The following is a 57,671-nucleotide window of genomic DNA, read 5'->3' as shown; positions in this document are numbered from 1 at the left end:
CAGCTTCACGGGCCTATCTGCATCCAGCCATGAAGCGTCAAAACCTGACGGTGAAAACCCGTGCTTTTGTTTCTGCCATCGAATTCGAAGGGACTCGAGCCAAAGGATTGACTTACCGGCAAAACGGCAAGACTCATTACGTAGAAGCAGGTGAAATCATCCTTTCAGGTGGGGCAATCAACACGCCGCAGCTGCTTCAACTGTCAGGTGTTGGAGATGCCGAACACCTTCGCTCCCTCGGCATTGAACCGGTACTGGATCTCCCAGGCGTAGGAGAAAACCTGCAGGATCATCTTGAAGTCTACATTCAATATTCTTGTCCGCTTCCTGTTTCCCAGCAGCCCAGCTTAAATAAAGCACGGATGCCTTTGATCGGCTTACAGTGGATTTTCACACGTACTGGGCCGGCAGCGACCAATCATTTTGAAGGCGGAGGTTTCGTCCGTTCAAACGAAGACGTGAAGTACCCGAATTTGATGTTCCATTTCCTTCCGGTAGCTGTACGCTACGATGGACAAAAGGCAGAAACCAAACACGGATTCCAAGTGCATGTTGGACCAATGTATTCTGATGCCCGGGGATCATTGAAAATCCGTTCGAAAGATCCGAAAGTGTATCCGAGCATGGTCTATAACTATCTTTCCACTGAACAGGACCGGCGCGAGTGGGTTGAAGCGGTGAAAGTTTCCCGGAAAATCATGTCTCAATCAGCGATGTCCTCTTATAACTCAGGGGAAATCTCACCTGGAGCGGCTGTCAGCACAGACGAGGAGATTTTGGAATGGGTGGCGAATGACGCGGAGACTGCCCTTCATCCATCCTGCACAGCAAAAATGGGACCTGCTTCAGACCCAATGTCTGTTGTAGATCCGTTAACCATGAAAGTGCACGGCTTAGAAAACGTCCGTGTGGTCGATGCATCTGCCATGCCATACGTTACAAACGGCAATATCCACGCACCTGTGCTGATGTTGGCGGAAAAAGCGGCCGACCTCATCCTTGGACATGAACCTTTAGAACCAATTCATGCCGATTTCTATCGTCATGGTGTGCATCCAGCTGATGCAGGCACTGTAACTGAATAAGGATTTCCATAAGAAGGGCTCGTTCACTACGTATTTATACATTGATGATCCATACCTGGAATTTCTATTGAACAAATTGAACAATAAGAAACCTGCATGAAAAGTAAGGCGTGGCAGACTAAAAAAATGAATAACCCCGACTGATGACTACTTTCTAAAAAGTAATCTCACTCGGGGTTTTTTTAGTTTTAGAACCAGAAATCAAAAGTTCGTGCAGGAAAATAATCTGGGGTTTTAAAATTATTGGACGGATGGATTCACAACTCTTCTCCACGCGTCTGGATCACATGCTTATACCAATGGAATGACAGCTTTTTCTTGCGGTTCAGTCCATCTTTATGGTCGACGTAGATAAAGCCGTATTGCTTTTTATAGCCGTTCAGCCAGCTCAGCAAATCGATGGCCGACCAGGCATAATAGCCCTTCAGGTTAATGCCTTACTGGATAGCTCTTTTGATGACTTTCAAATGTTCTTCAATGTACTTGATGCGCGGAACATCAACGACTTCACCTTCGATGATCGGGTCCTCATCGCCCAGCCCATTTTCAGTGACGTCCATCTTGACGGTCCGGTAGAAGCCGTCAAACGAAGGGTTGCCGGGAACCAGTGTCGAGCTTTCCCTTGAATGTTCCATGGACGAAACCGCTTCGTGATTTTTTTCCACATGGATGGGTTGGCAGTAGTTGAGTCCGATAAAATCGTTCTTGTCGGCGTTTCTTCTCAATGTATCCAGCTCTTCTTCTGTCCAGTCGGGTGTCCAACCGTTTTCCGCCAGCTGCTTGACCACGTAAGACGGGTATTCGCCTTTTAAAATCGGATCGTAATACCAGAAGGTTTCGTATTCATTAGCGTGCTGTGCTGCTTCTAAATTGTCTTTGTTGCTCTCGACGCTATAGGCGGGAAGGAACACATGGGTAATGCCGATTTCCCCTTATTGCTTCAGCTTCTTATAGGATTCCCCTGCTTTGGCGTGGGCGTAGAAAACGTTATGGGTCATCTGGAAGTATTTTTTTTCATCGTTTTGGATGCCTGGTGGATGAGCCCCTTTTAAGTAGCCCAATCCGCAGAACATGACGGTTTCATTAAACGTGATCCAATGCTTGACGCGGTCGCCAAAGGATTGGAAACAGATTTCCGCATACTTGACGAAGGCTCTAGCTGTCCGCTTATTGGTCCAGCCGCCGTCTTCTTCAAGTGCCAGCGGCAAATCCCAATGATATAATGTAACAAAGGAAACGATGCCGTATTTTAGGCATTCGTCGATTAGGTTGTTGTAGAATTCCAGGCCTTTTTCATTTACTGAGCCGTCACCGGCAGGCAAAATACGCCCAGGAAACGGAAAAGCGGTACGATTCAAGACCCATCTCTGCCATTAAGCGGATGTCTTCTTTGTAGCGGTGGTAATGGTCGACGGCGATATCATCATTTGTTCCTTCAAAGGTTTTCCCGGGAATCTTGGAAAAGACGTCCCAGTTGGTTGGCCCTTTGCCGTCTTTATTGGCGGCGCCTTCTACTTGATAGGAAGCAGAAGCTGCACCGAATAAAAAGACATGTGGAAATTTCAGTTGATGTTCTTCATTTGTCATCTCGCAAGACCTCCATCTGCATTTGTTGATTTACAGTATAGCAGGAGCGGAAGACAAATGAATGAGGGAGTGGAGGGGGTTGCAGCAATTTCTGTAAATTGACTTCCCCTGATGTAATCGGTATATTAAATGGCGAAGAAGATGATTGGAGTGAACCGTTTGGCCCCGGACGTGGAATTACAAAACTTAGATTTGATTGATTTATTGAGCGAACGACATATAGCGACGCGGAGGATTTCAGAGAACGCATGGAATGATGCGAGTGAGATCCATATTTCAAACTCTGAGTGGTATATTATGGCCCGCATTTATAAAAAGCAGCCCACCATTGCATACGTTACCAAAAATGTGGACATTTCCCGCCAGGCAATCCATAAATTCATTAAAAACCTGGCTGCCAAAGGATTGGTCGAGGTACAGAATGTGGAGAACAATAAAAAAGAGAAATGCATCCGGCTTACCGCTTTAGGCGAAGAATGCTTCGAGAAAAACGAAGCGCTGAAGGTTAGGCTGGAAAATAAGATCGCAGAAAAAATTGGTGGTGACCAATTGAATGCCCTCAAGGATATCTTGAAGGCCGATTGGGGAATATAATTTAAAACTTAAAGAACGCCCTGCTCTATCAATGGTTTGATAGAGCAGGGCGTTCTTTTTATATGGGCTTTATTAGTCCAGCAGAATGTATAAGCATGTTTCTTAACCTGCTGGAATCGGCTTGATTATGTCGTTGATCATTTTATTGATTTCTTCAAAGCTGGTGTCCAGTGAACGGGCCAGTTCCTGAAAGAGGATAATCTGGGTGTTATTCAGAAGTCTGTAGTCGCGCTCGTAGAAAGTCTTTTTCTCAAGCTGCGATTCGAATTTTTTGCGCATCAATGTGTTGATGACTTTTGCAATCTGCATCCGGTCTCCTGTATTGATGAGCTGAGAATACTGCTTCAGCCGTGAATTTGGCTGGTTGTCCCATTCTGCTCCCGGCTGTTTGAAGGTTTCGATGATTTCAAGGGCTTCTTCTTTCTGGAGAAGCTTCAGCATGACAACCTTTTCGTTATCGACAGGCGTACTGATGGTCACTCGGGTATTCTCCAAAGGATGCAATTTATAATATTTTTTTGTGACACCTGAAACTGTTTCGTCACGAATATCGTCAATTCTACATAGGCCATGGGCGGAATAAATGATGTGATCTCCAATAATAAACATTTTTTTCCTCCTAAAATGTAACTCAACTACTACTATAACACACAACTGATTAATTGTAAACTTGGTTGACAATTAGGCGTTGTGCTTTTTTATGAATTGAACTTAAAATCATGCTTTCAAACACCGCTCCGCCCCGTCCGTAGAACCGAAAGCGCAGCTGTTTTGCGGAATATCGGCAATGAAAAATCATTAGTTCAACTTGTATAGACATAAAAAAGACATAAAGAATGGATTGAAATATTTATAAATGGGGAATATAGTGGGAAACAAAGTTTTCGGCAATTCAAAGCGGAGGTAAAAAGGAAATGAAGAATGTAGAAGAAGCAAAGCGACTGCTCATTGCCGAGAAACTCAAGCATTATAATGAACGCTTGGCAGATATGGAGCGCGATTTGCAATTTTTTTATGAAGAATCGAAAGATGATGAAGAGTCTCTCGAAATTATCGTGGATCTGCAGAATAAGGTAAAGCAATTAAAAGAAGTGAAAAATAAGGAAAATCACGAGGCAGTCATATAAACTGTCTTTTTTGCTGTCTTTTTGTAAGCCTGATGGACTGAAGAATATGTGCTATTATTAGAATTGGATTTATCGTGGATAGACACAATTACTGGAAGTCAACAGGAGGCAAATAGAATGGACAATAATGATTTATTGATCAGACTGCGCTACGCGCTGGACATAAAAAACAACGACATGGTGGAGATTTTCAAACTGGGTGGCGTTGAACTGAGCAAGGCAGAAGTGCTGAAAGTGCTGACGAAAACCCCGGAAAGTGATGACGAAGACCATGACAGCATCTGGGCCGAGCAGGGGAACGAGGACTATATCAAAGCGGACGACCACTTGTACGAATCGTTTTTGAATGGTTTCATCATTTTCAAAAGAGGCCACCAGGAGCCTAAACCCGGCCAGCCTGAAATCCCGGCATTGACGGACGAGCGCTCAAACAACCTGTTGCTGAAAAAAGTGAAGATCGCTTTGCAGCTGAACAGCGAAGACATGCTGGAAATTTGGGATTTAGCTGGCGTGACCGTGACAAGAGGCGAACTTGGCGCATTACTGCGAAAAGTGGGCCACAAAAATTACAAAGAATGCGGCGATCGCTATGCACGGAACTTCCTGAAAGGCCTGGCGATCAGATACAGAAAATAAAAAGATTTAACAGCACTTGATTCAGGACAAGCGAAAGGCTTCGGAGCGACTTATTCCGAAGCCTTTTTTGCATCCACAAGCAACCGCAATTGACAGAGTGTCTGTTGCTGGGTCTCGACCTGTAAAAATGACTCATCCAGAAATTCGCGCAAGTATTCCTCTCTGGCGTTTCTGGAAAGCTGACTTTGCTTGAGAAGCTGCCGGGCTCTAAAAAGAAACTCCAAGTATAGTTCGTAGCTTTCGTCAAACTGGTTTTGCAGATCGTATTTGATTTTCTTTGCGAGCATCGGGCTTGCGCCGTTTGTGGAAACCGCGATGCTCAATTTGCCTCTCTTGAAATGCGCAGGAAAATGGACATTGCCGGACTCGGCTTCAGCAGAAGCGTTTACCAGGCAATGCGGGGGAGCAGCTTTTCGTGCAGCTGCATTGACGGTCGGATCGTCTGTAGCAATGATCAGCATGAACGCTGCCTCTGCATCTTTCGGCTGGAAGTCTTTTGGCTTCCAAGTAATTGTTCCTTCCTCAGCCCAATCGGCTATTTCTGTAGTCACCGCAGGACTGACCACCGTCAGCAAAGCTCCGCTATCGAGCAAACCATCCAACCGCCGCTTTGCGACGCGCCCGCCTCCAACAACTACCACTCTTCTGTCTTCCAGCTCGATCATGATGGGAATCACCGTCATCTTCTCCGCCTCCTTGCCTCACTTAATACTAGCAAACTAATTCCTTTTTGCGTTGAACAGAATCATTCAGCTGTTAATCCTTTAGAAAACTCTGTCCACGGGCTTGTTGCGAAAGCTATGCCCAAAGCGGCATATCACCGTCAACTTCTCACACACAAAATAATTTTATTCCTCCGCCCCTTTGACGTACGGGCTTTTCCGTCTGAAAAAATAAAAAAATTCAAAACATAGTTTGACACTCGGAATAGTATATTATATACTTTGTGAAATCAAACATTTCAAACAATTTCCCATTAAAAATTGAATACGCGTTCTTATCTAGAGAGACGGAGGGATTGGCCCTTTGATGTCTCAGCAACCCTCCTTTAAGGAAACGGTGCTAACTCCAATAGGCTTTCATCAGCCTAGAAGATAAGAAGATTGTTTTGTTTTTCCGGACCTTCTTCTTATTGAAGAGGGTCCTTTTCTTTTTGTCCGAACGCCTTGGAAGTTTGGTTCCCGAACGGTTTTAAAGTGAATACCAGAAAGAAAAAACTAACCTTGGAGGTAATAAAATGACGAGCAAAGCACACGGTGGAGATTTGGTAAACAGACAGATGACCGGTACTGAAAGAGAAAAGGCACTGACAAATGCAGAATCGTTTTCGTCTTTAGTCATTTCGGATTGGGCGATCTCGGATTTGGAACTGATCGGCATTGGCGGGTTTAGCCCATTGACGGGCTTTCTTGGGCAAAAAGATTATGAAAGTGTGGTACATACTTCACGCCTCAGCAATGGCACGGTTTGGAGTGTGCCGATTACGCTGTCGGTTACGAAAGAAGAAGCGGACAACTACAAAGTCGGCGATGAAATTTCCCTTAAAGGCGCAGACGGTGTCATTTACGGAACACTGGAACTGACGGAAAAGTACGCTTACGACAAAGCGTTGGAGGCGGAAAAGATTTACGGCACGACAGAAGAAGCGCATGCCGGTGTGAAAAAGCTTTATGAACGCGGCGCTGTCTACCTGGCTGGCCCTATCACCTTACTAAACCGTCCGGACCATAGCGAGTTTGAAGAATTCCATTTGGATCCGGTTGAAACGCGCCAACTGTTCCAGGAGCTTGGATGGGAAACGATTGTTGGCTTCCAGACGCGAAACCCAGTGCACCGCGCACATGAATATATTCAGAAAGCGGCATTGGAAGTGGTGGATGGCTTATTGCTGAACCCGCTCGTGGGCGAAACGAAATCTGATGACATATCAGCAGCGGTGCGGATGGAAAGCTACCAGGTCATTTTAAAGCATTATTATCCTGCAGACCGAGCGCGCCTGGCCATCTATCCGGCTGCAATGCGCTATGCAGGGCCGAAAGAAGCCGTTCTTCATGCCATTGTCCGAAAAAATTACGGCTGCACGCATTTCATAGTCGGACGCGATCATGCTGGCGTCGGCGATTATTACGGCACATATGAAGCGCAGGAATTCATCAGCCAGTTTGAAGATGAATTGGGCATTCAAATTTTCAAATTCGAGCATTCATTTTACTGCAATGTATGCGAAAACATGGCGACAGCCAAAACCTGCCCACATACCGCAGAAAACCATGTCCATTTAAGCGGCACGAAAGTCCGTGAATTGCTTCGCAACGGGGAAAAGCCACCGAAGCAGTTTTCCCGTCCGGAAGTAGCCGATGTGCTCATCAAAGGCTTGCGGGAGACCGTAATCAGTAACTAATTAGAGGATGGTTGCCCATGTCAGTCCAAATGATTTTTGTGCTCATTGTCATTGTCGCTATGGTCAGTGCCTTGCTTTTTGAAATTGCGCGTCCGGATATGATCGTATTTTCAGCCTTGGTGGTGTTGCTGCTGTCCGGGATCTTAACGACAGAAGAAGCATTGCGTGGATTTTCCAATCCCGGAATGTTGACGATTGCCTTATTATTCATCGTTGTCGGTACTGTACAAAAGCATGGCCTGATCGACCAGATGATGATTGGCTGGCTGAACAAGGGAAAAAGCCTGAAAGGTTCATTGTTTCGTATTTTTCTTCCGCTTCCACTGTTTTCCGCTTTTTTGAATAACACACCGATAGTTGTGACATTGACGCCCTTATTAAAGAAATGGTGTGAAGAACGGAACATCGCGCCATCCAAAGTCTTGATTCCGTTATCGTATGTAACGATTTTAGGAGGTACCATCACGTTGATGGGAACCTCCACCAATCTGGTGGTGCACGGCATGCTGATCGATTATGGCCTTCCGGGATTTTCCTTGTTCCAATTGGCGATTGTCGGCATTCCCATCACCATTGTCGGCTTGGTTTATTTGTTTACTGTGGGGAATATGCTATTGCCCGAAAACAAAGGCTTCAGCAAGAAGGTCGTTGAAGATTCCCGGAAATACATCGCCGAAATGATGGTGGAAGAAACGTTTCCACATGCCAACCAAACAGTCGAACAGGCAAAGCTGCGTGATTTGAAAGGGCTGTACTTGATTGAAATTATTCGGGATGAGACTCGAATTTCATCGGTCAGCTCCAAAACCATCATCCAGTCGGGAGACCGCCTGATTTTTACCGGGCTCATTTCGAACATTACCGATCTGCAAAAAAGAAAAGGGCTGACCTTAAAGACCGGAACCGATCTCCAACTGGAAGATTTGAAGCACGGCAATACGCAACTGGCCGAAGCGGTAGTTTCCCATGAATCCTCGCTGTTGTCGAAAACGATCAAGCAATCTCAATTCCGCTCGCGCTATGATGCAGGAGTCATGGCAGTGCATCGCAATAACGAGCGCATCAAAAGCAAAGTCGGAGATATTATCCTGCGGCCGGGAGACACGTTGCTGCTGCTCGCCGGAACCGGATTTGTGGAAAAATACCAGCAGTCCAATGATTTTTACGTGGTTTCTTCCATGAAGACCCCCAAGTCGCTGCAGGAAAGCCGCTTTGTCGGCTGGTTTTCGCTGCTGGTGTTATTGGGAGCCATCGCTCTTGTGGTTGTCGGCTGGCTGAGCATGTTCAAAGCCATGGCACTAGCAGTGCTGATTTTATTGGTGACCAAATCGATTTCCATGGATGATGCAAAAAATGATGTGCAGTTTAACGTACTGCTGCTGATTGCCAGTGCGTTCGGAGTTGGAGCGGCGATGACCAAGACCGGTCTGGCGCAATGGGCGGCGGACGGACTGTTGGCAATTGGACAGCCATTCGGCCTGCTGGCCATTCTGGTTTTGATTTACTTGCTGACCAGCATCTTTACAGAGCTGATCACCAATAGTGCTGCCGCTGTCTTGATGATTCCAATCGGCATTGAAATAGCCAGCAATCTGCAGCTTGACCCAATAGGCTTTGCCGTCATCATCACCATTGCCGCATCAGCCAGCTTTGTCACACCTATCGGCTATCAAACCAATTTGATCGTCTACGGACCGGGCGGCTACAGATTTATGGATTATGTCAAAGTAGGGACGCCCCTCAGCATTTTGGTTATGTCGGTCACCATCACAATTGTTTACTATTACTGGTTTTAGGAGGAGAAAAAATGAGCAAATCAACGAATATCGTCTGGCATGAATCGAGTGTCACCAAAGAAGACAGACAGAAATTGAATAATCACAAAAGCGGTGTCCTGTGGTTTACCGGATTGTCGGGTTCAGGAAAGTCGACGGTGTCGGTAGCCCTTGAAAAAGAAATCCACGCACTCGGGATCCGTACGTATTTGCTGGACGGCGACAATGTTCGCCACGGTTTGAATAAAAACCTGGGATTTAGTCCGGAAGACCGCACAGAAAACATCCGCCGGATCGGTGAAGTCGGAAAGTTGATGAGCGACGCAGGCGTGTTGACCTTGTCCGCGTTTATCTCACCATATCAGGAAGACCGCGATCAAGTTCGCGCCTTGCTCGAAAAAGGCGAATTTATCGAAATTTATGTAAAATGCAGCGTGGATACTTGCGAGAACCGCGATCCGAAAGGCCTTTATAAAAAAGCTAGAGCCGGCGAAATCAAAGGTTTTACAGGGATTGATGCTCCCTACGAAGAACCGGTAAATCCCGAAATCATTATCGAAACCGACAAGCAGAATTTAGAAGAGTCGGTGCAGGTGATCATTGATTATTTGAAGAAAGCTGGCTACTTGGGCTAATGGAAAAAAGCATTGATCTAATCACCCTGCTTGAAATCAGCTTATCGGCTGGAAAAGAAATTATGGAGGTATACGAAGAAAAGTTGGCAGTCGAGACAAAAGCGGACGAGTCACCGTTGACCATTGCTGATCAGCGGTCACATCAAGTTATTGAATCGGGGCTGAAGAGCGCTTACCCGAACATACCGGTCCTGAGTGAAGAAGGCAACGAGATCCTTTATAAAGAACGGAAAAACTGGAAGCGGTTTTGGCTGGTGGATCCGCTCGACGGCACCAAGGAATTCATCAAGCGCAATGGTGAGTTTACCGTCAACATCGCTTTGGTCGAAGAGAACTACCCGGTTCTGGGAGCTATTTATGTGCCGGCAACCGATGTTTTCTATTACGGCGAAGAAAACGGCGGCGCATACAAAGTGGAAGGCGCTTCAGCTGAAAAGTTTGGAAATACCGAAGAATTGCGTGGAAAAAGCACACCGCTGTCAGTCAGGAAAGCTACAGAAAAAATCTGTGTCGTCACGAGCCGTTCCCATATGTCTGCTGAAACCGAAGGCTTTATTGAACGCTTGAAAGACGGCGGCAAACCGGTCGAGCGTCTGTCGGCTGGCAGTTCGCTGAAGTTCTGCCTGGTGGCGGAAGGGCAGGCGGATTATTATCCCCGCTTTGCGCCGACAATGGAATGGGATACGGCTGCCGGGCAGGCGATTGTCGAAGCGGCAGGCGGCACTGTAAAAAGCGCCAAAGATCAAAGCCGCTTTGCCTATAACCGGGAAAGCCTGAGGAATGACTGGTTTTTGGCAACCGGACGGAATGAATAATTCGGTGAATAAAGAAAGAAGGAATCCTGAAAAACATAAATCGTAAGTAAATGATATTTTCAGAATTTTATTGACAGTGATCTTTTCTTGCTATAGTATTTAGACAAATATTAAAACCAAGTAATCTTATAAGGTATTTCTTATCATGAGAGGTGGAGGGACTGGCCCTTTGAAGCCTCGGCAACAGCTCTGGTCTTTGACTGGGGATCATGTGCCAATTCCAGCAGGTCCTAATCGGATCTGGAAGATAAGAAGGCAGGCCGCCGCAAATGCGCATGGATCCCTCTCTTCTTGTTCTATTGGAAGAGGGGGTTTTGTTTTATATTTTATGGTGGGAAATTCATTGGATTGTCCACCTGGAGCGATTTCTTCACCTCTTACTTTAATAGATAAAGAAGGAGTACAAAATACAAGGTTAGTTTAAAGGAGGAAGATAGGATGAGCCACGCTGTTTCGTACGAGCAATTTACTGGAGATCCATTCAAGGACCTGGCACCGACCGACTCCTTGAAAGGTGCCGCTGATATTTTGCAATGGGCTTATGATTCCTACGGGGAAGATGTGGTTTATGCCTGCAGCTTTGGAGCCGAGGGCATGGTGTTGATCGATCTGATTTCCAAAGTGAAAAGCGATGCGGAAGTGGTGTTCTTGGATACGGACGTCCACTTCGACCAAACCTATGAATTGATTGAACGCGTCAAAAAGCGCTACCCGAAATTGAATATCCGCATGAAAAAACCGGAATTGACTTTGCAGGAGCAAGCTGACCAGTTCGGCGACGAACTGTGGAACAGCCAGCCGGATAAATGCTGTGACATCCGCAAGGTCAAACCGCTTGAACAAACACTTTCTGGTTCACAGGCCTGGATTTCCGGCTTGAGAAGAGAGCAGTCGGCAAGCCGCAGCATGACGGATTTCATCAACAAAGACAATCGGTTCAAGTCCGTCAAGATTTGCCCGTTGATCCACTGGACATGGGACGATGTTTGGCAGTATATCCAATTGAACGGCCTTGAATATAACATTTTGCATGACGAAGGCTATCCGAGCATCGGCTGCAAGCATTGCTCGTTCGCAGTAACGACTGATGGAGACAGCCGCGACGGAAGATGGAAAGGCTTTGCGAAAACCGAATGTGGCCTGCATACATAACCTGGCCAGCAATAGGTATGAATTAACGATCAGAAAATGGCGCAACCTTCGTTTCTCTGGTTGAAAAAAGGAGTCTAGGAAGCTTATGAAAAAAGTCTATTTAGTTGGTGCAGGTCCAGGCGACCTTGATTTGATTACAGTGAAAGGGCTGAAGGCCATCCAAAAGGCCGATGTCATCCTTTATGATCGCTTAATAAACCAGGAATTGCTGGACGAAGCGAAAGAACAGGCCGAATTGATTTATTGCGGCAAGAGACCCGATAACCATTCATTGAAACAGGAAGAAATCAACGAGTTGCTGTGCCGATTCGCGCTTCAGGGAAAAACCGTCACGCGCTTGAAAGGCGGTGATCCGTTTGTCTTTGGCAGAGGCGGAGAAGAAGCGGAAGCGTTGGTTGACCACAACATCCCGTTTGAAATTGTTCCAGGAATCACAGCCGGCATCGCGGCACCTGCCTATGCCGGAATTCCGGTGACCCATCGCGATTACAGTTCATCTGTAGCTTTTATTTCAGGAGTCAGCAAAGTGGGCGTCGATCAGGATGAATACTGGGAGCATGTGGTCAAAAGCATGGATACGTTGTGCATCTACATGGGTGTCAGCAAGCTTCCGGAAATCTGTGGCCGATTGCTGCGCCATGGCCTGAAACCCACGACACCGATTGCTTTGATTGAATGGGGCACAACGGAGCGGCAGCGGACAGTAACGGGAACGCTCGAGGATATTATTCGAAACGCCAAAGGCTTCGAGAATCCTTCGATGATAGTGGTGGGAGAAGTGGTCCGCCTAAGAAGCAAATTGCAATGGTATGAGCAGCTGCAAGACGAACAGCAATTTCAGCTTGCCGCACATGTGGGATAAGGAGATGAGAACATGCAGGCTGTATTATATGTAAGCCACGGGAGCCGAGTAAAAGAAACGCGCCAGGAAGCGATGGCATTTATGGAGCAGGTACACCAAAAAGTCGATGTTTCCCTTCAGGAAACCTGCTTTTTGGAGTTGGCCAGTCCGGATATTGGCGAAGGAATCGACAGCCTTATCAAGCAGGGCGCGACAGCTATCGCAATCGTTCCGGTTCTCTTGCTGAGCGCCGGACATTATTACGAAGACATTCCGGATGAAGTCAAAAAATCAGCATTGCGCTATCCGGGCATCCGCTTTACTTACGGAAAACCGCTCGGAGTGCAGGATCGGCTCGTGGAAATTTTAGCTGAGCGGCTGCGGGAAACAGGGGTGGAGCGTTTGCCTGAAGCAGAAATTTTGTTGGTTGGCCGAGGTGGGAAAAGTTCGGAAATCACCCGTTCGGTCGAAGAAATAGCGGCAAAATTGGCGGTGAAAGCCAATGTGTCCAACATCGATGTCTGTTATCTGGCTGCCAGCGCTCCGTCATTTGATGAAGGGTTGCAAGTTTCCATCAATTCCGGCAGCAAACAGATTTTCGTCGTTCCTTATTTATGGTTTACGGGACTCTTGGTGAAATCAATGCAGAAAAAAATCAACGGTTTGTCTTCGGACGAACAGCAAATCATATTATGTGGATATTTAGGCGATCATCCATCCATGGTGGATGCCCTCGCCGAACGCGCGCATGAAGCGCTGCAAAGCGAACAGCAGCCGGCGTGGTGAATGACAGAAGGAGTGATTGAATATGAATGGATTGGCCGGAAAGAAAATAGGCGTGGCAGCTGTCCGTGCCGCAAAAGAAATCAGCGTGCTGATTGAAAAGCAATCCGGGACTCCTGTCATTCTCCCGATTCAGGGAAGGCAGCGGCTAAACGAAGATATCAGCGCACAAAACATCACGGATTTTTTAGCCGAAGATTTTGACTGGGTTATCTTCACGACCGGCATCGGAGCGAGGACATTAACAGATTCCGCAGAAAACACCGGCCTGCAATCGCGCTACATTGAAAAGCTGAAAGAAACGCAGCTGGCCGTTCGAGGAAGCAAAACGATGAAGTGGATCAAAGAGCATGGCTTGGAGCCGGTTCATGTTTCGGAAGATGGAACAATGGACAATCTGCTGGCAGCTTTAGCGGAAGAATACAAAGGCAAAAGCCCGCAGCGGATCTTTTTGCAGGCTTACGATCTGGATGACCATAAGCTGAAAAGCATTTTGGAGAAAAATGGCCATTCGGTTTACTTATCCCGCCCGTATTCCTACGAAAAACCGGATGCTCTCGTAGTGGACCGGTTAAAACAGTCGATCATCGAACAGTCTTTAGACGCCATTGTCTTTACCAGCAAAACGCAGGTCAAGAACATTTTTGCAGAACCCGACCAAGGAAAACAATTGGTCAAAGCTTTTAACGACCGGGTGCTGGCAGTAGCCGTCGGAAAAGTCACGGCCAAAGAACTGGAAAGCAATGGCATCAAACAAGTGCTTCAGCCCGAACACCAAAAAATGGGAGCAATGATCGTAGCGATCGATCATCATTACCGCCAGCAGCATGTGTGAGTGTAGTTTAGAGGATGAAGATAGATAACACAGAGTAATGATTGTTTTGTGCCGATATTCCGCAAAACAGCTGCGCTTTCCGCGGGCTCGCGCCTAAGCCTCCTCAGTCGTTGCACTCCCTGCGGGGTCTCAGTCGTCTCGCTATACCGCAGGAGCTTGCGACGGAGGCTCAGCGCTTCGTCCGCGGAAAGCGTCCGCCCAGAGCGATTTCTTCAACTCAACGCTCCTTATAAGAATTAATGATAAAAAATAAACGGATTTCGAGGTGAAACAATTTGCAATTGCAGACAATGAACAGCCCATTCGATCAGGAACAGGTAGAGCTTATCAATCGCTTATTGCCGATGCTGACCGACAATCAGAAAATCTGGCTGAACGGCTATCTGGCCGGCTCGCAGTCAGCCGCTACAGTCGCTGTGCAGGAACAGCCTGGATTGGAATGGTATGCGCAGCAAGGCAGCGCACCTGTTGCCACCCGTGAAATCACCATTTTGGTCGGCTCCCATACAGGCAACTGCCAATCGGTTGCCAAGGATGTTTCGAAAAAACTGCAGGCCAAAGACTACCAGGTAAAACTCACGCCAATGGATGAGTTTAAACCGAAAGACCTGAAAAAAGTCCAAGATTTGCTGATCATCACGAGTACGCATGGGGACGGCCATCCGCCGGATAACGCTCTTGCCCTCTATGATTTCCTGCACAGCAAACGGGCACCGCAGCTTGACGATGTCCGGTTTTCGGTCTTGTCTCTGGGGGACAGCTCTTACGAATTTTTCTGCCAGACCGGCAAAGATTTTGACAAGCGTCTGGAGGAGTTGGGGGCCAAACGCATCCATCCGCGTGTGGATGCCGATTTGGACTTTGAAGAACCCGCAGAAGAATGGTTTGATGGCATCTTCAGCGTATTGAATAAAGAAAGAGAAACAGATCGTCCGGGCGCTCCAGCGGCTTCGGCGGCTCAAGAAGCTGCACCAGCCAGCCAACCGGCCTATTCCCGCAGCAATCCGTTCAACGCGGAGGTTCTGGAAAATATCAACTTGAATGGCCGTGGTTCGAATAAGGAAACCCGGCACCTGGAGCTCGACCTGGAAGGCTCTGGACTGCAATATGAGCCGGGCGACAGCCTCGGGATTGTTCCAGAAAACGAAGACAAGCTGGTTGATCAACTGATAGCTGCAACAGGATGGAATCCAGATGAACCGATCTCCATCAACAAGCAAGGCGATACGGGTTCATTACGCGATGCATTGATTTCGACCTTTGAAATCACTATCCTGTCGAAGCCGTTGCTTGAAAAAGCGGCAGCTTTTGCGGACGGTGATGCATTGGCTAATTTACTGGAACCTGAAAACAAAGAACAGCTGCAGGCTTACATCTATGGAAGAGACCTGATCGATTTGACGGAAGATTTTGGTCCTTGGCAAGTGTCTGCTGCTGAATTCATTAAAATACTGCGCAAAATCCCGGTTCGCCTGTATTCGATTGCCAGCAGTTTAACGGCGAATCCGGATGAAGTTCATTTGACTGTAGGAGCGTTGCGCTATGAAGCGAATGGGCGTAAGCGGACGGGCGTCTGCTCGACGCAATGCGCAGAGCGCGCTGAAATCGGCGCGACCTTGCCGGTGTTCATCCAAAGCAACAGCAATTTCCGATTGCCTGAAAATCCGGAAACACCGGTCATTATGATCGGTGCCGGAACAGGAGTCGCCCCTTACCGTGCCTTCATGGAAGAGCGGGAAGAAAGGGATGCTCTGGGCGATGCATGGCTGTTTTTCGGTGAACAGTATTTCGTCACCGATTTCCTTTACCAGACCGAATGGCAAAAATGGCTGAAGGACGGGGTTCTGACGAAAATGGATGTAGCCTTTTCCCGTGATACAGCAGAAAAGGTTTACGTCCAGCATCGTTTGTTGGAGAAGAGCCAGGAAGTGTACCAATGGCTGGAAGCGGGTGCCAATGTCTATGTCTGCGGCGATGAAAAATACATGGCCAAAGACGTGCATGCCACACTGGCCAAAATTCTGGAGCAGGAAGGCAATATGACTGCGGAACAAGCGGAAGACTATTTAACGTCCATGCGCAGCGACAAACGTTATTTGCGTGATGTTTATTAAGTAAATCTGCGCCATGCGTGAACTGACATTTTTTTATGTTTTTAACTGGATCATAGGAAGTAAGAGCGGAAGGCGGCGACTCCTGCAGAAAAACGGAGTGATGAGACCTCGCAGGAGCTTGCAACGAGGAGGCTCAGCGCTTCGTCGCAAACGAGTCAGGCACAGCCCGACTCGCTTTCTGCCGGAAAGCGTCCGCCTTGGAGCGACTTCTTCAACATTGAAAGGAGCTTACCATGAAAATTAAAGATTTGACTGATATCGACGGCCCTCCAAGTGAAATGGAGGTCATCAAAGACAGAACCAATTATTTGCGGGGCAATCTCGTGGAAAGCTTCGCGGAACGTTTGACCGCTTCCATCCCGGACGATGACGGCAAGCTGCTGAAATTCCATGGCAGCTATATGCAGGATGACCGGGACATCCGCAACGAACGGGCCCAGCAGAAACTTGAGCCTGCCTACCAATTCATGATCCGTGTCCGCCTGCCTGCAGGAGTCGCAACGCCGCATCAGTGGCTGACGATGGATAATTTGGCCAATACCCATGGCAATGGCACCTTGAAATTGACGACGCGTCAAACGTTCCAGATGCACGGGATTCTGAAATGGAATTTGAAAAGCACCATTCAGGAAATGAACCACGCCTTGATGGATACCATTGCAGCCTGCGGAGACGTCAACCGGAACGTCATGTCGACATCCAACCCATACCAATCGGATATTCACGGGGAAGTATACGAAATCTCCCGCGAATTAAGTGAACACCTGCTGCCGAAAACTAGAGCCTATCACGAAATCTGGCTGGATGAAGAAAAAGTCGTCGACAGCAATGAAGACGAAGTAGTGGAGCCGATGTACGGGCATCTTTATTTGCCTAGGAAATTCAAAATCGGCTTTGCGATTCCGCCTGCCAATGACGTTGACATCTACTCGCAGGATCTTGGGTTTATTGCCATCCTGGAAAACGATAAGTTGCAGGGCTTTAATGTCACAGTCGGCGGCGGGATGGGCATGACGCATGGCGACACTGCCACGTATCCGCAATTGGCACGCGTCATCGGATTTTGCCCACCAGATAAAGTCAACGAAGTCGGCGAGAAAATCCTCACCATTCAGCGCGATTACGGCAACCGCTCAGAGCGGAAAAATGCCCGTTTCAAATATACGGTCGACAGATTGGGGCTCGACTGGATCAGAACCGAGCTGAACACACGCCTGGGATGGAATATAGAACAAGAGCGTCCATTCCAATTCGACCGCAACGGCGACCGCTACGGCTGGATCGAAAGTGACGGCAAATGGCATTTGACCTTATTCGTTGAGAACGGCCGCGTTAAAGATTTTGATGGCTATCCATTGATGACAGGCCTCCGCGAAATTGCACAAGTCCATACAGGAGAATTCCGCCTGACTGCCAACCAGAACCTGATCATCAGCAATGTAACGGAGAAAAACAAAGAGAAGATTAGCGCCTTAGTTGAGCAATATGGGCTGACCGATGGCAAAGAAAATTCGGCTTTGCGCCAAAACTCGATGGCCTGTGTAGCGATGCCGACTTGCGGTTTGGCGATGGCTGAAGCCGAGCGGTATTTACCGGAGCTCGTAGGCAAGATTGAAGAAACACTGGACGAAGCAGGCCTGCGTGATGAAGAAATCATCATTCGCATGTCCGGTTGCCCGAACAGCTGTTCACGCCCTGCACTGGGTGAGATTGGCTTTATCGGCAAAGCACCCGGCAAATACAATATGTACTTGGGCGCAGGCTTTGCAGGTGATCGGTTGAACAAAATATACCGCGAGAATATCGGGGAAGAAGAGATTTTAGCGACGCTAAAGCCGATCTTTTTCCAATTCGCCAAAGAACGCCAGGAAAACGAACATTTCGGTGATTTCGTCATCCGCGCCGGTTATGTGGCGCCGGTCACCTCCGGGCTTAATTTCCACAGTTAAATCAAATAAGATCGATCTAATAGCCCGGGAGCGATTCCGGGCTATTGTTGTCAGAAAGACAATCAGCAAAACCCATAAAAAGGAGTGCTCACATTGAAGTACAGTTATATTTCCCACCTTTATTGTCCGAAATGCGAGGCTGTTTACGATACCAAGCAGCAGCATCAACTATGCATATGCGGTTCGCCTTTGTTGGTGGATTACCTTTGGGACGAGCTGAAGGCGGATTTGGAGCGGGACGAAGTGGCAAAAAGGCAGCCGACTTTGTGGAGATACCATGAATTGCTGCCGGTCGAAGAAGAAGCGAATGTAGTGTCTCAAGGTGAAGGCATGACCCCGCTGATCACGATGCCGTCGCTTGGCAAGGACATGGACGTAGAAAATCTCTATATGAAAGACGAAGGGCTTATTCCGACCGGCACGTTTAAGGCAAGAGGGGCAACAGTCGGAGTTTCAAAAGCCAAGGAAGTCGGTGTCAAGGAGTTTGCGATGCCGACCAATGGCAATGCCGGTGCCGCTTGGGCGCTTTACGGCGCTAAAGCCGGCATCCGATCAACAATCGTCATGCCAGAGGATGCACCAAAAATTACCCGCAATGAAGTGGCGTTGTCCGGCGCCGACCTATATTTGGTGAATGGGCTAATCAGCGATGTTGGGAAAATTGTCGGGCAAGCCGTCAAGGATTTTGGTCTGTACGATGTATCGACGTTAAAAGAGCCATACCGCATCGAAGGCAAGAAAACGATGGGGCTCGAAATCGCCGAGCAGATGGACTGGAAGATGCCAGACGTCATCCTGTATCCGACAGGCGGCGGTGTCGGATTGATCGGCATTTATAAAGCCCTGAATGAATTGAAAAAACTTGGCTGGGTGGAAGGGGAACTGCCGCGTCTGGCAGCGGTTCAAGCGACAGGCTGCGCGCCGATCGTCAAAGCTTGGCAAGAAGGAAAAAAGGAGTCCGAATTCTGGGCCGATTCCAGCACGCAAGCTTTTGGCATCAATGTCCCGAAAGCGTTGGGTGATTTTCTTGTGCTGGACGCAATCTATAAAACACAGGGTTGCGCGATCGCGATTGATGATCAGGCCATGCTTGCTGAGCAGGCAATAGTTGCACGCCTGGAAGGATCTTTTGTTTGTCCGGAAGGGGCAGCTGTATTTGCAGCAATCCGCCAACTCAAAAAAGAAGGCTGGATCAAAGAAGGAGAAACTGTTGTGGCGCTGAATACAGGAGCCGGCATCAAATATCCCGACACGGTTAACATTGACGTCCCGACGTTGGAAATCGGCGATGCAATCAAGAAAGAGCCGGCAGCTAAAAGCTGAGAGTGCCTGAGTTCATCCATAAGATTTGATCTATGTGGCATAAAGCAAAATGGTAACCAAAATTTCAAAGCCCTTCGCCACGACAGTCAACTGGCGAAGGGTTCTTTCTTATTTGCTTTTGCTGTTCTATGATAAGAAGAAGAGAAAGAACGGGATTGGTTTGTCTTGCGGAAGGAGACTGGTTATGGCGGCGGGAAAATGGAAGGCTTTATTGTGGATTTCTATAGCGGAGCTGTTTGCGTTGAGTTTATGGTTCAGTGCGAGCGTTACCGGACCCGAATTGAGGGAACTATGGAGCCTCAACGCGCAGACGGAAGCCTGGTTGTCTGCATCTGTCCCAGTCGGTTTTATCATCGGGACATTAATCAGCGTCTATTTCGGCATTTCAGATCGCTTTAATGCACGGAAAGTTTTTGTGCTTTCCGCATTGGCGGGAGCTCTCGTCAATGGCCTTCTGACGATTGCGGACACTGCCCTCATCGGCATTGCCCTGCGGATATTGACAGGTGTGGCACTTGCTGGCGTCTATCCGACTGCAGTCAAACTGCTTTCACAATGGTTCCCGTCAAAAAGAGGGTTGGCGCTTGGGATTTTGATCGCAGCGCTGACTTTAGGATCGTCTCTGCCTCATTTTATCAGCATCTTTTTTTCCTCTGTGGATTGGAAATTGGTCATCGTCGTCAGCTCGCTGCTGGCGTTGGCTGCGGCCGGTATTATGAACTGGGTCGTGAGAGATGCGCCAACTTCTCCGAAACGGATGGTTTTTTCCTTTAAACTGATTAAGCAAGTGCTTCTCAATAAACCTGTCATGCTCGCGAACTATGGCTATTTTGGCCATATGTGGGAATTGTATGCGATGTGGACATGGCTTCCGGTCTTTCTCGCCGCCAGTTTCGCCAGTTCTTCTTCCCAGGTCAGTCCGGCGGTTATTGCTTTTGCTTCTTTTGTGTCGATTGGAGTTGCCGGAGCAATTGGCTGCGTTTTGGGTGGCCTAGTGGCAGACAAGTTGGGAAGGTCGCGGCTGACTATCCTTTCTCTCGCCGTCAGTGCCAGCTGTTCGATCATCATCGGTTTTACATTCGGTCAGGCCTTGTGGTTGACGCTGATGGTGGCGATCGTTTGGGGGATGTTTGTGATTTCCGATTCGGCTCAGTTTTCAGCGGCGGTGACAGAATTTGCAGAGGCGCCTTATTTAGGGACAGCTTTGACGTTCCAGATGTGCATCGGCTTTTTGATCACCATTTTTTCGATCAACTTGATTCCCATCGCACAAAGCTTGATCGGCTGGGAATGGGTATTTGCTGTACTGAGCATCGGTCCTGTATTCGGTATAATTTCCATGATGAAATTCCGTACTTATGAAATGGATACAGAAGGCGAATAGTCTTTTGAGCATGAATAAAAAGAACTATCTCTTTCGCGCAAAAATGTTTATGATAGAGAAAAGAACATAGATGGATACAAAGGGGATAGCGGGATGAATTGGTTGCCGAAAAGGAAAGATAAGGTGGCGGCTTTTTGGGATTGGTTTGCAGACAATAAAGGAGCATATTTTGAACTGGACGAGTCCGGCAGAGACAAGCTTTTCAGTCAGCTGGAAAAGAAATTACATAAGGTCAACCGGCATTTGGCTTTTGAGTTTGGTGAAAGCCTGGTTGCAGGGAAGCGCGAATTTGTCATCAGTGCGGATGGAGTTGTGGAAGCTTTTGACGATGTCATCGACCTGGTCGACAATGCTCCAGCCTTTGGCAATTTTGATGTCATCGGTTTTCGCCAACCGCATGATGAAGAATTTTCTGTTGCATACGGCGATATCGAACTAGGATGGGATGATATCTTCTGCACGTTTGAAAAAGACAGCGACGAAGTGAATTTGACGCTCTACATCAAAGGCTTTACCGAAGAAAATGAAGATGAATTCATTTCGGCTTCTTTTATTCTGCTGGACACGGTTATCGGGGAATACAATGCCGGTATGCGCATCGGCGAAATCGAATTCATCAGCTACGAAGGACAGGCGGATGTCCGGCCGATACAAGAGCTACAGAGCTTTTTTAAAAGGTACAACAGGAAAGAATAGAAAATAAATGACTCAAAACCCTGTTCGGAATGTACATTCTGAACAGGGTTTTGAGTCGTTTATAATGGATCAGTTGGAAGCTGCTCTGCCGGTTCCGATTGAGGCATTCACTGCGCAATTTACTGGGCAATAGAGCGGGATTTCACATGGATTTCGCATTTTCAGTGTATACTTTCCTCATGATGGAGCAAAGGATGATTTTGATGAAACACAAAATAGGCGCAATGGGCGCGTTGGCGCTAGCTTTGCTGCTCGGGGCATGCTCCGGAGAAGTAAGCTACGATTGGCCGGAAGGCGATAATCAGCTGTTCGTGTCGCATATTAAAGAACCTGTTCTGACGGTCATCGGCGAAGGGCAGGCGCAAGTTGAACTCGAGTTGCCCTTTATCGCATCGGACATGGTGATGGCGGAAGGCAAATTGGTGCTCGCAAGCAAGGAAGAAGATGAACTGTATGCGCTCGACTTGGAGACACAGAAGCTGAAATCACTCGGGGAAGTGGGAGAAGGCATCACCAAACTCCTGTATGACGGTGGAAAGCTGTATGCGGCGTATGCAGATTCAAATCAGATTGCCCAGGTGTCGCTGGCGCCGTTCGCCATTGAAAACATAGCGGAAACCGATGGGCATCCTCATTCGATGGCATTTGACGGAACGATGCTGTATGTAACAAATGTTTACGGCCACACCGTGCAGGCGATTGACACGGCAACGATGGCCGTCGAGGAAAGCTTCGACATTGTTGACCGCCCGAATGGAGTCGCCTTGTATGAGGGGGGCCTGGTTGTCGGCGGCCACGGCCCTTACGGCAAACTCAATGACAGCGTTTATCGCTACTCGTTTGCGGAAGGCAAAACGGTCCAGAAGGCAGAGACCGGATTGATGCCGATTGAAATCATTGCGGCTGGAGAAAGCCTCTTTGTGCTGAACCACGGATCGCATGATGTGGTGAAACTGGACGCCGTGACATTAGAATTGGAAGGCAAAGTTGCGGTGGGCGACAATCCGTATTACGGAGTCGCTTCAGGCGGTAAATTATACGTCAGCAGCATGGATGCAGATGTCGTCAGTGAAATTGATATTGAAAGCTTTACTGTAACAAAAAAAATTCCGACGGCTGCCGGGCCGCACGCGATGGTGCTGGAGGGGGAAAATAATGAAAATCCTGGTCATTGACGACGAACAGACGATGCAGCATCTGCTGCGGCTCATGTTGGAAGGAGCGGGCTATGAGGTCCTGTCGGCTGCAAGCGGCGAAGAAGGCATCCGCAAAATACGTGAGGAAAAGGTCGGATTTGTCATTCTCGACGTGCTGATGGGCGGCATGGACGGTTTCACCGCATGTGCGGAAATCCGGCGCTTCACGCCAGTGCCGATTCTCATGCTGACCGCAATTGCCGGCAGCGAAGCGGATAAAGTGAAAGGGCTGCGGGCAGGGGCAGACGATTACATGGTCAAGCCGTTCAGCAAGCAGGAGCTGCTTGCACGCATCGAAGCGATTCTGCGCCGCACCCATACGGCAAGCGTCCGGGTGGACAACGAATGGACAAATGGTACGCTCGAACTGAACGAAACGATGCGCACGGTGACAGTTGCAGGCAAGAAGGTTACGCTGACACGGCGTGAATTTGATTTGCTGGCATTTTTGCTGAAGCATCGGGAGCAGGTATTTTCCCGCGAACAGTTGATGGAGAAGCTGTGGGGCGAACAGGCCTATAACGTCACGACGCGGACCGTCGACACCCACATCAAAACGCTGCGGATCAAGCTCGGTGAAGCTGGCGTCGCCATCGAAACCGTCTGGGGTCTGGGCTACAAGCTGGTGAAGCTATGAAGCCGTATCGCTCTGTTGCAACGAAATTATGGCTCTTATTTGCTGGGGTTTCTGTGGCCGGCATTGCGCTCTTGATGTTCGTCGCCTATTCGGTTTATGATGCGGTTTATGTCGATGAGGAGCGCGAACAGTTGCATGAATTGGCGGAAGCGCTGCGAGGCGCCTACTTGGCTGGAGATGCAGCGGAACTGGAAGGAATTATAGAATTTCTGGAAGATTCCGGCCTCAATGCACTGGCGATCGATGATCCGATGGTGCTTGGGGCGGCGCTGCCGCTGCAGGCGCCAGAAGGGGATGTCATCATCAATTTCGAGGAACGCGAAGGGCTGTCGCAAGGACAAGCGGTGGTCATTGAGCGGCGCAATGCGTATGTCGATGCGGACTTGATCGGAGTAGCACTGCCGGTGATTGAGGGTGGGAATTTGCAGGCAATTGTATTCGCCTACCGGCCAGTTTCGGAACTTAGCCAGGCATTTATGAATGTGCTGCCGATCCTGCTGGCGTCCGGATTGCTGGCGCTCGCAGCTCTTTATGCCATCCGCCGGCGCATCCAGAAGGAATTCATCGGTCCGGTCGTAGAACTGCGGAACGCTTCTGACGCCATGGCGAAGGGGCGTTTCGAAGGAGGCATCCATCCGGCTGTCCACAATGAAGTCGGAGACCTTGCCCAGTCGTTCAACGTGATGGCAGAATCGATCCGTGAAGAAGACGAAAAAAAGCGCGAATTTCTGCAGAACCTGTCCCATGAATTGCGGACTCCGCTCAGCTATATAAAAGGCTATAGCGAATTGCTGCAGCAGCCGAATACGGAACATCGGCACATTGCGGCTATTTTGTACCGCGAATCGGAACGCATGGAGCGCATGGTCAGCCAAATTCTGGATTTGACTAAGCTTGAAGGCGGTGAGGAAGACATTGCCCACGAGCTGTTGGCGCTGAGTGAAATCGTATTATCGGCCATCGACAATACAGCGGTGAAATGGCGGGGCCGGCAGCAGGAAGTAAAGACAGATCTGGACGAGGACATACTTGTATACGGGGATGAAGACCGATTGTTGCAGGTGCTGGTCAATTTACTCGACAACGCCATTGCCTATACGCCGGAGGGCGGTCTGATTGCCGTAAACCTGCGTTCTGAAGGCGGCAAAGCGATGCTCGAAGTGCGCGACAGCGGGCCGGGAATTCCGGAGCAGCATCTGCCATACGTCGCGGACCGTTTCTATCGGGTTGAAAAAGGGCGCACCCGGGGTGGAGGCGGCGCAGGCATCGGCTTGTCGATCGTCAAACAGATTGCTGAACTCCACGGCGGCAGGCTGAAAGTAGAGTCGTCCGAAGGCGACGGTACGCGAGTGCAAGTCTGGCTTCCACTGGCAGCGATAAGTTGATAAGTAACTAGATAAGTTGAACTAATGATTTTCGTCTGCTGATATTCTGTAAACCTGCTCCTGAAAACCGGTGCTTCTGCATCGCGGCACCGCTCTTTTGGGAGTCTCCGCTGATTTGCTCCATATCTTCTATGAAAATAGTGGGAAATAGCGGCTCGCCTCGAATTCACTCTATCTCTTAGCGCCAGCGCGTCCAAGGGCTAGGCAGAGCGATGTGTAAAAGCTGGTTTCTTTAGTTCAATATATAGAGGGATTTTTTATTTCAGAGATTTCACAGGCGTTTCACAATTGCCCATTAAGCTGAATCTATTAGAATAATTTCAGTTTAATGGAGGGTTATTGATGAAAAAATTAATGGTTATTGGTGCGTTTGGATTGATGCTTGCAGGCTGCGGCATGGAAAAGAACAGTGCGGACAACGCTTCAGCTGCCGAGCAGGAGGTGAAGGAATTAGAAGTCCAAGTCTTGACTGAACCTGTAGGCGAAACTGGCGAATGGACGCTTGAGGCATTTGTATCCCAAGGCGGCGAAGCGGTGAACGATGCGAATGAAGTGAAGTTTGAAGTATTCGAGGCCGGCAAGAAAGACGAAAGTGTGAAAAATGATTACACGGATGTGAAAGACGGCGTCTATTCGATCAAGCATACATTCCAGGAAGACGGTGTCTATTATTTCATCCCGCACGTAACAGCACGCAGCATGCATACCATGCCGACCCAGCAAGTGATTGTCGGACAAGTGACGGACGAAGAAATCCGTGCAGCTGAAGAAGCGATGGCCAAAGCGAAAGCGAAAATGATGGAAGACAAAGAATCCGGTACGAAAGATGAGGAAGATATGAAAGACGGCATGTAAATAGTGAAGGCCGCGGTGATAACTGAGCTGCGGTCATATGAGAGCTGAACAATCCCTCCTGGACCAGGTGGGATTTTTTTGTGCTGAAGTAGCGGTTAGGGAGGGTGGAGGAAGGGATGTTAACCTGGCATAAATTTCATGTGCACGAGATTTAGTTTACTAGTTAAGGCTTTACTTAGAAATTCACAATGGAATTTAAGCGTGAGGTCCAGATAACTCCGAAGAAATTGAAGAGTCTGCAGTTTTTTTGTTTATTATCCGTTTACAAATCTGTACCCACCTTTACGGGTCGGCGCGCAATATGAAAGCTATTTTTTTCGTTCAACCTATAGATTGTGAAGAAAATCACAGAAATTTCATTGTTTTTCGACAGATTGGGTTGACCTGTTCCCTATATACAGGTACCATATCTAGAATACTTAAAACTGAATAGTGAATTCTTATCAAGAGAAGTTGAGGGACTGGCCCGATGAAGCTTCAGCAACCAGCCGAAAGGTCAGGTGCTAAATCCAGCAGGCAAGCAATTGCCTGGCAGATGAAAAGGAACGAGTTTGATATCGTAAAGCCTTCTTTTTCATGAAGGCTTTTTTTTGTATATATGGGAGGTTGAGCAGATGGGTTTATTAGACGAATTAAAGACGAGGATTTTGACGGCGGATGGCGCCATGGGAACGTTGTTGTATTCCTACGGCATTGAGTATTGCAACGAGGAATTGAATCTGCAGCGTCCGGAAGTGATCGAGAAGATCCACCAGGATTACATCAAAGCTGGAGCGGATATCATCCAGACCAACACATACGGAGCGAATGCGGCGAAACTGGCTCGTTACGGCCTGGAAGAGCAAGTCGCGGATATCAACAGAGCAGCTATTGGAATCGCTAAACGAGCAGCAGCACCGGGTGGTCAATTTGTATTCGGGACTATCGGCGGCATCCGGGGAATCCGGAAAAGCGACGCTACGCTTCAGGAAATCATTGCGATGGTCGACCAGCAAGCCAATCATTTGCTGTCGGGAGATCCGGACGGCCTGCTGCTGGAAACTTATTACGATTTTGAGGAACTTGCAGAAACTGTCAAGCACTTAAAAAGTATCACCGACACGCCGCTGATTGCCCAGGTGTCCATGCATGAGCCAGACATCCTGCAAAACGGCATGTCTTTGAACGATGCCCTGCATCAATTGGAAACGCTGGGAGCCGATATTGTCGGCGTCAACTGCCGTCTCGGGCCGCACCATACCATCCAGGCTTTTGAAGAAGTCACCTTGCCTGAAAAAGCGTTCCTTTCTGCCTACCCAAATGCCAGCCTGCTGGATGTGGAAGATGGCCGGATCGTCTATGAATCGGAAGCGGATTATTTTGGACGCGCGGCTTTGCTGTTGAGAGAAGAAGGCGTCCGTTTGATCGGCGGCTGCTGCGGCACAACGCCGAAGCACATTGAAGCAGTGAAAAAGCATCTCGGCAAATTGCCGCCAATCTTCCATAAAGAAGTCACCAAAAGAAAACCGATTGTCATCCGTGAAGCAGAAGCGCTGGAAGTCAAGCCGCTGCACGAAAAAGCCAAAACGGAACGGACCATCATCGTAGAGTTGGATACGCCACGTCATCTGGATACCGCAAAATTTTTGGAAGGATCTGTAGCTTTGAATGAAGCCGGCGTGGATGCTGTTACGATGGCAGACAACTCACTGGCATCGCCGCGCATCAGCAATATGGCGATGGGCTCGATCCTCAAGCATAAGGAAAACATTCGGGCACTGGCCCATATCACCTGCCGCGACCGCAATCTGATTGGCCTGCAATCGCATTTGATGGGGCTCGATGCGCTCGGTATGCATGATATACTCGCCGTGACGGGCGATCCGACCAAAGTCGGCGATTTCCCGGGAGCGACCAGCGTCTATGACGTGTCGAGCATGGAATTGATCCAGCTGATCAAAAAGCTGAATGAAGGCATTTCATTTTCCGGCAAGCCTTTGCGCAAAAAAGCCAATTTTTCGGTAGCTGCGGCATTCAATCCGAATGTCCGTGTCCTTGACCGCGCTGTCGCTAGGCTTGAGAAGAAAATCGAAAGCGGTGCGGATTATTTTATCTCGCAGCCGGTTTATACAAAAGAGAAAATCGTGGAAATCCACGAAGCGACCAAACATCTGGAAACACCGATATTCATCGGCGTGATGCCGCTGACCAGCATCCGCAGTGCGGAATTCCTGCACAACGAAGTGCCGGGCATCAAGCTGTCTGAAGATGCATTGGAACGCATGCGCGCATGCGGCGAAGACAAAGACCGGGCAACAGCAGAAGGCATCCAGATTGCGAAAGAATTGATTGATACGGCGGCGGAGCTGTTCCATGGGATTTACCTGATTACGCCATTTGTCCGTTACGATATGACCGTGGAATTGATTCATTACATCCGACAACTAGATCAACAGAAAGAGAGCGATCGCAGCCATGTCCAAACATCTTATTGAACAGCAGCTTGAAAAAAGAATATTAATCATCGACGGAGCCATGGGAACCATGATCCAAAACGCCGATCTTTCTCCTGAAGACTTCGGGGGAGAGGAGTTTGACGGCTGCAACGAATACTTGAATATTGTCCGTCCGGACGTCATTGAAGAGGTCCATACCGCCTATTTGGAAGCGGGAGCGGATATTCTCTGCACCAACACCTTTGGCGGTACGCCGATCGTTTTGGATGAGTATGGCATTGGCCACCAGGCGGCAGAAATCAACCGGCGCGGAGTGGAAATTGCCAAAAAGGCGGCAGCCGCATATTCAACACCGGAGTGGCCGCGTTTTGTGGCAGGTGCCATCGGGCCGACGACAAAAACCTTGTCTGTTACAGGCGGTGCAACATTTGACGAAATGCTGGAAAACTTCTATGTGCAAGCCAAGGCCTTGATCGAAGGCGGCGCAGATTTGATTCTTCTGGAAACAAGCCAAGACATGCTGAATGTCAAAGCGGCAACGATCGGCATCAAAAAAGCCTTTGAAGAAACAGGGACCGAATTGCCGATCATGGTTTCCGGAACCATCGAACCGATGGGCACCACGCTCGCGGGCCAAAGCATCGAAGCATTTTACATTTCGATTGAACACGTCAAACCCTTATCGGTCGGTTTGAACTGTGCAACCGGACCGGAATTCATGACGGACCATATCCGTTCGCTGTCCGAGTTGTCGGATGGCTATGTCAGCTGTTACCCGAATGCGGGTCTGCCAGATGAAGATGGGCATTACCACGAAACACCGGAATCACTGGCCAAAAAACTTCGGGGTTTTGCGGATAAAGGCTGGTTGAATGTAGTGGGCGGCTGTTGCGGAACAACACCTGCACATATCAAGGCTGTCCGTGAAGCAATGGAAGGCCTGCCGCCGAGAAAACCGGATCCTGTCGATCACGGCCATGTCGTGTCGGGCATTGAACCGCTGCAATACGATGAAACCATGCGTCCGTTATTCATTGGCGAACGGACCAATGTCATCGGCTCCCGCAAATTCAAGCGGCTGATTGTTGATGGGAAGTTTGAAGAGGCATCAGAAATCGCCCGCGCGCAAGTGAAAAATGGCGCTCATGTCATCGACATCTGTCTGGCAAACCCTGACCGGGATGAAGTCGAAGACATGACCCACTTCATGAAAGAAGTCGTCAAAAAAGTCAAAGTGCCGTTGGTCATCGACTCCACCGACGAAGAAGTCATCGAAGTGGCGCTGAAATTCTCGCAAGGAAAAGCCATCATCAACTCGATCAACCTGGAAGACGGGGAAGAGCGTTTTGACGCGGTGATGCCACTGGTGAAAAAATATGGTGCGGCAGTCGTTGTCGGAACAATCGACGAGGAAGGCATGGCGGTCACGCGTGAGCGCAAGCTGGAAATTGCAGAACGCTCTTATGAACTGCTGGTCAACAAATGGGGCCTTGCGCCGGAAGACATCATTTTTGATCCACTGGTATTCCCAGTCGGTACCGGCGATCAGCAATACATCGGTTCTGCGGTGGAAACCATTGAAGGAATCCGCCTGATTAAGGAAAAGCTGCCGCGCGCATTGACCATTTTGGGCGTCAGCAACGTGTCGTTCGGCTTGCCGCCGGTTGGCCGTGAAGTACTGAATGCAGTCTACCTATACCATTGCACGCAGGCAGGCTTGGACTACGCCATCGTCAACACCGAAAAACTGGAACGCTATGCATCGATTCCGAAACAGGAAATCGACATGGCCAATGAATTGCTGTTTACAACAACAGACGCCACATTGGCTGATTTTACCGCTTTCTACCGCGACAAGAAAAAAGAGAAGACCGAGGACGATATACCGAAAACGGTACCTGATCGTTTGGCTTACTATATTATAGAAGGAACAAAAGAAGGCCTGATTCCGGATTTGGAAAAAGCTTTAGACATGTACGATGAACCGCTGGATATCATCAATGGACCGTTGATGAAAGGGATGGCCGAAGTGGGCCGGCTGTTCAATGACAACCAATTGATTGTCGCTGAAGTGCTGCAAAGCGCAGGTGTCATGAAAGCCGCGGTTTCATTCCTGGAGCAGTTTATGGAGAAAAAAGAAGACGACTCCGGAAAAGGGAAAATCGTGCTGGCTACGGTTAAGGGCGATGTCCACGACATCGGCAAAAACCTGGTCGAAATCATCTTGAGCAACAACGGCTTTAAAGTAATCGATGTCGGTATTAAAGTGACGCCGGCTACCTTGATTGAAGTCATCCGGAAAGAAAAACCGGATATGATCGGCTTATCCGGTTTGCTGGTCAAGTCAGCCAAGCAGATGGTCATCACCGCGCAGGATTTCAAAGAGGCGGGCATTGATGTTCCGATTCTGGTCGGCGGCGCGGCTTTGTCGAGACGCTTTACGGAAACCAAGATTTCAGCAGAATACGACGGGCCGGTCATTTACGCCAAAGATGCCATGCAAGGACTGGATCTGGCCAACCGGCTGCAAAGCGGTGCAGGAAAAGCCGAGCTGTTATTGGAATTGGATGCCCAGCAGGAAAAACGCCAAGCTTCTGAAGCGGTGCGGGCAGCCAAGCCGGCTGTCGCGGTTGCCGAGAAGCCGGTCAAGACGGTTCGCGAAGATGTATCCGTCTACGTACCGAACGATCTGCGGCGCCATGTTCTGAAGGATTATTCAGTGGCGCATTTATATCCATACGTCAATATGCGCACCTTGATCGGCCATCACCTTGGATTGAAGGGCTATAGCGATAACACGCTGGCGCAGGGCGACCCGCGTGCTGTAGAGCTGCACGAACTGGCAACCAATTTCCTGGGCTCAGGGCTTTTGAAACCATCTGGCCTTTATCAGTTTTTCCCGGCTCAAAGCGACGGCGATGATGTCATCATCTACGATCCGCAAGACGCCAAAACGGAAATTGAGCGCTTCACGTTCCCACGCCAATCGGCTCCGCCATTCCTATGTCTGTCCGATTACTTGAAATCCGTGGACAGCGGCGAAATGGATTACGTGGCCTTTATGCAGGTGACTGCAGGATTTGGTGTGCGGGATGAAGCAACACGCCTGAAAGAACAGGGCAAATTCCTGGAAAGCCACGCGCTTCAAGCAACAGCGCTGGAACTGGCAGAAGGCTTTGCCGAGCGTATCCACCAGGAAATCCGCGACCAATGGGGCTTCTCGGACGCAACAGACTTCTCGATGCGCGAACGCTTTGCCGCGAAATACCAGGGCCAGCGTTTCTCCTTCGGTTACCCGGCCTGCCCGAACCTGGAGGACCAGGCAAAACTGTTCAATCTCATCAAGCCCGAAGACATCGGCGTCCATCTGACGGAAGAATACATGATGGACCCGGAAGCTTCCGTATCAGCCATCGTTTTTGCCCATCCGGATGCAAGGTACTTTATTGTGGATCAATGAGGAAAAGCGAAAGCGCCCGTGTAGCTCTGCCGGGCATAAGGCAGACCGGCGAAGCGGCATGTTTTCAGCCGCACAGCCGGGTTGGCTTATGACCCAAAGAGCTGGGCGCTGGAGCTGGACATGAAGAAAAGCGAAAGCGCCCGTGTAGCTCTGCCGGGCATAAGGCAGACCGGCGAAGCGGCATGTTTTCAGCCGCACAGCCGGGTTGGCTTATGACCCAAAGAGCTGGGCGCTGGAGCTGGACATGAGGAAAAGCGAAGGCAGCCGCCTAGCCGCGACAAGCGCTGGAAGCCTTGCCAGTAATGGCGTTCTTTGCCATTGCAGGTAAGGCTGAAGCGACTCGAGGGGCTGGCTGCCGGGGTCTGGACAATGAGAAAGCAGAACAATAAGTAAAAGCGGGAAATCATTGATTTCCCGCTTTTACTTATTGTGGAGAAACTTCTCCCAAGCATTGATTTCGAGAAGCTCGCCGCTCGCTTTCGGATTCTTATGCATGCGCACGTTTTTCATCAGAGTTTTGGCTGAACGACTGTAAATCCATTTGAACGACTGCAAATCCGTTTGAGCGACTATAAATCCATTTGAACGACTGCAAATCGTACTGAACGACTGCAAATCCATTTGAACGACCACAAATAAAAAATCCGGTTATCTGCAGCAGAAAAAAGCCCTCTGCCGACCCGGTAAAGAGCTCTTTTATGAAATTTTATCCAAAGCACCTCGAAAAAACGGTGCGGCACTAGCTTCTCAACAACAAAAAAAGCGGGAAATCATTGATTTCCCGCTTTTGCTTTTAATAGTGTAAAAAAAGAAAGAGGCAGTCAGCTCACCGCTGACTGCCTCTTTGGCAAGCTATATCAATTTACTTTATCCAACAAGAAGCCATAGCCTTCCGCTTCCATTTCCGCTTCCGGGATAAACAGCAGGGCGGCACTGTTCATACAATAGCGCAGTCCGCCTTTATCCTCGGGGCCGTCAGTGAAAACATGGCCCAAGTGGCTGTCGCCGGCACGGCTTCGGATTTCGGTCCGTTTCATGAACAGCATGCCGTCATCATGCTCCGTGACGACATCTGGATCGATCGGTTTGGTGAAGCTTGGCCATCCTGTTTTGGAATCGTATTTATCCGCAGAAGAGAACAAGGGCTCTCCGGTAGTAATGTCCACATAGATGCCAGGCTCGTAGAAGCCGTCGTATTCATTGGAGAAAGCAGGCTCTGTCGCATCTTCTTGTGTCACTTCGTATTGAATATCCGTCAATTGCTCTTTCAGTTCTTCGTCGCTCGGTTTCGGATAAAGTGCCGGATCGATCAAGGATTGGGCATCTTCACCCACCTCCTGGCCTTCCAGGCTATCAAACTCGACGTGGCAGTAGCCATCCGGATTTTTTTCGAGATAATCCTGGTGGTATTCTTCTGCCAGGTAATAATGTTCCAGTCTTTGGACTTCAGTGACAATCGGATCATTGTAGCGTTCCTTCTCAGCTGTGATCACTTGGTCGATGACAGCCCGGTCGGCTTCGTTTTCGTAATAAATGCCTGTCCGGTATTGTTCACCGCGGTCATTGCCCTGCTGATTCAAGAGCGTCGGGTCGATAATCATAAAGTAATGGCCGAGCAGCTTCTCAAGGTCCACGCGTTCCGGATCGTAGCGGACGTGGACAGTCTCAGCGTGGCCTGTATTTTCGCGGATGACTTCTTCGTAGGTCGGATTTTCGGTATTGCCGTTGGCGTAGCCGGATGTTACATCATAAACGCCGTAAACCCGTGCCATATAGGCTTCGACTCCCCAGAAGCAACCGCCGGCCAGCCAAATATCCTGCAGGTTGTCGGTGTCAAAATCGAGGTCCGTATTCGGGTTGTCCGGATATTTTGAAGTGCTCGTATCTGCTGTTTGTCCAGAAGCAGAGCTGCTGGAATTATCCGCGCTCTCGGATGAACAGCCCGAAAACACCACCAGCAATAATAGTAGAAAGCCTGCAAATAGAATTTTTTTCATATCGGATCTCCTGCCTTTTCTGATGGAGTGGATTGCTGATAGAACTGTTCATCGCCGGCCAGGGGCAGTGCGCTTTTCCAGTGACGGTGTTTTGTAAGGGCGAAAGATAAAAGGTGATTGTAAGCGTTATCCTGCTGCTTCTATCTATAGTTTAATCGATAGTTCTATAAAAGAGGAACTAGAGTGATTCGGAAAACCTGCTGAATTATCAAGGTTGTCACAAAATGGATTTACGGGTTGCTAAAGCTTACTATAAGTATGTAAGGTTTTCCGGTTATTGCTATTGATGGAATCCGATAAACGAATTATATGAAACATATATCACTGCATTTCTTGAAGTACTAAAGTAGAATTAGAAGTGGATGTTTCTTGAATTTTAAAATAATCACTCATTGCCCGTATTTCCGTGTGTATTACTTTCTATTCTCTCTCTACTTTAGTATAATTCTAATGTGAGAATGACTATTTGTCATTAGAAACATCAAGCAATAAGAGTTGTAGATAGAAGTTCACCATTTTTCATTATTTTTAGGAGGGTTTAGTAAATGGAAAACAATTCACATGACAACAACGAAGAAAAGCGCCACACAGCAGCAGGGGACGCACAATGTCCAGTAACAGGCGGGCATGGCGATAGTGCAATTACGACATCGAACAAACCAGGGAAAACGCAAAATAAAGACTGGTGGCCGAATATGCTGAATGTGAATATTCTCCATCAGCATGATAAGAAATCGAATCCTTTAGGGGAAGATTTTGATTACAAAACTGAATTTGAAAAGCTGGACTATGATGCATTAAAGCAAGATCTTCACGAGTTGATGACAAACAGCCAAGAATGGTGGCCGGCTGACTATGGCCATTACGGCGGGTTATTCATCCGTATGTCATGGCATGCTGCAGGTACTTACCGGAATACAGACGGCCGCGGAGGCGGTTCTACTGGAAACCAGCGTTTTGCACCGCTCAACAGCTGGCCGGATAACGTAAACTTGGATAAGGCACGCCGTTTGCTATGGCCAATCAAGCAAAAGCACGGAAACAAAATTTCGTGGGCTGATTTACTCGTCTTGACGGGCAACGTGGCACTTGAGTCAATGGGCTTCAAAACCTTTGGATTCGGCGCAGGCCGTGAAGACATCTGGGCACCGGAAGAGGACGTTTATTGGGGCAATGAAAAAGAGTGGTTAGCGGATAACCGTTATTCGGGTGACCGTGAATTGGAAAACCCTCTAGCTGCAGTTCAGATGGGCTTGATTTATGTGAATCCAGAAGGGCCAAACGGTAAACCGGACCCTCTTGCAAGTGCCGTCGATATCCGCGAGACGTTTGCGCGTATGGGGATGAACGATGAAGAGACAGTTGCGTTGATCGCTGGTGGACACACGTTCGGTAAATCACATGGCGCTGGAGATCCTTCTAACGTAGGTGACGACCCGGAAGCAGCCGTAATGGAAAACCTGGGACTTGGCTGGAAGAGCACCTACGGTTCTGGAAAAGGCCGCGATACCATTTCAAGCGGTATTGAAGGCGCTTGGACTGCCAACCCGACAAAATGGGATAATGGCTACTACGAGCAATTGCTCGGCTACGAGTGGGAGTTGACGAAATCTCCTGCCGGTGCATACCAATGGACGGCAAAAGACCTGTCAGAACACCAAATGGCACCTGATGCTGAAGATGCTTCAATTAAAGTGAAAACAATGATGACAACGGCAGATATGGCACTTCGCGTGGATCCGGCGTATGAAAAGATTTCCCGCCGTTATTACGAAAACATGGAAGAGTTCCAAGATGCTTTTGCTCGTGCTTGGTTTAAACTTCTTCACCGCGACATGGGACCAAAAGAGCGTTACTTAGGACCAGAAGTTCCAGAAGAAGTATTGATTTGGCAAGACCCAGTACCGGCAGCACCAGGTACATTAAAAGACAAAGATTTGGATGAGCTGAAAGTGAAAATCATGGAAAGTGGATTAAATCCGCAGCTATTGGTTAAAACAGCTTGGGCTTCTGCCAGCACATACCGTGATTCAGATAAACGCGGCGGTGCAAACGGAGCACGCATCCGACTCGCTCCTCAACGTGAGTGGGAAGCAAATGAGCCGGAAGAGTTGGAAAAAGTGCTTTACTTCTATGAACACTTGAAAGCAAGTACTGACAATAAAATAAGCATTGCCGACTTGATTGTGCTTGGAGGAAACGCTGCAATTGAACAAGCTGTAAAAGCAGCTGGATTTGATATTGCTGTGCCATTTGCTCAAGGACGCGGAGATGCACTCGAAGAACAAACGGATGCGGAAAGTTTCGCTGTGTTGGAGCCGGTTTCAGACGGTTTCAGAAATTACCATAAGCAAGAATATGCGACAAGCCCAGAAGAAATGATGCTTGATAAAGCACAACTGCTTGGCTTAACAGCTCCAGAAATGACAGTATTGGTTGGCGGTATGCGCGCATTCGGCGCTAACTACCAAGGGGCAACAGAAGGAATCCTCACCGACAAAGTCGGCGTGTTAACAAATGATTTCTTCGTCAACTTGTTGGATATGAACATCGAATGGACGCCAACAGAGTTCAATAAATACGAAGGCAAAAACCTTGCGACGGGCGAAGTCGTCCACACAGCAACACGTTTTGACTTAGTATTTGGCTCGAATGCGATCCTGCGTGCAATTTCCGAAGTGTACGCGCAAGATGACAACAAAGAAAAATTCGTTCGCGATTTCATTAAAGCATGGAACAAAGTAATGAATGCCGATCGTTTTGATTTGCAAAAATAAGTAGAAATAATCCTGGTCAGCGCACAATGCTGACCAGGATTTTTTTGTGGAATGGTTTTTTAGGCATTGCCGCATATTTCAGGAGTTAACCTGCTTCATCAATATGTAGGTGATGAGCCAGCATAGTAGAAGGGATTTGGACTGGCATGCTAAGATTCAAGGACGAATAAAAGGGGGCAGGCAGATGATTTCATTGAACATCCTGGATTATTCGCCGATCGATGAAGGCGAAACAGCAGCAGCTGCCCTGCAGCAGACAACGAGGCTCGCTCAGCTGGCAGAGCGGCTTGGCTTTAAGCGCTTTTGGGTAGCTGAGCACCACCAGGTCGATTCTGTTGCCGGCAGCACGCCTGAAATGCTGATGATGCATTTGGCAACGTCTACTGAGACTATCCGCATCGGTTCGGGAGGTGTCATGCTGCCGCATTACAGCGCCTACAAAGTAGCGGAAAACTTCCGAATGCTGGAAGCGCTGCATCCTGGCCGCATCGACCTCGGAATCGGCCGTTCCCGGAGCTACCGGATCGTCAACGAGGCTTTAAATGAAAGCAAAAAGAAACGGCTGCCCTATGAGCAGCAATTGACCGATCTCCAGAAGTATTTCGCTGATGACACTGACAGCGAACACCGTTTCCAATCGCTGCGGGCTATGCCGGTTATCGAAACAGCTCCTGAGTTGTGGCTGCTGGGAACAGGCCCGGGCAGCGCCCGGCTTGCGGCTGAAAAGGGAATGGGCTATGCCTATGCCCATTTTGCCAAGCCATCGCAGCAAGGAGTGGAAGTGGTGGAGGCGTACCGAGCGGAATTCCAGCCATCGCAATTTTTGCAGGAGCCGAAAGTGATTATCGCAGTCTTTGCGGTCGTCGCCGAAACGGCGGAAAAAGCCGAAGAACTGGCGACGGCATTCGATCTGTGGCTGTTGTTTGTCGAATCCGATTCGCCGCCTCCTTATTACCCATCTGTCGACACGGCGAAAAAGCGCGGCTTTAGCGCCAGCGAACAGGAAAAGGTCGAGCGCAACCGGCAGCGGATGCTGATCGGCACCGCTGACCAAGTGAAAATGCAGATCGAAGCTATTGCGGATCGCTACGATACAGGTGAAATCACCATCATCCCGAATATTTCGGGAGCGGATAACCGTATGAACGAGCTGCGTTTATTGGCAGCTTCATTTAATCTGGCTGGAAAATAAAACCATTTCAGGTGATACTGCGCATGGAGTGAAAAAGCAGTAGAGACGGAGATGGCAGATAGAAATCGAGACGAAAACGAAGGAGAAGAAAGACCGCAGATGGATTTTTGACGTGATTGACTTTTTTGTCGAGATTGTGGAGATTTTATTCTCTATCCCACGTTTGGTCGTGTCCACTTTTAAGTCTAAACCCATTCCGGACAGTATCGCCAATTAAATGGAAAAAGCCGCCCAAAGAGGCGGCTTTTTCATTGTTTTACAGTTTTGCGAACTCAGGGTCGGCGACTTTTACCAATTGCTTGCCGAGGTTGGTGCCTTTGAATAGTCCAAGGAAAGCTTCCGGCGTGTTTTCAAAGCCTTCAACAATCGTTTCGTCGTATTTCAATTTACCTTCCTGCAGCCATTGCGTTAATGCCGCAGCGCCTGTTGTAAAGTCTTTTGCGTAGTCGCCGAGCGTGAAGCCTTTCATCATCGAGCTGGTTTTGATGAATTTCCATTGCATGCGGGGGCCGACGTCTTTGCCTGGTGAATTGTAGGAAGAAATCGAACCGCACAATGAAATGCGGGCATTGTTGTTCAGTTCGTTGATGACTGCGTCGGAAATGTCTCCGCCGACATTGTCAAAATAAACGTCGACGCCGTCAGGAAGAGCTTTGATCAAATCGTCCTTGAAGCTGTCTTTTTTGTAATTGACGGCTGCGTCAAAGCCAAGTTCATTGATCAGGTAATCAACTTTGTCATCAGAACCGGCGATGCCGACAGCGCGCGCTCCTTTGAGTTTGGCAATTTGGCCGACAATCGAACCGACAGCTCCTGCTGCGCCTGAAACGACAACCGTTTCACCTGGCTGCGGTTTGCCGATGTCCAGCAAGCCGAAGTAAGCAGTTAAGCCTGTCAAACCAAGGACGCTGAGGCGCGCAGTGATCGGTGCTGCAGTTGGGTCTACTTTTTGCAGTTTCTCAGGGTTAGCCACCGTGTACTCAGCCCAGTTAAGGTTGCCATTGACGATATCGCCTTGTTTGAAAAAATCCGAATGGGATTCGATCACTTCGGCAAGGACGCCGCCGACCAGCACTTTATTTAATTCGAATGGCTGGATATATGATTTTACATCTCTCATCCGTCCGCGCATATATGGATCTACGGAAAGGTAAAGGGTCTTTAATAGCACTTCGTTTTTGCCGGGTACAGGAATTTCTTTTTCGACAAATTTAAAATCATCATTGGTTGGCATGCCTTCGGGGCGATTGGCCAAATGAATTTCTTTATTTGTTTGAGCTGTCATGGAAAATTCCTCCTATTTATACGAATTCGATGAAAAGCTTACCATTCGAATTGGAGGTGGTCAAAAATAATGTACTGGAAAAAGCGGGCGAGCGTGTATTCTTGATTCCTGAAAATCCATATGCTATTTTGAAATACCGAAGTCTTTCGGAAGAAACCAGATTGCAGAAAAGAGGAAGTCTAGTGAATCCATTATATAAAGAGTTGTTTGAAGAAATCACATTGCCGAATGGCATCGTGTTGAACGATCGCCTGGGTGTTGCACCCATGACGACGTATTCAGGAAATGAAGACGGCACCGTTTCGGATGAAGAATTGACGTATTACAACCGACGAGCGGGCCTCGGCAGCCTGTACATCTCGGCGTGCATCGCAGTTTCAGAAAACGGCATCGCCTTCCCGAACCAGTTTATCGGCTTTGACGACAGTGCCATTCCACGCCTGACTCAAATGGCTAAAGAAATGAAATCAAAAGGCAGCAAAGCAATCCTGCAGATCCAGCACGGCGGACGCCAAGGGCAGCCTGCATTGATCAAAGCCAATGAAACAGTGGCTCCAAGCGCGGTACCAGGTGAAGCAGGCAAACCGACACCTCGCGAATTAACGCAAACTGAAATTGAAGCAATCATCGAAGATTTTGGCGAAACGACCAAAAGAGCGATCAAAGCGGGCTTTGACGGCGTGGAAATCCACGGTGCCAATACGTACTTGCTTCAGCAATTTGTTTCTTCGACAACGAACCAACGCCAGGACCAATGGGGAGGCAGCCTGCAAAATCGTTTGAAATTTCCACTGGCGGTCCTGAAAAAAGTTCAGGACACTGTCGTGGAATATGCGGATGAGCAATTTATCGTCGGCTACCGCCTGTCACCGGAAGAAAACAATGAAACCTCAGTCGGCTATACAATAGAAGAAACCAAAGTATTGGTGGAAGAATTGATCCAACGCGGCATCCATTACATCCACGTTTCGCTGATGGAGGTTATGAAAGCACCAAAAGGCGCAGAGCAGGGCGACAGCATTGTCCGTACCTTAGCAGACCACATCAACGGCCGCGTTGCTTTTGTCGCAGTCGGCAGTGTGAAAACACCGGAAGACGCATTAACGGCTTTGGCAGAAGGTGCGGACATCGTGGTCATCGGACGCCAGGCGCTGATCGATCCTGAATGGACGGAAAAAGTGAAGCAGGGGAAAGAACAGGAAATCCATCCTGTCGTCACACCGGCAATGGTCGGAAAATTAGACATCCCGCAAAACATGTGGCACCTCATCACTTCATACGGCATGGTTAAAGTTTCGGACAAGTAATATAGAAGCGCTCAACTTTGGTTGAGCGCTTTTTTTGATGTGGGGCAGTGAACTGAACAAGACTTGTGCAATGGGCTGTCTTGACCCAGCCGTGGAACTTAGCTGAATATGCATGTGAAAGGTGCACAGTAATAGAAAGAAAAACAGCGCAGCTCCAGATTTCCAGGAACTGCGCTGTTTTTGTCTTCAGCCGGTGAACGCCATATCGTACGGATACCGATAATTTTCTTTGCGGGGCTTCATTAAGATAAAGAACAATGTCAATGGCCCGATGTGGCGGTGAACAAGGCATCGGTCCAGTAAATGGGCTGCGTTGTCGCAAACGGCAGCTTCAATAAAAAAGTAACTGCCATAATCATAAAAAGAAAACTTCTCGAAATCACCAACGGCGGAAAAATGGATATTCGCTTTTTCCCCTGGAACGCATACATGGACACTTCTTCATCTATTGAACTGAAATATGAGCCTACTTTATGCCTGTTTCGACGCACTGTCAACAAAACTATGCATGACGAAAAAAGCAATTGATAATTGATTTATGCCAAAGTTATCTATGTATAATGAACCGTAAATGTTTATTTAATCAGAAATAAATGAATATTTCCTATTAATTGCTGTATATTTTCGGTATAATGAGAAAAAACCTAGGGGGTAGAGAGATGAAAAAAATGAAAGTAAGCGCTTTCTCTGTAATAGTAGCTGGAAGCATGGTTTTAGCAGCTTGTGGAGAAGATAATGTCACTACGGACCCTGCAGAAGGCGGTGGAGAAGAAACCGCTGGACTGGAAACGAATATTGTGACGATCGCTACAGGTGGAGCATCCGGCCCTTATAATATCATCGGCTCGACGCTGGCTGAGACCTACAGCACGGAATACGACGTCAATTCAAGAACCCAGACAACAGGCGCGTCAGTTGAGAACGTCAACTTGATCAAAGAAGACAAAATTGAAATGGCCTTCACCATGAGCGATGTTGTCAGCCAGGCGGTTGAAGGAGCTGAAGGCTTTACCGAGCCGACAGACAAAATCAGCCAAATTGCTGCCTTATATCCAAACTATGTGCAAATCGTCACCACAGCGGACTCGGGCATTGAAACTTTTGAAGACCTGCGTGGCAAGCGAATCGCAGTAGGTGACCAGAACTCCGGTGTAGAAGTGAATGCGCGTACGTTACTTGAAGGCTACGGCATCACATATGATGACATCGACGTGGATTATCTGGGCTATGCGGAAGCGGCTGACGGCCTGCGTGCCGGACAGATTGACGCGGCTTTCCTGACAAGCGGTTTGCCGAACGCATCGCTTCTGGAACTGTCTGAAACACTGGATATCCGAATGGTTTCCATTGCACCGGAAGATGTTGAGCGTGTAGCGGCAGATCAGTCCTACTTTATCCCACTTGAAATTCCAGCCGGAACTTACGGCAATGAAGAAGCCATTCCAACTGCGGCCATCATGAACGCATTGGTGGTCCACTCGGATATGAGCGAAGACGATGTCTACAAATTAACCAAAACCTTCTTTGAAAATCTGGATACTCTGGAGAACTCCCACCAGGCAGCCGCCGACATTACATTGGAAGCTGCACAGGAAGGCTTAGTAGCACCATTGCATCCGGGGGCACAGCGTTATTACGATGAGCAATAAAGTTTTGGTCGGAGGAGCATGTTTGATTGTGCTCCTTTTTTTCCTGCTTTGGCGAATCCCGGTTGTGCAATTTGATTTCGGGGAAGAGCGCTATTATTTGAAGGAAAAAAGCTTTACTCTGCAATGGATTCATTCAGTCGAAAAAGAGGAATGGCTGGAGTTTTATGAGCAGGACGGAAACAAACTGCTGCTGACGGAAACGAAGTTCAAAACTTATGGTGCGGGTGTGCCTTCTGATGGCGAAATCATTTCGTCAGAAGACGGCTATGTCCATATGAAAATCGGGCGCTCTTTTGCCGATATGAACTTGACTGTATCCCGAAATGCGCAAACGACGATCAAGACGTCGGACAAGGAAATTCCGTTGTACCAATATACGGGGGACTATGAACCGGTAACGATCACGATTGAATTTATTGATCTTTGGGATTATGTAAGGGGGAACAAACTATGACAAAAGACAACCGGGATTTGGATGTTGAAAGCGTCTCAGCCCATGAAGAAGACAAAACCCTCAGCCAGGAAGTGCTGGAAAAGTACGATACAGATGCCAAAGTCCGCAAATTTAAAAACCGCAAATTGGTATTTCTGATTTCAGCGATTGCCATCGCCTATTCAGTTTACCATCTATATGTAACGTTCAATCCGCTTCCAGCCCTCCAGGCACGTTCCATCCACGTAGCCGTCGGGATGGGGCTGGTATTCCTGGTCTATCCCACATTCAAAAAGCAGGATCGCACGAAAATCCCGTTCTACGACTGGATTTTGTTTATCTTCAGCCTTGGAACCGCCGGGTATTTGATGTACGAATACAATGACATCATGACGACGCGCGGCGGAATCCCGAATACGATGGATATCATTTTTGCCATTCTGACGGTTGTGCTGGTACTTGAAGCGGCACGGCGCGTAACCGGCATCATCCTGCCGATACTGGCACTGGTGTTTTTAGCTTATCCATTCATCAGCCATTTTGTCTGGATGCCGGATATGCTGATGACGCGGCCATTCGACCTTGGCGATATTTTCGGCCAGCTCTATCTGAAGACTGAAGGGCTGTATTCGACGGCCATTTCTGCCTCGTTGCAGTTCATCTTCCTGTTCATCCTGTTTGGCGCATTTTTGGCCAAATCGGGGATGGGCCAATTATTTAATGACCTGGCCATGGCCTTAGCGGGCAGCAAGCAGGGAGGACCTGCCAAAGTGGCGGTCATTTCCAGCGGGTTTATGGGCAGCATCAATGGTTCGGCGATCGCCAATGTCGTCGGAACCGGTGCTTTCACCATTCCTTTGATGAAGAAAATCGGCTACAATAAAAACTTTGCCGGCGCCGTAGAAGCAAGTGCCTCCGTGGGCGGGCAGATTTTGCCGCCGATTATGGGGGCGAGCGCATTCATCATGGCAGAAACGACAGGGATCGCTTATGGCACAATTGCCCTTGCGGCTTTATTGCCGGCGGTGCTGTATTTCCTGGGTGTCATCATGCAGGTGCATTTCCGTGCCGGCAAAGAAAACTTAAAAGGCATTCCGAAAGCGGATCTGCCGAGAACCAAAGAAGTGCTGAAAGAAAAAGGCCATTTGTTGCTGCCGATTGTCGGCCTGGTCTTCATGCTTTACACAGGCATGCCAATCGCCTATGCTGCATTTTATACCATCGTTCTGACTGTCGTCGTGGCAGGATTCAGAAAATCAACGCGTATGGGCTTTAAAGATATTCTGGAAGCGATGGAAAATGGTGCACGCCAATCCTTGTCCGTCATGATCGCCTGTGCGGTCGTCGGCATCATCATCGGTGTGGTCAGCCTGACAAGCTTTGGTACCGTCATGACTTCAGCGATTACAAGCTTTGGTGCAGGATCGCTGTTCTGGACCTTGTTCCTGACGATGCTGGCATCGATTGTTCTGGGAATGGGCTTGCCTTCCATCCCAGCTTATATCATCACTGCAACAATGACAGCGCCGGCACTTGCTGAATTCGGCATTCCGGTTCTGGTTGCGCATCTGTTTGTCTTCTATTTCGGGATTTTTGCCAATATCACGCCGCCGGTTGCGCTCGCTGCGTTTGCCGGAGCCGGCATATCCGGAGGCGATCCGATGAAGACCGGCTTGAACGCGCTGCGCCTGTCGATCGCCGGTTTCATTATCCCGTATCTGTTTGTTTATAATCCAGCGATGCTGATGATCGACACAACAGATATCGCGGTCAATGCCACCGAGTTCGCCTTGCCGCCGATATGGGAAATCCTTTCAATTACCGTCACAGCCATCATCGGCATCATCGGGCTTAGCGCGTCTGCAGAAGGCTATTTCCAGACCAAGCTCAATATGCTGTTCCGCATTGTGCTTGGAGCGGGAGCGCTGATGCTGATCGTTCCGGAAACCTTGACGGATATTATCGGCTTGACCATTGTGCTCGGCATTTTCGTCATCAATTTCTTAAAAAGCAAAAAAGAAAATACCGCAGCTGCTGCCTCGTAAATGAGACATATCAGCCGGACAGCAGAACTTTGGCTGTCCGGCTTTTTCTCAATTATGATGTTCGGTTTGCCGGCTGCATGTCTAGCCATGTATGTGTCAGCTAAAAAAGAGTGCAAAGCCGTTGTTGGCAGAACGCTTTTCAGTATCGCCGTTACGCCATTTTTGACAGGAATCACAGAACTGATGGAGTTTACATTCATGTTCCTTTCGCCTATTTTGTACGTTTTCCACGCATTATTGACCGGTGTTTCGGTGATTGGCGCTTATGTTCTAGATGTCCACCACGGATTCGGCTTTTCTGCAGGAGCAATTGACTATGGGCTGGCCACCAATCCACTGATCCTCTTGGCGATGATCCTGTTTGTCGGAGCCAGTTACTTGTTCATCTTCTACTTCCTGATCGTCAAGCTGGACTTGAAAACGCCTAGCCGTGAAGATGAGGATGAGGAAGGTACAGAAAATGCGGATTCCGGCAATAAAACTGTTGATGTCAGAGTGTATAATATGATTGAAGAACTGGGCGGAACCGCTAATATCGTCCCCGTCGATTATTGCACCACGCGCCCGCGCACGACGGTCAAAGATTCAGTTCTTACTGAAGCTTGACTTGGAATTTCTGAACGCCAATGCACCTGCTGTTACAACACCCGTTATTTTTACCAATCTGACCGAATAAAAAGTTACAGTCATGAAAGACGGCTTCCGGAAACGAGCAATAGCTTCCATCCTGCAAGTCGAATAATTAAAGCTGAAAACCAGGAACATCCATCCGTGATCTTCCTGGTTTTTCGCAAGGAGTTGTCAAAATGAAGAAGAGCATATTGATTTCGGGGATTACTATTACAGATGCTGTCGAAAGAAGTTTTGTGGGAGACCTTCTGGTGGAGGATGGAAAAATAAGCCATGCTGCCGAAAAGATCGATTCCAAGGCAGACATCCATATAGATGCAACCTGCAAAAATTGGACAGCGTTCCCTGGGTTTATTGACGTCCATATTCACGGTGCTGCAGGGCATGATGTCATGGATGCGACACCGGAAGCATTGAACAGCTTAGCCAGTACCTTGCCGAAAGAAGGAACGACCAGTTTTTTGGCGACAACAATGACGCAATCGGACAACGCCATTTCAGCGGCCCTGCAGAACATCCAGAAATTTCAGGCGCAGGAGGGGCAGGCTGAAATGCTGGGTGTCCACCTGGAAGGTCCGTTCATTTCATCCAAACGTGCAGGAGCGCAGCCGATTGAGCACATTGCAGTAGCGTCCTATCCACTATTCCGCAAATGGCAAAAACTGAGCGGCAGCCAAATCCGGCTGGTGACGCTCGCTCCCGAAACAAAAAATGGAATGTTGTTCATTAAAAGGCTGATAGGCGATGGCGTGATCGCATCGATCGGCCATTCGGACGCCAGCTTGGAGGAAGTGCAGGCGGCTGTCCGTTCAGGCGCAAGCCATGTGACCCATCTCTACAACCAGATGAGCCCGTTCCATCATCGCAATCCAGGCGTTGTGGGGGCGGCTTTGATGGAGGAGGGCTTAACAGCGGAAGTGATCGTAGATTTTATTCACAGCCATCCCACTTCAGTCGAGCTGGCTTTCCGCCAAAAAGGCGCAGAACGGCTACTACTTATCACCGACGCTATGCGCGCGAAAGGCCTGCCCCCGGGTGTTTATGATTTGGGCGGGAAGGATGTGCAGGTCACCCACAGGGATGCGCGGCTTGCCAACGGAACTTTGGCCGGCAGCGTCTTGACGATGGACCGTGCGGTCAGGAACATCCAATCAATTACCGGATGCAGCCTGAACGAGCTGGTCGCGATGACTTCCGCCAATGCGGCAAAAGAGCTGGGTCTTGCGAATAAAGGTAAGCTAGAGGCAGGTGCTGACGCCGATGTGGCAATCCTCGATGAAAACTTCACTGTCCAAATGACTATATGCAAAGGGACAATCGCCTATACAAAGGAGTGACTGTGATGAAACTGATACGAGTCGAAAACTACGAAGAGATGAGCAGCAGCGCGGCGCACTTGGTGGAACAGCAGGTCCTGAAGAACAGCCATTCGGTGCTCGGGCTTGCAACCGGGTCAACACCGCTCGGACTCTACAAACAACTGATTCGGGGAGCCAGTGAACGAGGAATTTCCTATCGGCATGTCCGAACCGTGAATTTGGATGAATACCGCGGCCTGTCGGGCGACCATCCGAACAGCTACCGCCATTTTATGGACGAAAAACTGTTCCGGCATATCGATATCTCATTGGAAAACACCCATATTCCAAATGGCAAAGCTTTGCCGGTAGAAGCAGAATGCCGTCGTTATGAGGCATTGATTGATGAAATGGGACCGCCTCATCTTCAGATTCTTGGCATGGGGACAAATGGCCATATCGGCTTTAACGAACCGGGTACCCCGGAGAATAGCTTGACCCATTGCGTGCAGCTCGAAGAATCCACGCGAAACAGCAATGCACGCTTTTTCAGCGACAGTGACAGAGTGCCGACACACGCCATCACGATGGGGATCCAGTCAATCTTGAAAAGTGAACAAATTCTCCTTTTGGCTTCCGGTAAAAAGAAAGCGCAAGCGGTAAAGCGGTTTTTGGATGGCCAGGTCAGTGAAGATTTTCCCGCTTCATTTTTATGGAAACACAATCATGTTACACTGATTGTAGACCGGGAAGCTTACAGCCTGGCTGCGGCAAAAGAAGAGTGAAATCTGTGCTGGACAAACAATCGCCGATTCCGATTTACATTCAAATAGAAGAACAGCTGAAGCAGCAAATTCGGCAAGGCGACTTTCCCATTACTACAGCCATTCCCTTTGAACGCGAGCTGACCGAGCGCCAGTCGCGATCACCAATCTGGTCAATGATGGCTTATTGTACAGGGGAAAAGGGCGCAGCACGTTTGTGGATTCTCCGAAAATCGAATAGCCACTGAACGGCTTGACGAGCTTGACTGAGGACAAGCGGGTGGCCATCGAATGCACCTGTTTGCCGGTTGGGCTTTTTCCGAGTTTGAACCAGGATTCGTTTCATGGGTCACTGTATGCAATAATTGAAAATGACCAGCAGCACATACCGGGCTGACCGCTACAAATTCACGACCGATATCCATAGATAACAAAAGAGGAGAAATAGACATGATTGAAAAAAACTACACGATCACCAGCGACGAAGGGCTCCACGCCCGGCCGGCATCAAAATTAGTAGGAGCGGTGTCACCGTTCTCTGCAGACGTGAAAATGCTGTATAAAGAAAGAGAAGTCAATTTGAAGTCCATCATGGGCGTCATGTCACTCGGCGTCTCAAAAGGCAATAGCATCAAAATCACAGCAAATGGCAGCGATGAGGAATCCTTAATGGCCAAAGTCGATGAAATGATTGTGGCTGAAGGGCTTGGAATAGCGTAAGCAGTTGATCTGGAGTGGAGTTGAAATGCTAAGCGGTTATTTCAAGCAGGCTCAGGAACGCCTGGAGCTTGTCGAGAAAAAGGAAAAGTAAGCGATGCTTGCCCTTGCCGCGGCCGGAAAAGTGGTGGACGCAATTCGGGCGGCGGATCATCGAATTGTTCGGATGCGGCCATTCGCATATTGTGACGGAAGAAGTGTTTTACCACGCGAGCGGATCGATGCCAATCAAGCCGATTTTGCGGCAGGTTTTTTGAAAGAGCAGGATTTCCGTGCGGTCCGACATCCAGGGTTGTCGGAGCAGCGATCTTCAACGCCATTTTCGCAGAAACCACCAAGAGAATGGCCGATGCCGGCTTGGCGCCGCCGATTTTCCTGATCGGCAAGTACCACGAGCGGATTTCGCTGCTGTCTTTAAAATTTTTAGCGCACGGCAGAGACCTTCTGCGGTGCTTTTTTTGTGCGTTCAGGGGTAAATCTGGGTGAGCGACCGTAAATTCTTTTGAACGACCGCCAATCACAATATACTGCAAGCAATCAAGGAAATAGGTACAAAAAAACCAGCCGCTGCGGCTAGGCAGGGCTGGCTTGATAGCTATACTCTTATACAACGCCAATCAAAATAGGAGTTGCCAGCAATACAATGCTGAATGTCCATATGATGGCAAACGAATAACGGATGTGGTGATTCCTCCGGTGTTGGCTTATAGGGAATAAAGTTAGTTTTATTGCTGAGTGATATTCACCTATTTGGAGAAAATAGACGAAAGAATAAATGGAAAGGAATATTTTGTCGCACGGCAGCGCCCTTGTGCCGTGCATCTTTGGGCAATCAGGGTTGAACGACTGTAAATCGGCGTGAACGACTGCAAATTTTTCTGGGCGACTGCAAATCTCGCTGAGCGACTGCAAATTTTTTTGAACGACTGCAAATCCCGCTGAACGACTGCAAACGCAAAAAGGGACGAAATTGTCTGCCCTCTCAACAAGCAAAAAGCATCCCCCGCGCAAAAACGCAGAGGATGCTCTCTTTATTCAGCAGATAACTCGCTTTCAGTTACCCATTTATGATTGGTGACAGCTTCATTGCTGTCGGTGGTGTTGAAGTCGACCATGTAGACGGTGGTTTCTTCGACCGAGTCGATGATCGAAGTGGCTCCCCTCATACCTTCCATATGATCTTCGGCAATGATTATTTCATCCCCAACTGAAAGGGGGGTAGCGCCCGCCTCTTCAAGCTCTTCGTGGATGACCCATTTATGGTTTTCAATCGGTTCGCCACCGGTAGTCGGTGTAAAGCTCAAGGAGTATACGGTTGTATCATAAGCACCGACGACAGTCGCTTCAGCGCCATCCATGCCCGGCATGTGATCAGCATTCATAATGACTTTGCTTCCGACTTCAAACTTTGGATTTTCGGCTTCCGCCAATCCTTCCGGCACTTCGCCCGAGCTTGAATGTTCCATGCCTTCGTGTCCCATATCTTCGTCCATTTCATCCGCATCTTCATCCATGGCTTCGTCCATTTCTTCAGTCATATCGACCTGGTTGTCAGGGTCGGCCGGGTTCATCGAGTCTTCTTCTGTATCGCCACAGGCTGCCAGCGTAATCGCGGTCAATACTGACATCGTCATCAGCATAAATTTGTTCTTTGTCATTGAAATCCCTCTTTCATTAGCTTAGTCTCTATACTGTACCCAAATATTGTGCAAATGTTGTGCAGAATCTGCACAAAAAATCAAAACTTTTCTTGTACAATAGAACATAATTGACCGACAGGAGGATGAAGGAAATGAACAGAAAATGGATATGGGCTCCTTTGGTGACTGGGGTGCTGCTTGCAGGTTGTGGAGAGAAAGAAGTGCCGGAACCACCAAACGCAGAAACTGCTGCGGATGTTGAAACAACTGAAGCCAACCAAGATGCAGAGGATTTTGAAGTGGCATTCGAAGGGCGGTTTGATCATGTCCACGGGATGGGCTTCATTGAAAATGAGGAAGGGCTTTATTTTGCAACGCATCAAGGCCTGAAAATTTACCGTGATGGGGAGTGGATGGAAACCAACGACCATTTCCATGATTACATGGGCTTTAACGCAGTGGACGATGGTTTTTATACTTCGGGACATCCGGGACCCGGCTCGATGATGCAGAATCCGATCGGCATACAGCGCAGCAAGGATGGCGGCCGGTCACTGAATCATATGGGCTTCGAAGGTGAAACCGATTTTCATGGAATGGCGGCGGGCTATCGCAGCCACCACCTGTTTGTTATGAATCCACAGGGAAATTCACAGATGGGACCGGGGTATTTCCGCAGCGAAGATGAAGGGAAAGAATGGCAAGAGGTGGATGGAGCGGGACTGCAAGGCGAAATTTCTTCTTTTGCCATGCACCCAAGTGATTCACAATTGATTGCTGCAGCGACGACTGCTGGAGTTTTCCTATCGGAAGACGGCGGTGACAGCTTCACGTTGCTGACGGAAGATGAAATTTACGGAACTGCCGTGTTCTTCAGCGAAGAAGAGCTGTATTATGCAACTTATGGCACACAAGCAGAGCTTATCGAGTATACTTGGAAAAATGGCGGACAGCAGGCGCTCGAATTGCCTGACATGCCGGAAGACGGCATCATGTACTTCGCACAAAATCCGTCCAATAGGGATGAGTTCGCCATCTATACGGCAGCTGGCCATGCTTTTATTTCGGAAGATGGCGGAGGCACCTGGGATCAAATCTTGAATGCCGGCCAAGTAGAGTAACGGAGAGACATGTTTTGTAACGGCGGAGGTCCCTATGTTCAATAAATTATCTTTGAAAATCGGTTTGTTGTTTTTTATCTTTATCTTAATTATTGAAGCGTTCCTATTTTCAACGCTTTATTTCACCCTGGTCAATGAACGCGTCGATGAAGTGATGGAAAGTCTATTGGCGCGGGGCGAAACGCACAGCGATGTGCTGGAAGACAGCTTCGAGGAGATGACATTGGAACATGTTGGCATGATGGAATCAGCCACCGATTTTATTGTCGTCATTACAGATGAGACGGGCGATATTTTGGTCAATTCGGATGCTCTGGAATCGGAAATGCTGGAAGTGTTGGCGCATACTGATTTTGAAGCGGTGCCGATTGAAGGGGAAATGATCGAAGAAAATTGGCAGGACAAGCGCTATATCGCGACTGACAGCCCCATTACGATTGATGGGGTGCATGAAGGCCATATCTTCATGTTTGCGCCGACCGATCAGATCGAACGCATCATCGACCATCTGAAAAACCAGTTTCTCCTGGTCGGCATCATCACCGTTCTTTTGACTGTCGTCACGATCCTGATGCTGTCGCGGCTCATCACCTTGCCGCTGATCCGCATGAAGGAAGCGACCGAGCAATTGAGCCAGGGCAACAACCAAGTCGACTTGACGAATGAACGCAATGACGAGCTCGGGGAGTTGGCGAATGCCATCACCAAATTATCGACGGATCTTGACCGGCTGAAAAATGCCCGTAATGAATTCCTGTCGAGCATTTCACACGAATTACGGACGCCGTTGACCTATATCAAAGGCTATGCCGATATTCTGGTCCGGCCGGACACGACCGAGCGAGAGCGAGAGGAATACATGGGCATCATCCGTGAAGAGGCGGCCCAGTTGACGGTGCTGGTCGGGAACTTATTCGATTTGGCGAAGTTGGACCGCAATCAATTCACGATTGAAAAACGGGACGTCTTTATTGCGGAACTCTTGAAGTCGGTCGCGGTTCTGGTCAGACCAACCTTTGATGAAGAGAAGATTGAGCTGGCGATCAGCTGTAGCGAAAAACTGCAGGCTTCCATCGACCCTGAACGCATTCAGCAGGTGCTGCTGAACATTCTCGACAACGCCCGCAAGCATTCGTCTGCAGGCGATCGAGTGACGGTGGAATGCTGCGAGGAAATGGACGGCATCTCCATCCGCATCAGTGATGAAGGGCAGGGAATTTCTAAGGAGGAGCTGCCCTTCGTCTTTGACCGGTTGTATCGAGTGGAAAAATCGAGATCGCGCGAACGGGGCGGTTCAGGGCTCGGCTTGGCGATTGCCAAGGAAATCGTTGAATCGCATGGCGGACGGATCCGCATCGACAGCCAGTTCGGCAAAGGAACGGCTGTCACGATCCGATTGAAAAGGGGTGGAGACCATTCATAAAGTGTTGCTGGTGGATGATGAAAAACGAATGCTCGATCTGGTGGCGCTTTATTTGCGGCCGCATGACTATGCCTGCACAAAAGCGAGCAGCGGTAAACTGGCGCTGGAATTGCTGAACAAAGAGGCTTTTGATCTGGTGCTGCTGGACATCATGATGCCCGACATGGACGGCTGGGAAGTATGCCGCGAAATCCGCAAATTTTCCAATGTGCCGATCATCATGCTGACGGCTCGTGAGCAGCAGGAAGATATCGTCAAAGGCCTGCGCCTTGGCGCGGATGATTACATGACAAAGCCTTTTGGTGAAGAGGAATTGCTGGCGCGGATGGAAGCCCTTCTGCGCCGCAGCATTCCCGCAAAACGTATTGAATTGAAAGGCTTGATATGGGAAGAGGACCGTTTCGAGTTGAGCTACAACCACGCGCCGATTCGCCTGACACCCAAAGAGTTTTCAATGCTCGGCCTCCTGATGAAGAACCCGAATAAAGTATTCGAGCGCGACCGACTGCTGGAACTAGTATGGGGCTTCGACTCGGAAACAGAAGGCCGCACAGTCGATTCGCATGTACGCAACATCCGCGAAAAAATTCGTCAGGCCGGCTTTCCTGTCGATGAACATTTCCAGACGGTATGGGGCATCGGCTATAAATGGGTCAATTAAAAAACCGCTGCAGATTTTTCTGCAGCGGTTTTTTTGCGCGTGGCAGTGTTCGTTTGCCATGCTTTTTGTGCATTTGATGTTGAATGGTTGTGGGAAATCCACGTCTCTTTTCGGTGGGGCGTTATTTCGGCTGAACGACCACGAACCGGCAGAATCACCCATTAGCTGAATTCTGAGTCGAGTGCATATAAATTCCCGGGACCACGTGTTTTCCAGTGGGCCACACATACTCTGCCTTTAAAAACACCAAAACCTAAATCAAGCGCTTGCCCGATACCGACCGCGCGGCATGAATGCCGCTTGCTGCAGCACCAATTGTTCCGCCGCCGGGGAAAATATGATCGCCGCACACGTAGAGGTTCGGCAAGCCGGAATGATGCGAAATGGAATTGAACAGGGCGGCGTCCAAAGTTTGGGGGAAGCCGCCGACCAGGCCATTCGTCCGTCCGGCAAAACGCTCCCAGGCTTTGGGGGCACCGCTTTCCATATGGACGATGGCTTCGCGGAATTCAGGGACAGGCCCTTGGATGGCCTGGAGCATACGCTCCGTTAAGACCGTCCGCGTGTTTTCATATTTTTCCTGGCTGTCCCATTCCTGTATGCGCGAATGCGTGGAAATCGTTACGGTCTGGAAGCCTTCAGGAGCGCGCAGCTCATCGCCGGGAACAGACGAAGACATGAAGAAATGGCCCCCTTCAGCAAGCCCATCGCCTGTAGAAATCTGGCGGAATGGCGGCAGGGGCTCTTTCAGCTTTGTTGAATCAACTGCCAAATACAGCGTCAGCGTTGTCCAGGTTTCTCCGGCAATGCCGTCGCGCAAAGAAACTTTCAGCTTGGCCACCAGTTCGGGTGCCAAAATCTTCGGCAATTGCTGGATTGGTACGTTCAAGACGACATCTGTCGCTTCGTAGACATTGCCGCGGTGATCGGTCGCGACCCATAAATCGCCCCGCCGTTCCAACTTTTCGAGGGTACGCCGCTTTTTCAGCACACCGCCGTTTTCCTTCAGGCTGTCGCCCATCAATTCAGAAAAACGGTATAGGCCGCCAGGAACGTAATAGGCTCCTTCGTGGTAAATATCAAGCGCCACCGCGGACAATAAATACGCTACGTCTTCGCTGCCGGTCTGCATGCTGTCGATCAGCAGGCCGTCAAGCATATGGCGAAACTCCTGCAAGTCACCAAGTCCATGCTTTTTCAGCCGCTGGCCCAAGGTTTGATTAAAGAAAGGCAGGAGCTTAACGTGTTTGGGGCGCATGGATTTCGTCAGGAACGCCCACTCGTTTGCCGTTGCAGGAGGCAGAGCGGGGAGCGGGTCCATCAGCGTCCGGACAATGGCCGCAGTGTGGTGGATTTCCTTGTAGAACGCGCGGATCCCATCGCTGTGCTGGGGGAAATACGCCGCAATGCCGTCGACATGGCGTGCGCGGTCTTTATGGAATACGAACGTCGCTTCTGGGTGGACCATTTCCATGACACGCTCGAGCGGTTCGATGGCCATCGGTTTGCCGAGAAAACGGAAGACACGGTTGTGGATGCCGCCTGGTTCGAGGCCCATTCCGAGCGTTGCGCCAGCGGGGAATAAATACTTATTGCGTTTGAATTTGCCGGCACAGCCGCCGAGCTCCGAGGAGGCTTCCAGCAGCGTCACCGGCCATCCCGCTTTTGCGAGAAGTGAACCTGCTGTCAATCCACCGATGCCAGCGCCTATCACCAATACTGTTCGTGCCATCCGAATTCACTCCTTAGATTGTTGCTTATAAGAATTTAACTTTTAGCTGTTGATTTTGTTTAGGGGCTAAACGGCAGCCAGCCCCTCGAGTTGCTTCAGCCGCTTTTCTACTATTATGGCGAAAAACCTCTAACCCTGCCAACACAAAAGCCCGGTTGCAGGAAATTTCCCTGCAACCGGGCTTTTGAAAAAAATTATGCTACGCTATGGCAAGCTTCTGCGCATTTTGCACAAGCTTCTGCACATTTCTGGCAGTGGTCATGGTCGTGTTTTGCACATTCTGCTCCGCACGCTTCACAAATTGCTGCGCAAGCCTTCGCCAGTTCTGCAACGAATGGGGAGTTGCGGGTAATGGCATGCTCCAAATACGCGCAGATGTCCGCGCATTCGCGGTCCAGGCGAATACATTGTGCCATCATCTTTACATCGTCTTCCTGTAAGCATGCGTCAAAACAATGGTTGCACGCTGCTGCGCAATCGTGCAAGGTTTTAATCAGTTCTGCATGTTGTTCATGTGCCATCAATAAAACCTCCAGTTTCAGATTTTGTTGCTTCTCTCTTTTGTTTCCCTTTAGGTTGCCAACTAAACGAAAAGTGAGAAACTTCACAAAAGCTGCACAATCAGTTTTTCGATGGATTTGTTAATGTGCGCAGCTGCTCATCGTATTCCTCTTTGCTGATTTCGCCGTTAACATACCTCTGGCGCAACGCCTCAACCGCTTTGTTTGATTCACTTGGCTCAGTGCTCGCAGCTTTTTTGCGTGCTTTGATCAGGGTGAACCACAGAATTATCCCAAGTGCAGCCAACAAAACGATAAACCCAACGGCGATGGTGATGCCAAGTGCCTGATTGCCCGGTGTGAAAAATTCTCCCATTGTCCTCAACTTCCTTTCTTTAATGAATTCTTATCGCCTTACCGATCGTTCATCCAAGTTCTTCATGCGTTTATGAAACTCTTCCTCGCTGATTTCACCATTGGCATACTGTTCTTTCAGTAGCTCCGATTGTTTGTTTTGCGGAGGCAAAATGTCGCGGGGCATTCCTTTTCGGCTGGTGTAGATTACCAATCCAATAAATGCAATCACCAGAAACACCAAGAACAGCAGCATCCACAGGTATAAGGGAATTCCCGGATCCATGGAATTCACATCGACAGCTTCCATGCTTTTCACACTCCTCCCCGGAATGGGTCCACGCATCTATTATGGTTCTATTTTACACGTTCTGCCCACTGAATATCAGAGGGAATGTACAATTAAGAAAGCAATAAAATCGGGATGGAAAATTATGATATTTATGTTACGATATGTCTACACAGAAAAAGGAGGCATTTCTATGTTCGTACATAAAATTGACGAGGACCTATCACTCAAGCTCCAGGAAATGAGCGATGCAGAACGGATTTTCGAGCTCACCGATGCTTCACGGGATTACTTGAAAGAATGGCTGCCATGGCTGGATTTCACTACTGAATTACAGGACACCAAAAACTTCATCCAATCCGGCAGCAGCAATTTTGTCGAGGGCAAAAGCCTGGGCGCTGTTATCCTTTACAAAGGCGAAATCGCCGGAATCGGTGGCTTCAACAACATCAATCATGCCAACAAAACTGCTTATATCGGCTACTGGCTTGGCCAGGAATACCAAGGCAAAGGAATCATGACACGTGTCGCTAAGGCTTTGACCGATTACGCGTTAAACGACCTCAAGCTCAATAAAGTCGAGATCCGCGCAGCAGTCGAGAACCACAAAAGCCGTGGCATTCCCGAGCGGCTCGGCTATATCGAAGAAGGCACCATTCGCCAGGCCGAATGGCTGTACGACCGCTACGTCGACCACGTGGTTTATGGGATGCTGGCCTCTGAGTGGAAATAAGAAAAGCGGAAGCGCCTGTTCAGCTCTGACAGGGGTAAGATGATCTGGCGAAGCGGCATGTTTTCAGCCGCACAGCCAGCGCGGCTTACATCCCGAAGAGCTAGGCGCTGGAGTCTGGACAACAAAGAAAAGCGGAAGCAGCCGTTTAGCCCCGACAAGCGCTGGAAGCCTTGCCTGTAATGGCGTTCTTCAGCCATTGCGGGAAAGGCTGAAGCGACTCGAGGGGCTGGCTGCTGGAGTCTGGACAAAGAAAAGCGGAAGCGCCTGTTCAGCTCTGACAGGGGTAAGACGATCTGGTGAAGCGGCATGTTTTCAGCCGCACAGCCAGAGTGGCTTACATCCCGAAGAGCTAGGCGATGGAGTCTGGACAAAGAAAAGCGGAAGCGCCTGTTCAGCTCTGACAGGGGTAAGACGATCTGGCGAAGCGGCATGTTTTCAGCCGCACAGCCAGAGTGGCTTACATCCCGAAGAGCTAGGCGCTGGAGCTGGACAACAAAGAAAAGCGGAAGCACCCGTTTAGCCCCGACAAGCGCTGGAAGCCTTGCCTGTAATGGCGTTCTTCAGCCATTGCGGGAAAGGCTGAAGCGACTCGAGGGGCTGGCTGCTGGAGTCTGGACAAAGAAAAGCGGAAGCGCCTGTTCAGCTCTGACAGGGGTAAGACGATCTGGCGAAGCGGCATGTTTTCAGCCGCACAGCCAGCGCGGCTTACATCCCGAAGAGCTAGGCGCTGGAGCCTGGACAAAGAAAAGCGGAAGCGCCTGTTCAGCTCTGACAGGGGTAAGACGATCTGGCGAAGCGGCATGTTTTCAGCCGCACAGCCAGCGCGGCTTACATCCCGAAGAGCTAGGCGCTGGAGCTGGACAACAAAGAAAAGCGGAAGCACCCGTATAGCTCCTACAAGCACCTATACAGCATACATACCCATAATAAAACTAAGCAAAGCAGCCCTCCCGCTGCTTTGCTTTTTTCGAAATGAGCGTAGAATACAAAGTAATAACAGGTTTATATTGGACTGGAGGGAATGCACGTGGAAAGTAGCATCTCCATCAACAAGCTCGGCAAAAAATACGGCAAAACGACGGTGCTCCATGAAGTGGATCTGCAAATTGCAGGCGGGGAGATTTTCGGGTTGATTGGGCCGTCGGGTTCTGGGAAAACCACCTTGGTAAAGATGATCGTCGGCATCGATTCGCCGAGCGGCGGAACAGTGGAAGTGCTCGGGAAACGGGTGCCAAATCTGTCGTTGCTTCAAGAAATCGGCTACATGGCGCAATCGGACGCACTGTATCCGGAATTGACCGGCAGGGAAAACTTACGCTTTTTCGCTTCGCTGTACAAAATGAAACGATCGGTTTTGAAAGAAAGGGTCGCCTATGCGGCAGATTTGGTTCAGCTGACCGATGAGTTGGGCAAGAAAGTCTCTG

Annotated in this window: 49 protein-coding genes, 2 pseudogenes and 3 riboswitches (2 of these 54 cut by a window edge); of the genes and pseudogenes, 40 read left to right on the top strand and 11 right to left on the bottom strand. The window is 49.0% G+C overall.

Annotated features, from left to right (window positions below; all coding sequences use genetic code 11):
* On the top strand, positions 1–1,085 hold the 3' portion of the coding sequence (betA, locus tag J7I83_RS04340; RefSeq protein ID WP_215099455.1) for a choline dehydrogenase. 598 nt of this gene lie to the left of the window's left edge; 1,085 of the gene's 1,683 nt are visible here — the last part of the coding sequence; its start codon lies beyond the left edge, outside the window; its stop codon occupies positions 1,083–1,085.
* Between the two features lie 257 nt (positions 1,086–1,342).
* Here the strand turns inward: betA and J7I83_RS04335 are convergent.
* Positions 1,343–2,651: pseudogene (locus tag J7I83_RS04335) on the bottom strand (glycoside hydrolase family 1 protein).
* A 150-nt stretch (positions 2,652–2,801) separates the two neighbouring features.
* Between J7I83_RS04335 and J7I83_RS04330 the strand changes: the two are divergent.
* Positions 2,802–3,266, top strand: a complete 465-nt coding sequence (locus J7I83_RS04330; RefSeq protein ID WP_215099454.1) for a MarR family winged helix-turn-helix transcriptional regulator — start codon at positions 2,802–2,804, stop codon at positions 3,264–3,266.
* Between the two features lie 102 nt (positions 3,267–3,368).
* On the opposite strand, the gene J7I83_RS04325 is transcribed toward J7I83_RS04330, so the two are convergent.
* Positions 3,369–3,875 (bottom strand): CarD family transcriptional regulator, encoded by a 507-nt coding sequence (locus tag J7I83_RS04325; RefSeq protein ID WP_215099453.1) that lies wholly within the window; start codon positions 3,873–3,875, stop codon positions 3,369–3,371.
* Between the two features lie 305 nt (positions 3,876–4,180).
* Here J7I83_RS04325 and J7I83_RS04320 point away from each other — a divergent pair, with 305 nt between their 5' ends.
* Together J7I83_RS04320 and J7I83_RS04315 are read left to right on the top strand one after the other, a co-directional pair.
* Complete coding sequence (locus J7I83_RS04320) at positions 4,181–4,393, top strand: hypothetical protein (RefSeq protein WP_215099452.1); 213 nt, start codon at positions 4,181–4,183, stop codon at positions 4,391–4,393.
* Between the two features lie 117 nt (positions 4,394–4,510).
* Complete coding sequence (locus J7I83_RS04315) at positions 4,511–5,029, top strand: YehS family protein (protein WP_215099451.1); 519 nt, start codon at positions 4,511–4,513, stop codon at positions 5,027–5,029.
* 50 nt (positions 5,030–5,079) lie between these two features.
* Here the strand turns inward: J7I83_RS04315 and J7I83_RS04310 are convergent, their stop codons facing one another.
* Entirely contained in the window at positions 5,080–5,712 is a 633-nt protein-coding gene (locus J7I83_RS04310; RefSeq protein ID WP_215099450.1) for an NAD(P)-binding protein, read from the bottom strand.
* A 311-nt stretch (positions 5,713–6,023) separates the two neighbouring features.
* Positions 6,024–6,130, top strand: a riboswitch (SAM riboswitch).
* Positions 6,131–6,266: 136 nt separating this feature from the next.
* Between J7I83_RS04310 and sat the strand changes: the two genes are divergently transcribed.
* The 19 genes from sat to metH all read left to right on the top strand — a co-directional run bounded on the left by sat (position 6,267) and on the right by metH (position 31,700).
* A complete protein-coding gene (sat, locus tag J7I83_RS04305; protein WP_215099449.1) occupies positions 6,267–7,430 on the top strand; it encodes a sulfate adenylyltransferase in 1,164 nt (387 codons plus the stop codon).
* Between the two features lie 17 nt (positions 7,431–7,447).
* On the top strand, positions 7,448–9,226 hold the full coding sequence (locus tag J7I83_RS04300; protein WP_215099448.1) for an SLC13 family permease: 1,779 nt from the start codon (positions 7,448–7,450) through the stop codon (positions 9,224–9,226).
* A gap of 11 nt (positions 9,227–9,237) precedes the next feature.
* On the top strand, positions 9,238–9,840 hold the full coding sequence (gene cysC, locus J7I83_RS04295; RefSeq protein WP_215099447.1) for an adenylyl-sulfate kinase: 603 nt from the start codon (positions 9,238–9,240) through the stop codon (positions 9,838–9,840).
* Entirely contained in the window at positions 9,840–10,655 is an 816-nt protein-coding gene (gene cysQ / locus J7I83_RS04290; protein WP_215099446.1) for a 3'(2'),5'-bisphosphate nucleotidase CysQ, read from the top strand. The genes cysC and cysQ overlap by 1 nt, the downstream gene beginning before the upstream one ends.
* Before the next feature lie 137 nt (positions 10,656–10,792).
* Positions 10,793–10,909, top strand: a riboswitch (SAM riboswitch).
* Positions 10,910–11,093: 184 nt separating this feature from the next.
* Positions 11,094–11,807 carry a phosphoadenylyl-sulfate reductase gene (locus J7I83_RS04285; RefSeq protein WP_251047451.1) on the top strand — a complete coding sequence of 238 codons (714 nt, stop codon included), beginning with the start codon at positions 11,094–11,096 and terminating at the stop codon, positions 11,805–11,807.
* Positions 11,808–11,892: 85 nt separating this feature from the next.
* Positions 11,893–12,669, top strand: coding sequence for a uroporphyrinogen-III C-methyltransferase (gene cobA / locus J7I83_RS04280; protein WP_215099445.1), 777 nt, complete (start codon positions 11,893–11,895; stop codon positions 12,667–12,669).
* 12 nt (positions 12,670–12,681) lie between these two features.
* Positions 12,682–13,434: a sirohydrochlorin chelatase gene (locus J7I83_RS04275; RefSeq protein WP_215099444.1), complete on the top strand. Its 753-nt coding sequence runs from the start codon at positions 12,682–12,684 to the stop codon at positions 13,432–13,434.
* A 22-nt stretch (positions 13,435–13,456) separates the two neighbouring features.
* Positions 13,457–14,266: a uroporphyrinogen-III synthase gene (locus tag J7I83_RS04270; RefSeq protein WP_215099443.1), complete on the top strand. Its 810-nt coding sequence runs from the start codon at positions 13,457–13,459 to the stop codon at positions 14,264–14,266.
* A 275-nt stretch (positions 14,267–14,541) separates the two neighbouring features.
* Positions 14,542–16,380, top strand: a complete 1,839-nt coding sequence (locus tag J7I83_RS04265; RefSeq protein WP_215099442.1) for an assimilatory sulfite reductase (NADPH) flavoprotein subunit — start codon at positions 14,542–14,544, stop codon at positions 16,378–16,380.
* A gap of 233 nt (positions 16,381–16,613) precedes the next feature.
* The gene (cysI, locus tag J7I83_RS04260; protein WP_215099441.1) at positions 16,614–18,329 is read left to right on the top strand and encodes an assimilatory sulfite reductase (NADPH) hemoprotein subunit; all 1,716 of its coding nucleotides are present in this window, start codon (positions 16,614–16,616) and stop codon (positions 18,327–18,329) included.
* Between the two features lie 93 nt (positions 18,330–18,422).
* Complete coding sequence (locus J7I83_RS04255; protein WP_215099440.1) at positions 18,423–19,652, top strand: threonine synthase; 1,230 nt, start codon at positions 18,423–18,425, stop codon at positions 19,650–19,652.
* Between the two features lie 184 nt (positions 19,653–19,836).
* Positions 19,837–21,036 carry an MFS transporter gene (locus J7I83_RS04250; RefSeq protein ID WP_215099439.1) on the top strand — a complete coding sequence of 400 codons (1,200 nt, stop codon included), beginning with the start codon at positions 19,837–19,839 and terminating at the stop codon, positions 21,034–21,036.
* A 93-nt stretch (positions 21,037–21,129) separates the two neighbouring features.
* Positions 21,130–21,732, top strand: a complete 603-nt coding sequence (locus J7I83_RS04245; protein WP_251047450.1) for a hypothetical protein — start codon at positions 21,130–21,132, stop codon at positions 21,730–21,732.
* A gap of 203 nt (positions 21,733–21,935) precedes the next feature.
* Positions 21,936–22,907, top strand: a complete 972-nt coding sequence (locus J7I83_RS04240) for a YncE family protein (RefSeq protein ID WP_215099438.1) — start codon at positions 21,936–21,938, stop codon at positions 22,905–22,907.
* A complete protein-coding gene (locus J7I83_RS04235) occupies positions 22,888–23,565 on the top strand; it encodes a response regulator transcription factor (protein ID WP_215099437.1) in 678 nt (225 codons plus the stop codon). Before J7I83_RS04240 ends, J7I83_RS04235 begins: the two co-directional genes overlap by 20 nt.
* Complete coding sequence (locus J7I83_RS04230; RefSeq protein ID WP_215099436.1) at positions 23,562–24,950, top strand: sensor histidine kinase; 1,389 nt, start codon at positions 23,562–23,564, stop codon at positions 24,948–24,950. Before J7I83_RS04235 ends, J7I83_RS04230 begins: the two co-directional genes overlap by 4 nt.
* Positions 24,951–25,292: 342 nt before the next feature.
* Positions 25,293–25,805, top strand: coding sequence for a FixH family protein (locus J7I83_RS04225; RefSeq protein ID WP_215099435.1), 513 nt, complete (start codon positions 25,293–25,295; stop codon positions 25,803–25,805).
* Between the two features lie 437 nt (positions 25,806–26,242).
* A riboswitch (SAM riboswitch) is annotated at positions 26,243–26,347 on the top strand.
* Between the two features lie 72 nt (positions 26,348–26,419).
* Positions 26,420–28,279: a bifunctional homocysteine S-methyltransferase/methylenetetrahydrofolate reductase gene (locus J7I83_RS04220; protein WP_215099434.1), complete on the top strand. Its 1,860-nt coding sequence runs from the start codon at positions 26,420–26,422 to the stop codon at positions 28,277–28,279.
* The gene (metH, locus tag J7I83_RS04215) at positions 28,260–31,700 is read left to right on the top strand and encodes a methionine synthase (protein WP_215099433.1); all 3,441 of its coding nucleotides are present in this window, start codon (positions 28,260–28,262) and stop codon (positions 31,698–31,700) included. The genes J7I83_RS04220 and metH overlap by 20 nt, the downstream gene beginning before the upstream one ends.
* 420 nt (positions 31,701–32,120) lie before the next feature.
* Here metH and J7I83_RS04210 read toward each other — a convergent pair whose 3' ends face one another.
* The gene (locus J7I83_RS04210) at positions 32,121–32,333 is read right to left on the bottom strand and encodes a hypothetical protein (protein WP_215099432.1); all 213 of its coding nucleotides are present in this window, start codon (positions 32,331–32,333) and stop codon (positions 32,121–32,123) included.
* A gap of 224 nt (positions 32,334–32,557) precedes the next feature.
* Positions 32,558–33,697 (bottom strand): peptide-methionine (R)-S-oxide reductase MsrB, encoded by a 1,140-nt coding sequence (gene msrB / locus J7I83_RS04205; protein WP_215099431.1) that lies wholly within the window; start codon positions 33,695–33,697, stop codon positions 32,558–32,560.
* Between the two features lie 545 nt (positions 33,698–34,242).
* Between msrB and katG the strand changes: the two genes are divergently transcribed.
* Positions 34,243–36,474 (top strand): catalase/peroxidase HPI, encoded by a 2,232-nt coding sequence (gene katG, locus J7I83_RS04200; protein ID WP_215099430.1) that lies wholly within the window; start codon positions 34,243–34,245, stop codon positions 36,472–36,474.
* Between the two features lie 184 nt (positions 36,475–36,658).
* On the top strand, positions 36,659–37,666 hold the full coding sequence (locus J7I83_RS04195) for an LLM class flavin-dependent oxidoreductase (protein WP_215099429.1): 1,008 nt from the start codon (positions 36,659–36,661) through the stop codon (positions 37,664–37,666).
* A 256-nt stretch (positions 37,667–37,922) separates the two neighbouring features.
* Here J7I83_RS04195 and J7I83_RS04190 read toward each other — a convergent pair whose 3' ends face one another.
* Positions 37,923–38,951 carry an NADP-dependent oxidoreductase gene (locus J7I83_RS04190; RefSeq protein ID WP_215099428.1) on the bottom strand — a complete coding sequence of 343 codons (1,029 nt, stop codon included), beginning with the start codon at positions 38,949–38,951 and terminating at the stop codon, positions 37,923–37,925.
* A gap of 182 nt (positions 38,952–39,133) precedes the next feature.
* Here J7I83_RS04190 and J7I83_RS04185 point away from each other — a divergent pair, with 182 nt between their 5' ends.
* The 10 genes and pseudogenes from J7I83_RS04185 to J7I83_RS18065 all read left to right on the top strand — a co-directional run bounded on the left by J7I83_RS04185 (position 39,134) and on the right by J7I83_RS18065 (position 48,051).
* Positions 39,134–40,258 carry an NADH-dependent flavin oxidoreductase gene (locus tag J7I83_RS04185; protein WP_215099427.1) on the top strand — a complete coding sequence of 375 codons (1,125 nt, stop codon included), beginning with the start codon at positions 39,134–39,136 and terminating at the stop codon, positions 40,256–40,258.
* A 659-nt stretch (positions 40,259–40,917) separates the two neighbouring features.
* Positions 40,918–41,907, top strand: a complete 990-nt coding sequence (locus J7I83_RS04175) for a TAXI family TRAP transporter solute-binding subunit (protein WP_215099426.1) — start codon at positions 40,918–40,920, stop codon at positions 41,905–41,907.
* 28 nt (positions 41,908–41,935) lie between these two features.
* Positions 41,936–42,361 carry a DUF1850 domain-containing protein gene (locus J7I83_RS04170; RefSeq protein ID WP_353048230.1) on the top strand — a complete coding sequence of 142 codons (426 nt, stop codon included), beginning with the start codon at positions 41,936–41,938 and terminating at the stop codon, positions 42,359–42,361.
* The gene (locus J7I83_RS04165; protein WP_215099424.1) at positions 42,358–44,385 is read left to right on the top strand and encodes a TRAP transporter permease; all 2,028 of its coding nucleotides are present in this window, start codon (positions 42,358–42,360) and stop codon (positions 44,383–44,385) included. The genes J7I83_RS04170 and J7I83_RS04165 overlap by 4 nt, the downstream gene beginning before the upstream one ends.
* Positions 44,386–44,991, top strand: coding sequence for a PTS transporter subunit EIIC (locus J7I83_RS04160; protein WP_215099423.1), 606 nt, complete (start codon positions 44,386–44,388; stop codon positions 44,989–44,991). It begins immediately after the preceding gene.
* Positions 44,992–45,191: 200 nt separating this feature from the next.
* Complete coding sequence (nagA, locus tag J7I83_RS04155) at positions 45,192–46,352, top strand: N-acetylglucosamine-6-phosphate deacetylase (protein WP_215099422.1); 1,161 nt, start codon at positions 45,192–45,194, stop codon at positions 46,350–46,352.
* A 5-nt stretch (positions 46,353–46,357) separates the two neighbouring features.
* Complete coding sequence (gene nagB, locus J7I83_RS04150; protein ID WP_215099421.1) at positions 46,358–47,098, top strand: glucosamine-6-phosphate deaminase; 741 nt, start codon at positions 46,358–46,360, stop codon at positions 47,096–47,098.
* A 5-nt stretch (positions 47,099–47,103) separates the two neighbouring features.
* Positions 47,104–47,447 (top strand): annotated as a pseudogene (locus tag J7I83_RS04145) (GntR family transcriptional regulator); the annotation flags it as partial.
* A gap of 80 nt (positions 47,448–47,527) precedes the next feature.
* Entirely contained in the window at positions 47,528–47,797 is a 270-nt protein-coding gene (locus J7I83_RS04140; protein WP_251047448.1) for an HPr family phosphocarrier protein, read from the top strand.
* Between the two features lie 182 nt (positions 47,798–47,979).
* Positions 47,980–48,051, top strand: a complete 72-nt coding sequence (locus tag J7I83_RS18065; RefSeq protein WP_353048229.1) for a hypothetical protein — start codon at positions 47,980–47,982, stop codon at positions 48,049–48,051.
* Positions 48,052–48,825: 774 nt separating this feature from the next.
* Here J7I83_RS18065 and J7I83_RS04130 read toward each other — a convergent pair.
* Positions 48,826–49,452, bottom strand: coding sequence for a YdhK family protein (locus J7I83_RS04130; protein ID WP_215099419.1), 627 nt, complete (start codon positions 49,450–49,452; stop codon positions 48,826–48,828).
* A 134-nt stretch (positions 49,453–49,586) separates the two neighbouring features.
* Here J7I83_RS04130 and J7I83_RS04125 point away from each other — a divergent pair, with 134 nt between their 5' ends.
* From J7I83_RS04125 to J7I83_RS04115, 3 genes are read left to right on the top strand one after another with little or no spacing between them, the layout of a single operon-like run.
* On the top strand, positions 49,587–50,555 hold the full coding sequence (locus J7I83_RS04125) for a F510_1955 family glycosylhydrolase (protein WP_215099418.1): 969 nt from the start codon (positions 49,587–49,589) through the stop codon (positions 50,553–50,555).
* A 34-nt stretch (positions 50,556–50,589) separates the two neighbouring features.
* Positions 50,590–51,978 carry a sensor histidine kinase gene (locus J7I83_RS04120; protein ID WP_215099417.1) on the top strand — a complete coding sequence of 463 codons (1,389 nt, stop codon included), beginning with the start codon at positions 50,590–50,592 and terminating at the stop codon, positions 51,976–51,978.
* Positions 51,971–52,639, top strand: coding sequence for a response regulator transcription factor (locus J7I83_RS04115; RefSeq protein ID WP_215099492.1), 669 nt, complete (start codon positions 51,971–51,973; stop codon positions 52,637–52,639). Before J7I83_RS04120 ends, J7I83_RS04115 begins: the two co-directional genes overlap by 8 nt.
* A 253-nt stretch (positions 52,640–52,892) precedes the next feature.
* On the opposite strand, the gene J7I83_RS04110 is transcribed toward J7I83_RS04115, so the two are convergent.
* The 4 genes from J7I83_RS04110 to J7I83_RS04095 all read right to left on the bottom strand — a co-directional run bounded on the left by J7I83_RS04110 (position 52,893) and on the right by J7I83_RS04095 (position 55,535).
* Positions 52,893–54,371: a phytoene desaturase family protein gene (locus J7I83_RS04110; protein ID WP_215099416.1), complete on the bottom strand. Its 1,479-nt coding sequence runs from the start codon at positions 54,369–54,371 to the stop codon at positions 52,893–52,895.
* A gap of 194 nt (positions 54,372–54,565) precedes the next feature.
* Positions 54,566–54,892, bottom strand: coding sequence for a four-helix bundle copper-binding protein (locus J7I83_RS04105; protein ID WP_215099415.1), 327 nt, complete (start codon positions 54,890–54,892; stop codon positions 54,566–54,568).
* 100 nt (positions 54,893–54,992) lie between these two features.
* Complete coding sequence (locus tag J7I83_RS04100) at positions 54,993–55,247, bottom strand: SHOCT domain-containing protein (RefSeq protein ID WP_215099414.1); 255 nt, start codon at positions 55,245–55,247, stop codon at positions 54,993–54,995.
* A gap of 30 nt (positions 55,248–55,277) precedes the next feature.
* On the bottom strand, positions 55,278–55,535 hold the full coding sequence (locus tag J7I83_RS04095; protein ID WP_215099413.1) for an SHOCT domain-containing protein: 258 nt from the start codon (positions 55,533–55,535) through the stop codon (positions 55,278–55,280).
* 172 nt (positions 55,536–55,707) lie between these two features.
* On the opposite strand from J7I83_RS04095, the gene J7I83_RS04090 reads away from it, so the two are divergent.
* Both J7I83_RS04090 and J7I83_RS04085 read left to right on the top strand, forming a co-directional pair.
* Positions 55,708–56,247: a GNAT family N-acetyltransferase gene (locus J7I83_RS04090; protein ID WP_215099412.1), complete on the top strand. Its 540-nt coding sequence runs from the start codon at positions 55,708–55,710 to the stop codon at positions 56,245–56,247.
* Between the two features lie 1,027 nt (positions 56,248–57,274).
* Positions 57,275–57,671, top strand: partial view of an ABC transporter ATP-binding protein gene (locus tag J7I83_RS04085; RefSeq protein ID WP_215099411.1) — the 5' portion only. 329 nt of this gene lie beyond the right edge of the window; only the first 397 of its 726 coding nucleotides appear in the window; the start codon lies at positions 57,275–57,277; its stop codon lies beyond the right edge, outside the window.

This window comes from Planococcus sp. ISL-110 (assembly GCF_018613575.1).
Lineage (GTDB): Bacteria > Bacillota > Bacilli > Bacillales_A > Planococcaceae > Planococcus.
This window is presented reverse-complemented; position numbering and strand designations above follow the sequence as displayed.

Excerpts from the sequence above, each read along its gene's own strand:
- J7I83_RS04230 (WP_215099436.1), top strand. The coding sequence starts at position 23,562 with ATGAAGCCGTATCGCTCTGTTGCAACGAAATTATGGCTCTTATTTGCT.
- cysQ (WP_215099446.1), top strand. The coding sequence starts at position 9,840 with ATGGAAAAAAGCATTGATCTAATCACCCTGCTTGAAATCAGCTTATCG.
- J7I83_RS04240 (WP_215099438.1), top strand. The coding sequence starts at position 21,936 with ATGAAACACAAAATAGGCGCAATGGGCGCGTTGGCGCTAGCTTTGCTG.
- J7I83_RS04095 (WP_215099413.1), bottom strand. The coding sequence starts at position 55,535 with ATGGAAGCTGTCGATGTGAATTCCATGGATCCGGGAATTCCCTTATAC.
- metH (WP_215099433.1), top strand. The coding sequence starts at position 28,260 with ATGTCCAAACATCTTATTGAACAGCAGCTTGAAAAAAGAATATTAATC.
- J7I83_RS04130 (WP_215099419.1), bottom strand. The coding sequence starts at position 49,452 with ATGACAAAGAACAAATTTATGCTGATGACGATGTCAGTATTGACCGCG.
- J7I83_RS04310 (WP_215099450.1), bottom strand. The coding sequence starts at position 5,712 with ATGACGGTGATTCCCATCATGATCGAGCTGGAAGACAGAAGAGTGGTA.
- msrB (WP_215099431.1), bottom strand. The coding sequence starts at position 33,697 with ATGAAAAAAATTCTATTTGCAGGCTTTCTACTATTATTGCTGGTGGTG.
- J7I83_RS04160 (WP_215099423.1), top strand. The coding sequence starts at position 44,386 with ATGAGACATATCAGCCGGACAGCAGAACTTTGGCTGTCCGGCTTTTTC.
- J7I83_RS04315 (WP_215099451.1), top strand. The coding sequence starts at position 4,511 with ATGGACAATAATGATTTATTGATCAGACTGCGCTACGCGCTGGACATA.
- cysI (WP_215099441.1), top strand. The coding sequence starts at position 16,614 with ATGAAAATTAAAGATTTGACTGATATCGACGGCCCTCCAAGTGAAATG.
- nagB (WP_215099421.1), top strand. The coding sequence starts at position 46,358 with ATGAAACTGATACGAGTCGAAAACTACGAAGAGATGAGCAGCAGCGCG.
- cysC (WP_215099447.1), top strand. The coding sequence starts at position 9,238 with ATGAGCAAATCAACGAATATCGTCTGGCATGAATCGAGTGTCACCAAA.
- J7I83_RS04270 (WP_215099443.1), top strand. The coding sequence starts at position 13,457 with ATGAATGGATTGGCCGGAAAGAAAATAGGCGTGGCAGCTGTCCGTGCC.
- nagA (WP_215099422.1), top strand. The coding sequence starts at position 45,192 with ATGAAGAAGAGCATATTGATTTCGGGGATTACTATTACAGATGCTGTC.
- J7I83_RS04165 (WP_215099424.1), top strand. The coding sequence starts at position 42,358 with ATGACAAAAGACAACCGGGATTTGGATGTTGAAAGCGTCTCAGCCCAT.
- J7I83_RS04175 (WP_215099426.1), top strand. The coding sequence starts at position 40,918 with ATGAAAAAAATGAAAGTAAGCGCTTTCTCTGTAATAGTAGCTGGAAGC.
- katG (WP_215099430.1), top strand. The coding sequence starts at position 34,243 with ATGGAAAACAATTCACATGACAACAACGAAGAAAAGCGCCACACAGCA.
- J7I83_RS04235 (WP_215099437.1), top strand. The coding sequence starts at position 22,888 with ATGAAAATCCTGGTCATTGACGACGAACAGACGATGCAGCATCTGCTG.
- J7I83_RS04285 (WP_251047451.1), top strand. The coding sequence starts at position 11,094 with ATGAGCCACGCTGTTTCGTACGAGCAATTTACTGGAGATCCATTCAAG.
- J7I83_RS04190 (WP_215099428.1), bottom strand. The coding sequence starts at position 38,951 with ATGACAGCTCAAACAAATAAAGAAATTCATTTGGCCAATCGCCCCGAA.
- J7I83_RS04090 (WP_215099412.1), top strand. The coding sequence starts at position 55,708 with ATGTTCGTACATAAAATTGACGAGGACCTATCACTCAAGCTCCAGGAA.
- J7I83_RS04140 (WP_251047448.1), top strand. The coding sequence starts at position 47,528 with ATGATTGAAAAAAACTACACGATCACCAGCGACGAAGGGCTCCACGCC.
- J7I83_RS04300 (WP_215099448.1), top strand. The coding sequence starts at position 7,448 with ATGTCAGTCCAAATGATTTTTGTGCTCATTGTCATTGTCGCTATGGTC.
- J7I83_RS04225 (WP_215099435.1), top strand. The coding sequence starts at position 25,293 with ATGAAAAAATTAATGGTTATTGGTGCGTTTGGATTGATGCTTGCAGGC.
- J7I83_RS04330 (WP_215099454.1), top strand. The coding sequence starts at position 2,802 with ATGGCGAAGAAGATGATTGGAGTGAACCGTTTGGCCCCGGACGTGGAA.
- J7I83_RS04105 (WP_215099415.1), bottom strand. The coding sequence starts at position 54,892 with ATGGCACATGAACAACATGCAGAACTGATTAAAACCTTGCACGATTGC.
- cobA (WP_215099445.1), top strand. The coding sequence starts at position 11,893 with ATGAAAAAAGTCTATTTAGTTGGTGCAGGTCCAGGCGACCTTGATTTG.
- J7I83_RS04325 (WP_215099453.1), bottom strand. The coding sequence starts at position 3,875 with ATGTTTATTATTGGAGATCACATCATTTATTCCGCCCATGGCCTATGT.
- J7I83_RS04220 (WP_215099434.1), top strand. The coding sequence starts at position 26,420 with ATGGGTTTATTAGACGAATTAAAGACGAGGATTTTGACGGCGGATGGC.
- J7I83_RS04125 (WP_215099418.1), top strand. The coding sequence starts at position 49,587 with ATGAACAGAAAATGGATATGGGCTCCTTTGGTGACTGGGGTGCTGCTT.
- J7I83_RS04120 (WP_215099417.1), top strand. The coding sequence starts at position 50,590 with ATGTTCAATAAATTATCTTTGAAAATCGGTTTGTTGTTTTTTATCTTT.
- J7I83_RS04110 (WP_215099416.1), bottom strand. The coding sequence starts at position 54,371 with ATGGCACGAACAGTATTGGTGATAGGCGCTGGCATCGGTGGATTGACA.
- sat (WP_215099449.1), top strand. The coding sequence starts at position 6,267 with ATGACGAGCAAAGCACACGGTGGAGATTTGGTAAACAGACAGATGACC.
- J7I83_RS04100 (WP_215099414.1), bottom strand. The coding sequence starts at position 55,247 with ATGGGAGAATTTTTCACACCGGGCAATCAGGCACTTGGCATCACCATC.
- J7I83_RS04275 (WP_215099444.1), top strand. The coding sequence starts at position 12,682 with ATGCAGGCTGTATTATATGTAAGCCACGGGAGCCGAGTAAAAGAAACG.
- J7I83_RS04195 (WP_215099429.1), top strand. The coding sequence starts at position 36,659 with ATGATTTCATTGAACATCCTGGATTATTCGCCGATCGATGAAGGCGAA.
- J7I83_RS04250 (WP_215099439.1), top strand. The coding sequence starts at position 19,837 with ATGGCGGCGGGAAAATGGAAGGCTTTATTGTGGATTTCTATAGCGGAG.
- J7I83_RS04245 (WP_251047450.1), top strand. The coding sequence starts at position 21,130 with ATGAATTGGTTGCCGAAAAGGAAAGATAAGGTGGCGGCTTTTTGGGAT.
- J7I83_RS04320 (WP_215099452.1), top strand. The coding sequence starts at position 4,181 with ATGAAGAATGTAGAAGAAGCAAAGCGACTGCTCATTGCCGAGAAACTC.